Source organism: Streptomyces sp. Root431, from assembly GCF_001426585.1.
Taxonomy (GTDB): Bacteria; Actinomycetota; Actinomycetes; order Streptomycetales; family Streptomycetaceae; genus Streptomyces; species Streptomyces stackebrandtii.
In genome coordinates this window covers 695,830-752,326 of the sequence record NZ_LMEI01000007.1, presented here as the reverse complement: position 1 = coordinate 752,326, position 56,497 = coordinate 695,830, and the positions used below count along the sequence as shown (strand labels likewise).

Here is a 56,497-nt window from a genome sequence, read left to right as displayed (position 1 = left end):
AGCACGCGGCCACGGCGCAGGTTGCGCGAGGCGACCTGCACATCGTCGGGGTTGTCGACGATGCCCTTCACGAGGTGCTCGAGAGCCTCCTCGAGCATGCTCAGGCCTCGGTCGACTCGGTCGACGCGGCCTCGGCCTCGTCAGCCTTCTTGTCGGCCTTCTTGGCCTTCGGGGTGATGGCCTCACCCTTGTCGTCGCCGCCCTCGAGGGTCTTCGCGAACTCGTCGAACGAGGCGCGCTTCGCCTCCTTGGTGGCGGGGACGAGCAGCGCCTTCTCGGGGGCCGGGAGGCCCTTGTGCTTCTGCCAGTCGCCCGTGAGCTTCAGGATGGCGAGGACGGGCTCGGTCGGCTGGGCGCCGACGGACAGCCAGTACTGCGCACGCTCGGAGTCGACCTCGATACGCGACGGGTTGTACGTCGGGTGGTAGAGGCCGATCTCCTCGATCGCGCGACCGTCGCGGCGGGTGCGCGAGTCGGCGACGACGATGCGGTAGTGCGGCTGGCGGATCTTACCGAGGCGCTTGAGCTTGATCTTGACTGCCACTGGAGTGGTGTCTCCTGGTCTTGACGTGGTTGGGCACTTTGAGATGCCACGTGGGGTTGCGGTACTCGGATGCCCGATGGACGCGTCAGCCGGAGGAGAGAGGGGTCCTATGCGACTGTCGAGTACAGCTGTCCATTGTGCCACACGCGCCAGGGTCAGCTGGCGGCGCCCACCGTCTCCGGGATGCGGAAGGGTTTGCCGCAGCCGCCGCAGACGATCGGGGCCTGGGCGAGCACGGACGGCACCACGCGGACGTTGCGCCCGCAGTCGCAGACGGCCTTGACGCGGACGCCGCCGCCGGAGGAGCCGTGCCGGGCGGCCGGTCCCCGGAAGGAGCGCTTCGTGTCGGCGGCGGTCGCGACCGTGTGGGCCTTGAGGGCCCGCTGGAGCCGCTCGATGGTGGGGCGGTATCGCCGCCGGGCCTCCGGGTTGAGCGTGACCAGGGAGAAGCCGCTGCTGGCGTGTGGCTCCTCGGGGTGGTCGAGCCCCATCTCCTCGGCGATCGCGAGGAATCTGCGGTTGTGGTAGCGGCCGGCGCGGGAGGTGTCACGGACCCCTCGGGCGGCGGCGATGCCGTGGACTGCCTCGTGGAGCAGTCGCTCGAAGGAGAGCTCGGCGCCGCAGGCGGACGAGGACTCTCCGATCAGGGACTCGGGCGCGGCAAGATCGGGCAGCTCGGGGTGGTGCCGCTGAATGTCGGCCCACGCCTGTGCCAGCTCTGCGGCGAGAACAGGTGGTGTCGTGCTCACGTCGTGTACAACGAGCCGATGTGCCCCCGGGTTCCATTCCGGGGCATCCCAAATATTTTGCACTTACCCGTCAGTTGCCGTTGATGCGTCCTGACGAGGGCCAGTGCGCCGATCTGCGGAGAAGCCGCGCAGGGAGCGTCAAGCCGGTGCGTAGTGACGCATACGCCCCGGCGCGCAGCCGTGGGGCTCACGCCCCCGGGAGGGGCTCCCGATGCGTCCCGGGACGGGCGCGGGAAGCGTTGCAGGGACATTACCGGGTCGGCGCACGCGGGCGCGCACTGCCCCTCCCCCGGGTGAATCGGTGCGGCGCCAGCACTGGACGCGGCCGGGGTTGCGCAGTTCCCTGACTACGGGGGGCTGTCGTCCAGGCACGGATAGGGGCTCTTTCCATGACACCTACGCTCGTCCCGCACCACCCCGCGCGTGACTGGGCCGAGATCCAGGAACGCATGCTCGTCCCGCTCTACGAGGCGGTGTACGACCGCGTCGGTGTGGGTGCGCGGTCCCGGCTGCTCGGCCTCGGTTCGGGCACAGGTCTGGCCCTGCTGATGGCGGCGGCGCGGGGCGCGCGGGTGGCCGGCGTGGACCGGGACCACGCGCGCGTGGAGCTGGCCAGGGAGCGTCTTCCGGAGGATGTGGTGGTCGCGGAGGACGTGGCGCGAGTGCCGCGCGGAGACGGTCCGTACGACGTGATCACCGCCTTCCACGCGACGGACGGGGTGCTCCCGGAGCTCATGGCACTCACCCGTTCGGCCCAATCGGGCACGGTGGTCGTCCTCGCGGGCTGGGGGCCGCCGGAGCGGTGCGCCACGGAGCCGGTGCTGCGGGTCGCGGACCGGCTCGCGGACCGGGCGCCGTCGGTGCGGGCCGATCTCGACGGTCTGGTGGCCCGGGCGGGGCTCCGGCCTGACGGGTCGGGGCGGGTCGCGTGCCCCTTCGGGTACGCGGACGGGGCGAGTGCCGTGCGGGGCCTGCTGTCGACGGGCGCGTTCGACGAGGCCGTCCGGGCGACCGAGCCGTCGCAGGTGGAGAAGGAGATCGAGGAGGCGCTCGCGCCGTACGTCCGCGCGGACGGGACGGTGTGGATGCCGAACGTCTTCCGGTACGTACTCGCCAGGGTGAGCTGAAGCCCCCGCCCCTGCGGCGAGGTCAGCCCTCCTTCCCGGCGCGGATGACGCCGGCGGCGCGGTAGGCCGCGTCCTCCTCCAGGGTCTCGTTGGCGAGGAGGGCGGCGGCCAGGGCGTCCAGCTGGGGGCGGTGCTCGCGGAGCTGGCGTACGGCGCTCTCGTAGCACTCGTCGACGATGCGGCGCATCTCGGCGTCGACGGCGTCGAGGGTCGCGGGGGCCGCGGAGAGGCCGTACGCCTGCTGGGCGTCGCTCGGGATGGCGGTGAGGCGGCCGACGATCTCGCTCATGCCCCAGCGGCCGACCATGCCCCGGGCGATGCCGGTGACCTGTTCCAGGTCGCTCTCGGCGCCGGTGGTGACGACGCCGAAGACGACGTGCTCGGCCGCCATGCCGCCGAGGGCGCCGATGATCCGGCCGCGCAGGTACTCCTCGGTGTAGGCGTACCTGTCGGCGTCGGGCGTCGACAGGGTGACGCCGAGGGCCCGGCCGCGCGGCACGATGGTGATCTTGCGGACGGGGTCGGCGCCGGGCTGGAGCATGCCGAGCAGGGCGTGCCCGCTCTCGTGGTACGCGGTGCGGCGCCGCTCCTCCTCGGGCATCACCAGGGGCCGTTCGGCGCCGAGCTGGACCTTCTCCAGGGCGTCGGAGAGGTCGGACTGGGTGACGGCCTTCTGGTCGCGCTTGACCGCGAGGAGGGCGGCCTCGTTGGCGAGGTTGGCGAGTTCGGCGCCGGTCATGCCCGGGGTCGTACGGGCGACGTGCTCCAGGTCGACGCCCTTGGCGAGCGGGATGTCCCGGGTGTGGATCCGCAGGATGGCCTCGCGGCCGCCCCGGTCGGGCGGGTTGACATGGACGATCCGGTCGAAGCGGCCGGGCCGGGTGAGGGCGGGGTCGAGGACGTCGGCGCGGTTGGTGGCGGCGAGGACGATGACGCCCTCGGAGCCGGTGAAGCCGTCCATCTCGGTGAGGATCTGGTTGAGGGTCTGCTCGCGCTCGTCGTGGCCACCCATGCCCGAACCGCCGCCCCTGGCACGGCCGATGGTGTCGATCTCGTCGATGAAGATGATCGCCGGGGCGACCTTGCGGGCCTCGGCGAAGAGCTCCCGCACGCGGGAGGCGCCCACGCCCACGATCATCTCGATGAACTCGGAGGCGGAGGCGGAGAAGAAGGGCACCCCGGCCTCGCCGGCGACGGCCCGGGCGAGGAGGGTCTTGCCGGTGCCGGGAGGGCCGGCGAGGAGTACGCCGCGGGGCATCCTGGCGCCCATGTCGCGGTAGGCCTGGGGGTTCTTGAGGAAGTCGACGACGTCGTTGAGCTCGCCCTCGACCTCGTCGATGCCGGCGACGTCGGCGAAGGTGGTGCGCTTGGCCCCGGCCTCCAGCTCGACGGGTTTGGGCGGGGCCTTGCGGCCCAGCATGCCGCCGGCACCGCCCATCCCGGAGCTCATCCGGCGGGCGATGAAGATCCACAGCAAGACGAGCAGCAGCATCGGCGCGAGCGAGATCAGCAGATTGGAGAGGAAGCTGCGTTCCTGGACGACGGGTTCGGCGGTGACGGTGACGTTCTGCTTGGCCAGCTGCGCCCACAGGTCGTCGTCGGCGAAGGCGGGGCGCTGGGTGGTGAACTTGGTGTAGTCGCCCTCGCCGTCGGGGACGGGCTGCTTGTTCTTGAGCTGCCCCTGGATCGCGTCGCCCTTGGAGTAGATCTTCGTGACGTTCCCGGCGGCGACCTGCTTGTCGAACTCGGTGTACGAGATCGTCGGCCCGTCGCCCTCGTTGAAGAACGACAGGACGATGTTGGCGAGCAGGTACACGACGAGTGCGGTGAGGATGAGTCCGCCCCAGCCGCCCGGCATCTTCCTCTTCGGCGGCTGGGGCGGCGGGGCGCCTTCCGAGCGCCAGGGCTGGTCCGTCCGGTCGCGCGGGGGTACGGGGTTGGCCACGTGACTCTCCTCGGTGCGCGGCGCCAGTGGCCCCAGTATCGAAGCGCGGGCGGGACCCGGCATCGCGGGCGGTCCGGAGGAGTGAAAAGGGGCCCGGAGCGGTTTCACACCGCTCCGGGCCCCTTCCGAGGCTTCGCTCAGCTCATGAACTTCTTGAACTCGTCCGGGAGCTCGAAGTCCTTCGGGGTCTGGCCCGCCGCCGGGAGGCCGAAGGCGCCGCCCTGCTGCGCCTGCTCGCGGCGCTCGGCCTCGGCCTGCTCCTCGGCCTTCCGCTTCATCGGGTTGCCGCTCTTGCGCTTGCCCTTGGCCTGCTTGACCTGCTTCTTCTGCCGGCCGGGGCCGCCACCCATGCCGGGCATGCCGGGCATCCCCGGCATGCCGCCGCCTTGGGCCATGCGGGACATCATCTTGCGGGCCTCGAAGAACCGCTCGACCAGGCCCTTCACCGCGCTGACCTCGACGCCGGAGCCCTTGGCGATACGGGCGCGGCGGGATCCGTTGATGATGGTCGGGTCGTGGCGCTCGGCCGGGGTCATCGACTTGATGATGGCGGCCGTGCGGTCGACGTCCCGCTCGTCGATGTTGGCGATCTGCTCCTTCATCTGGCCCATGCCGGGCAGCATGCCGAGCAGCTTCGAGATGGAGCCCATCTTGCGGACCTGCTCCATCTGCGCCAGGAAGTCGTCGAGCGTGAAGTCCTGGCCCTTCTTCGACGCGAGCTTCGAGGCCATCTTGGCGGCCTCTTCCTCGTCGAAGGTCTGCTGGGCCTTCTCGATGAGGGAGAGCATGTCGCCCATGCCGAGGATGCGCGACGCCATGCGGTCCGGGTGGAACGCGTCGAAGTCGTCGAGCTTCTCGCCGTTGGAGGCGAACATGATCTGCTTGCCGGTGACGTGCGCGATGGAGAGCGCGGCGCCACCGCGGGCGTCGCCGTCGAGCTTGGAGAGCACGACGCCGTCGAAGCCGACGCCGTCGCGGAAGGCCTCGGCGGTGTTGACCGCGTCCTGGCCGATCATGGCGTCGACGACGAAGAGGACCTCGTCGGGCGAGACGGCGTCGCGGATGTCCGCGGCCTGCTGCATCAGCTCCTGGTCGATACCGAGGCGGCCGGCTGTGTCGACGACGACCACGTCGTACATCTTGGTCCGCGCGTACTCGATCGAGTCCTTCGCGACCTGGACCGGGTCGCCGACGCCGTTGCCCGGCTGCGGGCCGTAGAAGGCCACGCCCGCGCGGTCGGCGACGACGGAGAGCTGGTTGACGGCGTTGGGGCGCTGGAGGTCGCAGGCGACGAGCAGCGGGGAGTGGCCCTGGCTCTTGAGCCAGACGCCGAGCTTTCCGGCGAGGGTGGTCTTACCGGCACCCTGGAGACCGGCGAGCATGATCACGGTCGGCGCGGTCTTGGCGAACCGCAGGCGCCGGGTCTCGCCGCCGAGGATGGCGATGAGCTCCTCGTTGACGATCTTGATGACCTGCTGGGCCGGGTTCAGGGCCTGCGAGACCTCGAGCCCGAGGGCGCGCTCCTTGACCTGCTTGATGAAGGACCGGACGACCGGCAGGGCGACGTCCGCTTCGAGCAGCGCGATACGGATCTCGCGGGCGGTGGCGTCGATGTCCGCCTCGGACAGACGGCCCTTGCCGCGGAGGTTCTTGAAGGTCGCTGCAAGGCGGTCGGAGAGGGTATCGAACACGGCGGTCGCGGATCCTCAGGTGTCGGGGGCGGTCGGATTGCCCTCCAGGGTATCGGGCCGCTCGGAGGATGTGCTCCCGCCCACCGGATCCGGTGGGCGGGGGCGGGTCGGCCGGGGCGTCACCGCAGGGCCGCCTCCAGGGTGCGGGCCAGGTCGATCGCCTCCTCGTCGGGGAGCAGCGAGCCGTCCGGGCGGGTCACGTAGAGGGTGTCGACGGCGTTGGCGCCCAGGGTGGAGACGTGGGCGCTGCGGACGCGGACCTCGGCGCCCTCCAGGGCGCGGCCGATGCGGTGGAGGAGGCCGGGGGCGTCCTGGGCGCGGACCTCGATGACGGTGGCGAGCCGGGAGTGGGAGGCGGCGACGGTGACGCGGGGCGGCGGGGCGGTGAGGCCGCGCCGGCGCGGGTAGGCGGCCTCGCGTTCGGCGAGGCGGGCGGGGATGTCGAGGGAACCGTCGAGGGCGCGGACGAGGTCGGCGCGGAGGCGGGCGGCCTCGGGCAGGGAGCCGTACTCGGCGGCGACGCGCCAGTCCAGTACGAGGACGGTGCCGGCGCCGATCCCGGTGGGGAGTGCGACGGCGCGGAGGTCGGCGGCGCGGACGGTGAGCCGGTGGAGGGCGAGGACACCGGCGACGGCGGGGAGGACGCCGGGCCGGTCGGGCAGGGCGATGAGGAGTTCGACGCCGACGGGCTCGGGTTCCTCGGGCTCGGCCGCGACGACCGGTTCGGTGCGCAGGGTGAGGACGGGTTCGCCGGTGCGCAGGGCCTCGATGGCGAGGCGTTCCTGTTCGGCGCTGGGGGCGGCGGCCTCGGGGTCGGGGAGGGGTTCGCCCGCGAGGACGCCGGCGACTCGTTTGACGAGGTCGGCGACGAGCGAGGCGCGCCAGGAGGACCAGGCGGCGGGGCCGGTGGCGAGTGCGTCGGCCTCGGTGAGGGCGTGCAGGAGTTCCAGGGTGCCGAGGGTGCCGACGGCGTCGGCGACGGCCTGGACGGTGGCGGGGTCGTCGAGGTCGCGCCGGGTGGCGGTCTCGACGAGGAGGAGGTGGTGGCGGACGGCGGTGGCGATGGTGGCGGTGTCGGTGCGGTCGAAGCCGATGCGGGTGGCGAGGTCGCGGGCGATGGTCTCGCCGGCGACGGAGTGGTCGCCGGGCCAGCCCTTGCCGATGTCGTGGAGGAGGGCGGCGACGAGGAGGAGGTCGGGGCGGCCGACGCGGCGGGTGAGGGAGGCGGCGCGTACGGCGGTCTCGACGAGGTGGCGGTCGACGGTCCAGGTGTGGACGGGGTTGCGCTGGGGGCGGCAGCGGACGCGCTCCCAGTCGGGGAGCAGCCGGGTGACGAGCCCTTCGGCCTCCAGGGCCTCCCAGACGGGCACGGTCGACTCCCCCGCGCCGAGGAGGGTGACGAGTTCTTCGCGGGCCTCGGCGGGCCACGGTACGGGCAGGGGCCGGGCGGCGGCCGCGAGGCGGCGTACGGCGTGCAGGGAGATCGGGAGGCCGGACTGGGCGGCGGCCGCGGCGGCCCGCAGGGGCAGGACGGGGTCGCGGTCGGGTTTGGCGGAGAGGGCGAGGACGACCTCGCCGTCCATCTCGACGACGCCTTCGGCGAGGGGGGTGCGCTCGACGGGCGGTTTCTGGCCGCCGGTCCGTCCGCCCGTCCTGCCGCCGCCCGCGCGGCCGCCGAGGAGGGTGCGCAGCCGGGGTCGGGCGGAGCGGGCCTTGAGGACGCGGTTGACCTCGCGCCAGGTGACGTCGGTGGCGTACGAGATGATCCGCGCGGCCTCGTACACCTCGCGGAGCAGGGTGTCGGCGTCGAGGAGGCCGAGTTCCCGTGCGACGGCGTCCTGTTCCTGGAGGGCGAGCCGGTCGGTGGCCCGGCCGGTCGCGAGGTGCAGGGCGTCGCGGGCGTCGAGGAGGCGGCGCCTGGCGGCGTCGAGGCCTTCGCGGGGGGCGTCGGCGAGCCAGGAGGCGGCGACCGCGCGGAGCACCTGGGCGTCGCGGAGTCCGCCCCTGGCCTCCTTGAGGTCGGGTTCGAGGAGGAACTGGAGCTCGCCCATGCGGTCGGCGCGCTCGCGGCAGAGGGCGTCGAGTTCGGGGAGGCGCTTGGGTGCCTGGTTGCGCCAGTCGGCGAGGACGGTGGTGCGCAGGGCGGCGACGAGGCCGGCGTCTCCGGCGATATGCCGGGCGTCGAGGAGGCCGAGCTGGACCTTGAGGTCCTCGCCGGCGGTGGTGCGGGCCTCGGCGGGGGTGCGGACGGAGTGGTCGAGGGCCATGCCCAGGTCCCAGACGGGGTACCAGATCCGGTCGGCGAGGGCGGCGACGGCGGCCTTGTCGGCGGTGCCGTCGTGGAGCAGGAGGAGGTCGAGGTCGCTGCGGGGGGAGAGTTCGGCGCGCCCGTAGCCGCCGACGGCGACGAGGGCGGTCCCGCGGGGCGGTGCGGCGGCGGCGAAGAGGGCGGCCAGCCAGTCGTCGGTGAGCCGGGCGAGGGCGGCACGGCGCGGCGGCCCGGACCGCTCCTTCTCGTGGAGGAGGAGCAGCCGGGCCGCCGCGTAACCGCCGGGTCCCGAGTCTTCGTTCTGCGTACGCGCTTCGAGGCTCGTCACCCGGTGGCTCCTTCGTGTGCTTACAGTGCGTCCGGACCGCGCTCGCCGGTGCGGACCCGTACGGCGGTCTCGACCGGCACGCTCCACACCTTGCCGTCTCCGATCTTGCCGGTTCGGGCGGCCTTCACGACGACGTCGATGAGCTGTTCGGCGTCCTCGTCCTCGACGAGGACCTCGATGCGGATCTTGGGGACGAGGTCGACGGTGTACTCGGCGCCCCGGTAGACCTCGGTGTGGCCGCGCTGGCGTCCGTATCCGCTGGCCTCGGTGACGGTGAGGCCGTGGACGCCGAAGGCCTGGAGGGCCTCCTTGATCTCGTCGAGCCGGTGCGGCTTGACGACCGCGGTGATGAGCTTCATGCGTCCACCTTCTTGTTCTCCGTGACGGCCGGGGCGGCGACGGCGGTGGAGCGCGAGGACGCGCCGCCGCCGGCTCCGCTGAAGTCGTACGCGGTCTCGGCGTGCTCGACCTGGTCGATGCCGGAGACCTCGTCGTCCTCGCTGACCCTCATCCCCATCGTCTTGTCGATGATGAGGGCGAGGACCGCGGAGGCGATCAGAGAGTAGGCGAGGACGGCGAAGACTCCGACGGCCTGCTTGCCGAGCTGGTCGAGGCCGCCGCCGTAGAAGAGGCCCTTGGCGTCGGACTGGACGCCGCCGGTGGCGAAGAGGCCGACGAGGAGGGAGCCGATGACGCCGCCGACGAGGTGGACGCCGATGACGTCGAGGGAGTCGTCGTAGCCGAACTTGTACTTGAGGCCGACGGCCATGGCGCAGAGGAGGCCGGCGATGGCGCCGACGGCGATCGCGCCGAGCGGGCTGACGGCGCCGCCGGACGGGGTGATGGCGACGAGGCCGGCGACGGCGCCGGAGGCGGCACCGAGGGTGGTAAAGGAGCCGTGGCGGATCTTCTCGTACGCGAGCCAGGCGAGCATGGCGGCGGCGGTGGCGACCTGGGTGTTGACGAACATCACGGCGCCGACGCCGTCGTCGTTGCCGAGCCACGAGCCGGCGTTGAAGCCGAACCAGCCGAACCAGAGGAGACCGGCGCCCAGCATGACCAGCGGGAGGCTGTGCGGGCGCATCGGGTCCTTCTTGAAGCCGACGCGCTTGCCGATGACGAGGATCACGCCGAGGGCGGCGGCGCCGGCGTTGATGTGAACGGCGGTGCCGCCGGCGAAGTCGATCACACCCATCTCGAAGAGCCAGCCGCCGGCGCCCCAGACCCAGTGGGCGACGGGGAAGTAGACGACGGTGACCCAGAGGGTAATGAAGAGGGCCCAGGCGGTGAACTTGACGCGGTCGGCGAGGGCGCCGCTGATCAGGGCGGGCGTGAGGATCGCGAACATCAGCTGGAAGACGGCGAAGACGTAGACCGGGATGGTGTAGCCGTCCCAGAGCTCGGTGACGCCGATGCCGCTGAGGCCGACGTACTCGGAGGACCAGCCGATGATCGATCCGGAGTCGGTGCCGAAGGCGAGGCTGAAGCCGAAGAGCACCCAGAGGATCGTGACGATCCCGAGGCTGATGAAGCTCATCATCAGCATGTTGAGGGTGGACTTGACGCGGACCATGCCTCCGTAGAAGAAGGCGAGAGCCGGGGTCATCAGCATGACCAGGGCGGAGCAGATGAGCATGAACCCGGTGTTGGCGGCAGACAGCTCGGGGGCGTCTGCTGCCAGGGTCGTGATGGCTGGTGCCATCGGCGTCTCCTCGTCGTCGAATGCGGCCTGTGCGGGGCGGGGCCGGGGAGCGGCCGGCCGTGAGGGGCGTGGCCGGTTATGGGCCAGAGATTCGCGCAGCGCGGTTTCCGCCGATGCCGCTCGATGTTTCGGCGCAGTGACGAAGGGGTGGGGCGTGTTACGCGGCCGTGAACGGCCGGGTCACGGCTGTGTAACGCCCGCGCTCTCGCGAAATCACGCCCATGACTACAGCGACCGTCAATTGGCGAGCCACGGCGGCGATCGGCCACGTCCGCGAGAGCGGCGCCGGTTTAGGCGCAAAGAAGGGAACCGGCCGCGTCGGCGTCCGTGTGACCTTGCGGCGGGGGAGCCGAGTCGGGCAGTACGGGACGTCCGGCGCGGCCGGCGTACGAGGGGGCGCGTGGGCGCCTGGTGGATCAGACCGCTTCGGCGGCCTCGGGCAGGAGCTGGGTGAGCCGGTCGGTGAGGTGGACGACCTCGGCGACGTCGCTGTAGTTGCGGGCGGCGTGGTCGACGGTCTTGCGGAGCCGGGTGTTGACGCGCTCGGAGCGGATGCTCCGGGCGACGCCGAGGGCCTTCTCCGCGAGGACGACGGACTGCTCGGGCTCGCGCTTGAGGAGGTGGACGGTGGCCATGCCGATGAGGTTGAGGGCGTACGACCGCTGGTGGTCGGGGTCCTTCTCGAAGAGCGCGACGGCCCGCTCCATGACGGGTTCGGCGAGGGAGGCGTAGGTCGGGGAGCGGCCGGCGACGTAGGCGAGGTCGCGGTAGGAGTGGGAGTTCTCGCCGTTGAGTTCGGCCTCGGAGAAGAAGCCGATCCAGTCGGGCTCGGGCTCGCCGTCGAGGCCGACGTCGGCGAAGGTGTCCTCGGCCATCCGCACGGCCCGCTTGCACTTGGAGGGCTGGCCCATGTTGGCGTAGGCGCGGGCCTCCATCGCATACAGCATGGCCTGGGTGCGGGGGGTGGCGCAGTCGCGGCTGCCGTACTGGGCGAGGTGGATGAGTTCGAGGGCGTCGTCGGGCCGGCCGAGGTGGATCATCTGGCGGCTCATGGAGGACAGGATGTACGAGCCGAGGGGCTTGTCGCCGGCCTCCTTGGCGGCGTGCAGCGCGAGCACGAAGTACTTCTGGGCGGTGGGCTGGAGGCCCACGTCGTAGCTCATCCAGCCGGCGAGTTCGGCGAGCTCGGCGGCGCAGGTGAAGAGGCGCTTGGCGGTGGCGGCGGGCTGGGGCTCCTGGAGGAGGTCGGTGACCTCGTGGAGCTGTCCGACGACGGCCTTGCGGCGCAGTCCCCCGCCGCACTGGGCGTCCCACTTGCGGAACATGGCGGTGGTGGATTCGAGGAGGTCGAGCTCGATGTCGGAGAGCCGGTTGGGGCGGCGGCTGTCGGCGAGGGAGTCGGGGCGATCGACGTCGGTGACCGGGGTGGGGACGAGCCAGCGCTGCATCGGTTCGATGAGGGCGGGGCCGGCGGCGAGGGAGAGCGAGGAGCCGAGGAAGCCGCGCCGGGCGAGCATGAGGTCGCTGCGGGAGAACTCGCTGAGCAGGGCGACGGTCTGCGGTCCGGCCCAGGGCAGGTCCACGCCGGAGACCGACGGGGACTGGTGGGCGGTGCGCAGGCCGAGGTCCTCGACGGCGACGACGGAGCCGAAGCGCTCGGAGAACAGCTCGGAGAGGATCCGCGGGATGGGCTCGCGGGGCTGCTCGCCGTCGAGCCAGCGGCGGACGCGCGAGGTGTCGGTGGAGATGTGGTGCGCGCCCATCTGGCGCGCCCTGCGGTTCACTTGCCGTGCCAGTTCGCCCTTGGACCAGCCGCTGCGCACGAACCACGAGCCCAGCTGCTCGTTCGGGCGCTTGCCGGCAGTCGTACCGTCTGCGCCGTTGCCGCCCACTGGAACGCCCCCATCCACCTGATTGCCTGTCATCCGAACCCCTATCAGAATGCCGCCTCGCACGGCCGCTCGTCCGGGGTTCTCACTCCTTCGAACTGGAAACCGGGTTGCCTCCGGCATACCCGTGCGCGCAAGCGGCCCCGGGGTTCGAGTACCGAAAGTAATCCTACGATCACCCCTCTCGTGAGGGCGATTCAAGAAACGCCACCATTCGCCACCCCTTCGAATGAACTCGCCACGCGCCGGACGCGATTCACTTGACATGCGACGAACCGGAGTCGGCGGACGGATGCGCGGAGAGGCGCGCGCCACGGACCGCACCACCCCACTCGCGACCGCGCTCCACAAAGGGCGACGGACCGTGACCAAAGGTGACGACGACGCTCCGGGTCGTAACCACCGGCGCGTTCGACCCGTTGGAGGGGGCATGGGCTTCACGATCGGCGGCATTCGTGAGATGCGGTCCGGCTCGCGCCGCCGCGTGCGCACCACGGAGTGCACAGCGGTGGCCGAGTACACAGGACTGTGGGGCTGGGACGTGGTCCCCGGAGCACGTGCGGCGTCCGGCCGCTGCTCCTGCGGGGATCCGGCGTGTGCGGCTCCGGGGGCGCATCCGCTCTCCTTCGCCGCGCCGGTCCCGGCGGGCGCCGGGCTCGACGACGCGACGAAGGCCTGGGCGGAGTATCCGGGTGCGGCGCTGATGCTTCCGGTGGGCCGGGCCTTCGACGTGATCGAGGTCGCGGAGGCGGCGGGCCTGCGGGCGCTCGTCCGGCTGGAGCGCATGGGGCTGCCGCTGGGGCCGGTGTGCGCGACCCCGACGGGCCGGGCGCGGTTCTTCGTGGCGCCGGGCGCGGCGGCGGAGCTGCCGCAGCTGCTGTACCGGATGGGCTGGGACGACGCCGATCTGGACCTGCACTGTCTGGGGCCCGGCGCCCACATCACCGCTCCCCCGTCGGATCTGGGCGGGCTCGGGCCGGTGCGCTGGCTGCGGCCGCCGACCCTGGACACGGCGGGCGCGCCGCCGGAGGCGCGGCTGCTGCTCGGGACGCTGGCGTACATCTGCCACCGGACGCACCTCTGAGCCCCTGGAACGCGTGAGGGCCCCCGCCGGTTCGTGGCGGGGGCCCTCACGTATGCGCGGACGGGTCGGTCAGTCGCCGATCAGGGCGTCGACGAAGGCGCCCGGCTCGAACGGGGCCAGGTCGTCCGGGCCCTCGCCCAGGCCGATCAGCTTGACCGGGACGCCCAGCTCGCGCTGGACGGCGATGACGATGCCGCCCTTGGCGGTGCCGTCGAGCTTGGTCAGGACGATGCCGGTGATGTCGACGACCTCGGCGAAGACGCGGGCCTGGATGAGGCCGTTCTGGCCGGTGGTGGCGTCGAGGACGAGGAGGATCTCGTCGAGCGGGCCGTGCTTCTCGACGACGCGCTTGACCTTGCCGAGCTCGTCCATGAGGCCGGTCTTGGTGTGGAGGCGGCCGGCGGTGTCGATGAGGACGACGTCCGCACCCTCGGCGATGCCCTCCTTGACCGCGTCGAAGGCGATCGACGCCGGGTCGCCGCCCTCGGGGCCGCGCACGGTGCGGGCGCCGACGCGCTCGCCCCAGGTCTGGAGCTGGTCGGCGGCGGCGGCACGGAAGGTGTCGGCGGCGCCGAGGACGACGGACTTGCCGTCGGCGACCAGGACGCGGGCCAGCTTGCCGGTGGTGGTGGTCTTGCCGGTGCCGTTGACGCCGACGACCATGACCACGCCCGGCACGTCCGAGGGGCTCTCGGTGTGCACCGTGCGGTCGAGGTCGGGGCCGAGCAGGGTGACGAGCTCCTCACGGAGCAGCGCGCGCAGTTCCTCGGGGGTGCGGGTGCCGAGCACCCTGACCCGCTCGCGCAGCCGCTCGACGAGCTCCTGCGTGGGCGCGACGCCGACGTCGGCCGTGAGGAGGGTCTCCTCGATCTCCTCCCAGGTGTCCTCGTCGAGGTGCTCGCGGGACAGGAGCGTCAGGAGCCCCTTGCCGAGCGAGTTCTGGGAGCGGGCGAGCCGGGCGCGGAGCCGTACGAGACGGCCGGCGGTGGGCTCCGGGATCTCGATCTCGGGTGCCGCGGGCTCGGCGACGACGGGGTCCTCGACGGCGGCCGGCGTCTCGACGGCCTCCTCGGCCGGGAGTTCGACCTCCTCGACCGTGCGGCGTGGTTCCTCCCGCGGCGTCTCCGCCTCCTCGCCGACGTGCGGTTCGGCGGGCGGAGCGGTGATGGTCGGCGTGGTGGACGGCGGCTCGGCCGGCGGCAGCTGCTTCTTCTTGCGGCCGCTGATCACGAGCCCGCTCGTCACGGCGACCGCGACGACCAGAGCGATGACTACAGCAAGGATGAGTTCCATAACCCGACCAGTATCGGCCACGAGGGGCACAAAGGCGGAGCACGTAACCTAGATGGCTCCCCCACCTTTTTACGGAGTACCCCCATGCCCCACGACGCCTCCGAAGGCGCAGGCGCGACGCACGACGGCGCGATGGAGACCCGCGGTCTCGAGCCCGTCCCCGACGCCGAGCGGACCGGCCGGGTCCGCGAGCTGTTCCCGACCTGGGTCGCGGCCAACATCAGTGTGCTGCTGCTCACGATGGGCGCCGGTCTGATCGTCTTCAACGGCCTGAACTTCTGGCAGGTCCTGATCGTGGCGATCGCCGCGCCCGTGCTCTCGTACGGGATCGTCGGTCTGATCTCGATCGCGGGGAAGCGCGGCGGGGCGCCGGGCATGGCGCTGTCGCGGGCCGTCTTCGGTCAGCGCGGAAACCTTTTTCCCGGTGCGCTGATCTGGGTCGCCCGCTGGGGCTGGGAGACCATCAACGCGGTGACCGGCGCCTACGCGGTGCTGACCGTGCTCGACCTGCTCTTCGGCGTGAAGTCGAACACGCTCCTCATCGTGGTGACGCTGCTGCTCTTCGTGACCTGCACCTTCCTGGTGTCGGGGCTCGGGATCAACGCGCTGCGGGTGTGCAGCAAGTGGTCGACGTACCTCTTCGGCGCGTTCTCCGTGCTCGTCCTGGTCTATCTGGTGGCGAACACCGACTGGTCAGCGGTCTTCGACAAGCCGGCCGGTTCGACGGCGATGATGGTCGCGGGCATCGGCACGATCGCGGCCGGCGGCATCAGCTGGGTGCCCTCGGGCCCCGACTTCACCCGCTACCTGCCCCGTACGGCCTCCTCGAAGGCGATGGTCGGCTCGACGGTCGGCGGCGCCGGGATCGTGGTCCTGCCGATGGTGCTGATGGGCGCGGTGATGGCGGTGTCCACGCCGGACCTGGCCTCGGCGCAGGACCCGGTCTCCTTCATCGGTGAGCTGCTCCCGATGTGGATCTCCGTGCCGTACCTGGTGATCGCCCTGCTCGGGATGCTGCTGATCAACTCGATGTCGATGTACTCGGCCGGGTTCACGGCGCAGACCCTGGGCATCAAGGTGTCGCGCGCTGCGGCGGTCAGCGTGAACGCCGTGATCAGCCTGGTCTTCGGCTTCCTGCTGATGGTGGTGGCGACCAGCTTCATCGGTTCGTTCATCTCCTTCCTGACCCTGCTCGCGGTGGCGTTCTCGGCCTGGATCGGCGTCTTCGGCGTGGACATGCTGCGCCGGAGGACGTACGACGCGGCGGCGCTCATGGACACCACCCGGACCAGCGCGTACTGGTACCGCGGCGGTTTCGCCTGGCAGGCGATGACGGCGTGGGCCGTGGCGCTGCTCGTGGGGCTGCTCTTCACGAAGGTCGACTGGTTCTCGGGGCCGCTGGCCTCGTCGTGGATCGGTGAGAACGGCCTCGGCTGGGCGGCGACGATCGTGGTGGCGGGCGCGCTGTACGCGGTGCTTCCGCGGACGCCCGCGAAGGCCCCGGTGGAGCCCGTCGAGGTGCGCGAGACCGTTTCCATCTGACGCTGCGTCAGATAACGTCCCCCTTCGCCGGATCCCACGAGCGGAGGGGGACTTCCCATGCCCTTCACAGTCGTACGGTTCAACCTCGTCGACCCGCACGCGACCCCCGTCTCCCTCTCGGCCCGCTACCGGGCCGCCGTCGAGATGGCCGCCCACGCCGACGCGCACGGGGTCGACACCGTCCAGACCGAGGAGCACCACGGCGTCGAGAACAACTGGCTGCCCTCCCCCTTCGCCTTCGCGGGCGCGGTCTTCGGCGCGACGAAGAGGATCGCGGTGACCGTCTCGGCGATCATCGGGCCGCTGCACGACCCGCTGCGGCTGGCCGAGGACATCGCGGTCCTGGACCTGCTGAGCGGCGGCCGGCTCGTCACGGTGGCGGGGATCGGCTACCGGCCGGAGGAGTACGAGGAGCGCGGGGTCGACTGGGGCCGGCGCGGGAAGCTCCAGGACCTGCTCCTGGAGACCCTGCTGACGGCCTGGAAGGGCGAGCCCTTCACGTATCAGGGCCGTACGGTACGGGTCACCCCGCGGCCGCTCACCCAGCCGCATCCGATGCTGCTCGTCGGGGGCTCGTCGCGGGCGGCGGCCCGGCGGGCGGCCCGGCTGGGGCTGCCGTTCTTCCCGAGCGCGCACCTGCCGGAGCTCGACGCGTACTACCGGGAGCGGTGCGCCGAGTACGGCACGGAGGGCTGGACGATGATGCCGGCCGAGGAGACGCCGCTGCTGCACCTGTCGGAGGATCCGGACCGGACCTGGGCGGAGTACGGGGAGCACTTCCTGCACGAGGCGCGGACGTACGCCTCCTGGCAGTCGAAGGACATCCGCTCGGCGGTCCGGTCGGCGGCGACGACCGTGGAGGAGCTGCGCGCGGAGGGGGTGTACCGGGTGGTGACCCCGGACGAGTGCGTGACGCTCGGCCTGGAGAGCCTGGTGCTGCATCCGCTGTGCGGCGGGATGCCGGTCGAGGAGGGGTGGCGGAGCCTGCGGCTGTTCTGCGACGCCGTACTGCCCCGCCTCAAGGAGTGACGGCGTACGGGCTCGGCCCAGGCGTGACGACGTACGGGCTCGGCCCGGGCGTGACGACGTACTGCCCCGGCTCGGGGCATAGGACCTCGGGCCGGGGCAGTTCCGTGGGTGAGGAGAGGGGCAGCGGGGATTAGCCCATCTCCTCCAACGCCTTGCCCTTGGTCTCCTTGACGTACCTGAGCACGAAGGGGATCGAGAGCACGGCGAAGAACGTGTAGATCATGTAGGTGCCGGAGAGGTTCCAGTCCGCCAGGGACGGGAAGCTCGCGGTGATGGCCCAGTTGGCGATCCACTGCGCGGAGGCAGCGACGCCGAGCGCGGCGGCGCGGATCCGGTTGGGGAACATCTCGCCGAGGAAGACCCAGACCACGACGCCCCAGGAGAGGGCGAAGAAGAGGACGAAGACGTGGGCGGCGACGAGCGCCACGACACCCTGGGTCTCGGGGAGCTTGCCGTCGACGAGGTCCGCGGAGAAGGCCCAGGCCTCGAAGGCGAGGGCGATCGCCATGCCGACGGAGCCGACGAGGGCGAGCGGCTTGCGGCCGACGCGGTCGACCAGGACCATCGCGATCACGGTGCCGATGATGTTGATGATCGACGTGGTGAACGAGTAGAAGAACGAGCTGGACGGGTCGATGCCGACGGACTGCCAGAGCGTCGAGGAGTAGTAGAACGCGACGTTGATGCCGACGAGCTGCTGGAAGACCGAGAGTCCGATGCCGACCCAGACGATGGGCAGCAGCTTGAAGCGGCCGCCGGCGACGAGCAGGTCCTTGAAGGTGGACTTGTGCTCGCTGCGCATGGCCCGGTCGATCTCCGCGACGCGCGCGTCGAGGTCGACGCCGCTGCCCTCGACCTCGGCGAGGACCTCCTTGGCCCGGTCGGTCTTCCCGACGGAGATGAGGAAGCGCGGGGACTCGGGGATGGCGAAGGACAGCATGCCGTAGAGGAGCGCGGGCACGACCATCACGCCGAGCATCCACTGCCAGGCTTCCAGGCCGCCGATCTCGCCGCGCTGGTCCCCGTCGGCGAGCTGGAGGATGCCGTAGTTGACCAGCTGGGAGATGGCGATGCCGATGACGATCGCAGCCTGCTGGAAGGAGCCGAGGCGGCCGCGGTACGCGGCGGGGGCGACCTCGGCGATGTAGGCGGGGCCGATGACCGAGGCCATGCCGATCGCGAAGCCGCCGATGACGCGCCAGAGGGCCAGGTCCCAGAGGGCGAAGGGCAGTGCGGATCCCACGGCGCTGACGGCGAAGAGGACCGCGGAGATCTGCATGCAGCGGATGCGGCCGATGCGGTCGGCGATCCGGCCGGCGGTCGCGGCGCCGATGGCGCAGCCGATCAGCGCGATGGCGATGACCTGGGCGAGCGTGCCGGAGCCGATGTCGTAGCGGTCGCGGATCGCCTCGACGGCACCGTTGATGACGGAGCTGTCGTAGCCGAAGAGGAAGCCGCCCATCGCGGCGGAGGCCGTGATGAAGATGACGTGGCCGAGGTGGTCAGGATGGGCCGCTCGGCCTTCGGACGGCGGCGGCGTGGGCGCCTGCGCGGTACTGGTCACATGGACTCCTGGGTGGGGGGCAAGCCCTTCCAGTGGCGCACAACTTCACGCCGCTCACCACGTGAAGGTAAAAGCAACGTTGCAGAGACTATGCCTTCAAGTTTCGAAGTCAATACCCGATGTCGTATGACTTTAAGAACGTGATGGACCCCATTAGCTTCAAGACTTGAAGTGATGTTGAAGTGGCGAACGCTCAGCGCAGCCGCTGGCTGATCACCTTCGACACACCGTCGCCCTGCATGGACACGCCGTACAGCGCGTCCGCGACCTCCATCGTCCGCTTCTGGTGCGTGATCACGATCAGCTGCGAGGACTCCTGGAGCTCCTCCATGATCCGGATCAGCCGCTGGAGGTTGGTGTCGTCGAGCGCCGCCTCGACCTCGTCCATCACGTAGAACGGGCTGGGCCTGGCCTTGAAGATCGAGACGAGCAGCGCCACGGCCGTGAGCGACCGCTCGCCGCCGGAGAGCAGCGAGAGCCGCTTGACCTTCTTCCCCGGCGGGCGGGCCTCCACGTCGACGCCGGTGGTGAGCATGTTGCCCGGGTCGGTGAGGATCAGCCGGCCCTCGCCGCCAGGGAAGAGCCGCGAAAAGACGCCCTCGAACTCCCGGGCCGTGTCCCGGTACGCCTCCGTGAAGACCTGCTCGACGCGCACGTCGACCTCCTTCACGACCTGAAGGAGGTCGGTCCGGGTCTTCTTCAGGTCCTCCAGCTGCTCGGAGAGGAACCGGTGCCGCTCCTCGAGGGCGGCGAACTCCTCCAGGGCCAGCGGATTGACCTTGCCGAGCTGGTGGTACGCCCGTTCGGCGGCCTTGAGCCGCTTCTCCTGCTCCGAACGGACGAACGGCCGGGGCCGGGCCTGCGGCCCCTCCGCGTCCTCGGTCGTACCCTCGGCCGCGCCCTCGCCGTCCACGGAGGGCGACGGGGGTACGGGCTGGTCGGGACCGTACTCGGCGACCAGCGCGGCCGCCTCCACCCCGAACTCCTCCAGGGCCTTCGCCTCCAGCTGTTCGATCCGCAGCCGCTTCTCCGCGCCGAGCACCTCGCCCCGGTGGACCGAGTCGGTCAGCTTGTCGAGCTCGGCCTTGAGGTCCCGGGCACTGCCGCGGGCCACCGTGAGCCCCTGCTCACGATCGCCCCTGGCCGCCTGGGCCGCCACCCGTTCCCGCTCGGCGCGGACGAGCGAGACCTCGACGTGGGCCAGGAGCCCGCGGGCTCCGGCCGCGACCGCGCCCGCGACCAGGCGCTCGTGCCGGAGCCGGGCCCTGCGCTGCTCGGCACGCGCGCGTGCCTCGCGTTCGGCGCGGGCGGCCCGGTCGAGGGAGTCGGCCCGTCCGGCGAGCCCCTTGACCCGCTCCTCATGGGTACGGACCTGGAGCCGCGCCTCCATCTCGGTCTGGCGCGCGTTGGAACCGTCGATGGAGAGCCGGTCGCGGACGGAGGTGTCGGGCTCGTCCTCCGCGTCCCCGAAGGCGGTGGACTCCTGGGCGACGAGGAGCCGTTCGGCCAGCTCCTCCGCCTCGGCGACGGCCTTCTCCAGGGCGTCCTGGGCGCGGGCGACGGCCGCCGCGGTCCGCTCGGCCTCCCCCGCCGCTCCCCTGGCCTGCCCGGCGAGCCGTCCCAGCTCCTTGGCGACGGTCGACTTCTCCCGCTCGGCGGCCCGGCGGCTCGCGTCCAGCTCCTCGACGAGCGCTCCCGCGGTACGGCGGCGCTCGTCGGCCTCGCGCTGAGCGGCCGTCAACGCCTCGCACCGTACGGTCAGTTCGTCGAGTTCGGCGGCGGCTTCGGTCACCGAGGCCTGCACTTCGAGGAGGCTGGGCGCGCCGGCGGAGCCGCCGTGCGCGAAGTGCCCGCCGAGCAGGTCCCCTTCGGCGGTGACGGCGGTCAGGCCGGGCCGGGACCGGACCAGTTCCTCGGCCTCGTCCAGGCCGTCGACGACGACCACTCCGGCCAGCAGGCGGCGGACGGCGGGCAGGAGTTCGGCGGGGCCGCGCACCAGATCGGCGGCGCTCCGGCAGCCCTCGGCGCCGATGGCGGGGGACGGTTCGGGGGCGCCGGTCAGGAGGAGGGAGGCGCGGCCCGCGTCCTGCTTGCGCAGGAGGCGGAGGGCCTCGGCCGCGGCGGCCGGTCCGGTGGCGGCGACCGCGTCGGCGGCGGCGCCGAGGGCGGCGGCCACGGGGATCTCGTATCCCGGGGTGACGGTGAGGAGTTCGGCGGCCGGGCCGAGGAGTCCGGTGACGCCGGCGGAGAGCAGTGCGCCCGTGCCGTCCTTGCGGCGCAGGCCGAGGGCGAGGGTGTCGTGTCGGGCGCGGGTCGCGGCCCGGGTGCGTTCGGCGGTGCCGAGCGCGTCGCGGGCGGCGCTCAGCTCGGCCTCGGCCTCGGCCCGTTCGCGGCGGGCCGCCTCGTACCGCTCGGTGTGTTCGCCGTCGGCGGCGTCGAGGCCCTCGACCTCGGCCGTGAGCTGCTCGTACTCCTCCTGGGCGGTGACCGCCCGCTCCGCGGCCTCGTCGCGGGCGGCGGCCAGGCGGTCGATCTCGGCCTGGGCGGCGGCGGCGCGCGAACGGGCGGCGTTGACCTGGCCGTGGAGGCGGGCGAGGCCCTCGCGCCGGTCGGCGATGGCCCGGGCGGCGTCCTTGAGGCGGCGTTCCTCCGCCGTCAGGGCGCGTTCGAGCTCCGCGCGGTGGGCGACGGTGTCCTCCAGGGCCCGCTCGGCCGCCTCCAGGGCGGCTTCGAGCTCGGCCTCCTGCTCGCGGACGCGGGCGGCCTCCCTCTCCAGGTCCTCCGGATCGCGGCCGCGGCGCTCCTCTGCGGGGGCATCGGTGGCGCTCTTCACGCGTGCGTCGGCGAGGGAGATCGTGCCGCGGACCCGTTCGGCGAGCTGCGAGAGGGCGTACCAGCTCTGCTGGGCTCGTTCGAGCCGGGGCGCGAGGGCGCGGACCTCTGCTTCGAGTTCGGCCTCGCGGGCGAGCGCGGCCCGCAGCTCGCTCTCGGTGGCTTCCTTGCGGGCGAGGAGCGCGGCCTCGTCGGCGACCTCGGCGGTGAGAGCGGACCGAAGCTGTACGAGGTCGTCGGCGAGGAGCCGGAGGCGGGCGTCGCGGAGGTCGGCCTGGATGACGACGGCGCGGCGGGCGACGGCGGCCTGGCGGCCGAGGGGCTTGAGCTGGCGGCGCAGTTCGTCGGTGAGGTCCTGCACGCGTGCGAGGTTGGCCTGCATCGCGTCCAGCTTCCGCAGCGCCTTCTCCTTGCGCTTGCGGTGCTTGAGGACGCCGGAGGCCTCCTCGATGAAGGCGCGGCGGCCCATCGGGTCGGCGTGCAGGACGGAGTCGAGCTGTCCCTGGCCGACGATGACGTGCATCTCCCGCCCGATGCCGGAGTCGGACAGCAGGTCCTGGATGTCGAGCAGCCGGCAGGTGTCGCCGTTGATCTGGTACTCGCTGCTGCCGCCCCGGAACATGATCCGGGTGATGGTGACCTCGGCGTAGTCGATGGGCAGCGCGCCGTCGGAGTTGTCGATGGTCAGCGAGACCTCGGCGCGGCCGAGCGGCGGGCGCCCGGTCGTGCCGGCGAAGATGACGTCCTCCATCTTGCCGCCGCGCAGCGACTTGGCGCCCTGCTCTCCCATGACCCAGGACAGGGCGTCCACGACATTGGACTTGCCCGATCCGTTGGGACCCACGACACAGGTGATTCCGGGTTCGAACCGCAGGGTCGTGGCCGAGGCGAACGACTTGAATCCGCGGAGGGTCAGGGCCTTGAGGTGCACCCCGGGGACTCTACCGGGGCCCGCGCGTTTCACCCGCGAAGGTGCAGGGCAGATCATCGGGTGAGGAGGGGTGGCCAGGGGCGGGCCGTGGGGGAAACGGCGGGTGAAAGAAAGAAGGGACGCCGAAGCGCCCCTTGCATATCCAGCTGTGCCGTTGTCCGGCGGTGCCGGACGGAGTGTTTCCCACCTGGCCCCTGGGGGCTGGGTTGTCAGGTGAGCGCAGGCTCCGCCTGGGGTACGTCGAGGTCGATGCTGTCGAGCAGCGACTCTCCCTGGTGCTGAGCGGCGGCAGCCGCGAGCGTGTCGTTCTCGGACTGGATCCGTACCAGCTCGGATTCCAGGTCCTGGACACGCTGCTGAAGCCGTCGCATCTCGGCGAGGAGTCGCGGGTCGGAGCCGCCGACGTAACCGAGAAGCGCCTTTGCCATGATGGATGGTCCTCCACACTGAGTGACCGACCGATTGCGGTGTGGGTCGTGAGGGATTCGCACCCGCGGTGCTCGGCAGTGCATCGTGCCGGTTCATTACTGCCAAACAGCTAAGGTGCGCGGGGATTCCAGCGTCTCACCAAAAAGTTTGACGGTCAACACGATCACGCCCCGTTTGAAGGGGCGACTGAGGAGTGGGCGGCCGCTCAACACGCGGCGGCGCCTCTCGACCCGGTGCCTCGGGGCGTGGCGATCATCCTTAACGGGCAGCCTTCCACGGCGCGCACTTCTTGGCAACCACCAGGGAGTTCTCCCGCCACGCCCCCGTCACCGGGTGTCCCTCCGGCGTCCCTCCGGGTCACCGGAGCAGGGCCTTCGTCGCGTACGTCAGCGGATCGCGAAGCCGTCATAACCTCCGCGCGCGGTGCCCCATATCTCCGTCACGCCGTCCACGCGGCCGGGCGTGTCGCCCGTGCGGAGCCAGTCGAGAAGACGGTGGCAATTCTCACTCGGCCCCTCGGCCACCACCTGGACCCGGCCGTCGTCGAGGTTCAGGGCGAAGCCCACGAGGCCGCCGATCTCCAGTGCGTTTGCCCTGGTGAACCAGCGGAAGCCCACTCCCTGTACCCGGCCGCGCACCCAGGCGGTCATCCGTACGTCGTCACTCATGGCTGCACGCTAGCTGGCGGATTGCCCGATGAGCACGTCGCCCCGGCTTTCCATCGCGTACAGTCCCGACGGAATGCGCCTCACCCGTTCGGGCGCGCGCCATTCGACTGTCGGCCGGAAGCATGCCGACAGCAAAGATCAGCAAAGGCCAGCAAAGATCCGCAGCAAACGGCGGAGCTCCGCAGAGGAAGGCAGGGCAGCAGATGGGACGCCACCGTCGCTCCGGCGCCGCACCCGCCGCAGAAGACTACGCGGCCGGTTCGGACAGCCGGCACCGGGGTGACCGCCGCAGGCGGCGGAACCCCGTGCGCACCGGACTCCTCGGCGCCTCCGCGGCGGTCGCGGTGGGAGCCGTGGCCGTCGCCTCGGGCCTGCTGCCCGGCGGGGACACCTTCACCGTCGGCAACGCCGGTACGGGCGAGCGCCAGGTCCAGTCCCGGCAGGCGCCGGAGCTGACGACGCAGGGCGGGTCGGCCCAGACCCCGGCCGGCGGCGAGTCGGCGGGCGGCAGCGGGACGGCGAACCGGTCGGGATCGGGTACGAGCCCGAGCCCGAGTGCGACTCCGAGCAGGACCGCCTCGCCCTCGGCCTCCCCCTCCACCTCCGCGAAGCCGAGCGCCAAGCCGAGTGCGAAGCCGAGCACCAAGCCGGTCGCGAAGCCGACCCCGTCGAAGCCGGCGAGCACCACCAAGCCCGTGGCCCCGGAGAAGACGCGGGCCGCGCCCACGACGAAGCCGGCCGCGCCGAAGCCGGAGCCGACGACGGAGGCGCCGGTCGAGACGCCGGCCCCGCCGTCCACGGCCGACCGGGACGAGGCGGCCGAGGCGGAAGTCCTCCGCCTGGTCAACGTCGAGCGCGCCAAGGTGGGCTGCACCCCGGTCCGCTCGGACGCGCAGCTCGCGGCGCTCGCCGGGGCGTTCAGCACGGACATGGCGGAGCGCGGCTTCTTCGACCACACGGACCCGGACGGGGCCACGCCGTGGGCGCGCGCGGAGCAGGCGGGCATCTCGGGCCTGGGCGGCGAGAACATCGCGCGCGGCCAGGCGGACGCTGCGGCCGTGATGGACTCCTGGATGAACAGCGACGGCCACCGCGCCAACATATTGAACTGCGACTTCACGACGCTGGGCGTCGGCGTGCAGTTCGGCGACGGCGGCCCCTGGTGGACCCAGGACTTCGGCCGCTGAGCCGATTCCGTACGCGCGAAAGGGCCCCGTCACCACTCCGGTGACGGGGCCCTTTCTCTTGCGCGGGATCAGGCGGCGGCCTTGCCGGCCGCGAAGGTGCGGGCGGTCACGGCGACGCGGCGGCCGAGGTGCTCGGCGGTGGCGACGTCCGCCTTGTGGACGCCGTCGGGGCCCAGGTCGGTGTGGGTCTGGGCGCCGGCGCCGGAGAAGAAGCCGAGGCGGTTGAGGTCGTTCTCGGAGGCCTCGCTGCTGTTCCAGCCGGGCTTCAGGCCGAGGTTGACCCAGGTCATGCCGTGCTGGCCGGCGAGGGTCTGGAAGAACTGCAGGGTGTGCAGCTTGTCGCCGCTCTTGGAACCGGAGTTGGTGAATCCGGCGGCGAGCTTGTCCAGCCAGGCGTCGGAGAACCAGCGCTTCGAGGTGGCCTCGGCGAACTGGTGGAAGGCGCCGGAGGCGGTGCCCATGTAGGTCGGGGAGCCGAAGACGATCGCGTCGGAGGAGTCGAGCAGCTCCCACTCGGCGTCGGTGATCGCGTCGACCTTGATCAGGTGGACGGTGGCGCCCGCGTCGGCGGCACCGTCGCGGACGGCCTCGGCGAGGACGGCGGTGTGGCCGTAGCCGGAGTGGTAGGCGATGGAGACGACGGGGGTGGTCACAAGAGGCTCCTCGGAAAGGTCTGCGGAGGGGATGACCAGAAGTAGAGCACTAACTTTTCGATAGCGCAAGCAGTGAGTTAGCGCAGCCGTGGCAGTAAGCGCTGTGCGCGAGTACGGTGGAGGGCATGACTGACGACCTCGCCTACGACGTCTTCGCGCGGGCCTGTCCCTCGCGCGGCACGCTGGAGCACGTGACGGGCCGCTGGGGCAGCCTGACCCTCGGCGCCCTGTACGACGGCACGTTCCGCTTCAACGAGCTGCGGCGCCGGGTCGACGGCGTGAGCGAGAAGATGCTGTCGCAGACGCTCCACGCCCTGGAGCGCGACGGTCTCGTCCACCGCGACGCCCAGCCCACGAACCCCCCGCGGGTCGACTACCGGCTCACCCCGCTCGGCCGCGAGATCGCGGAGCGGCTCATCGGCCTGATCGAGCTGGTGGAGGGGCGCATGCCGGAGGTCGAGGCGGCCCGCGAGAGTTACGACGCGGAGCGCACGGCCCCCGTCACGAGCTGACCCGTCACGAGTTGACCGGTCACGAGTTGACCGGTCACATGCTTTCCGGTCAGGGGCGCGGCGGGCGCTGGCAGCGCGGGCAGAAGTAGCTGGAGCGGTTCATCCAGGGGCGCCTGCGCATCGGCGTGCCGCAGCGGCGGCACGGCTCGTCCTCGCGCCCGTAGGCGTCGAGCGAGCGGTCGAAGTAGCCGGACTCGCCGTTGACGTTCACGTACAGGCTGTCGAAGCTGGTGCCGCCGACCGCGAGGGCCTCGTTCATCACGTCCCGGGCGTGCCCGAGGAGCTCGGCCGAGCGCGGCCGGGTGAGCGTGGCGGTGGGCCGCTCGTAGTGCAGCTTCGACCGCCAGAGCGCCTCGTCCGCGTAGATGTTGCCGACGCCGCTGATCAGCGACTGGTCGAGCAGCGCCCGCTTGACGGTCGTACGGCGCTGCCTGAGCGCGCGGTGGAACGCGTCCTCGTCGAATTCGGGGTCCAGCGGGTCCCGTGCGATGTGCGCGATGACGTCCGGCAGCCCGTCCGGGGTCTGCTCGTGGAGCGAGAGCCCGCCGAAGGTGCGCTGGTCGACGAAGCGGAGCTCGGTGCCGGCCTCGTCGTCGAAGCGGATCCGGATGCGGAGGTGCTTCTCGTCGGCGGCGTCCTCCGGCTGGACGAGCAGCTGACCGCTCATGCCGAGGTGCCCGAGCACGGAGCTGCCGGTCTCGGCCAGCGGCAGCCAGAGGTACTTGCCGCGGCGCCGCGCCACCTCGAACCGCTGCCCCTTCAGCCGCGCGGCGAAGTCCGCGCCGCCGGCCGGGTGGCGTCGTACGGCCCTGGGGTGCAGCACCTCGACCTCGGTCACGGTCCGTCCGGCGACCCAGCGCTCCAGTCCGCGCCGTACGACCTCGACCTCGGGCAGCTCGGGCACGGGACTCCTCCGGACGACGTCGATCGACAGCGCTTCAACCCTACCGGCGTCCACACCCCTGGCGGCATACGGGCCTCCACCGGCCTACAGGCCCAACCGGCGTACACCCCGGGAAAAGACGAGAACCCCGCCCTGGGGCGGGGTTCTCGGGAAGCGGTGGGCGAAGGCCGTCAGGCCGTCGCACCGTTCGTGGACGGAGAGGGGTCGGCGACCTCTCCCGTGCCGGCTTCGGCAGCGGCCTTGGCCGCCGCCGCGCGCTCGTCCGCGGCGGCGCGAATCTCGCGCCACGCGGACTCCGCCGCCTGCTGCTCCGCTTCCTTCTTGCTGCGGCCGGTGCCGGTGCCGTACGAGACACCACCGACGCGGGCGGCAGCAGTGAAGACCTTCTCGTGGTCCGGACCCTCTTCGGAGACGAGGTATTCCGGCACACCCAGGCCCTCGGCCGCGGTGAGCTCCTGGAGACTGGTCTTCCAGTCCAGGCCCGCACCGAGGTTCGAGGACTTCTCGATCAGCGGGTCGAAGAGCCGGTGAACCAGCTCGGACGCCGCATCGAGGCCCTGGTCGAGATAGACCGCGCCGATCACCGCTTCAAGGGTGTCGGCGAGGATGGACGCCTTGTCCCGGCCACCCGTGCCCTCTTCGCCCCGGCCGAGCCGGATGAAGGAGCCGAGTTCGAGGCCGCGACCGACCTCCGCAAGTGCACGTGAGTTGACCACCGCGGCCCGCAGTTTGGCCAGCTGGCCTTCGGGCAGGTCGGGGTGGGTGCGGTACAGCGTGTCCGTGACCACCAGGCCGAGCACGGAGTCCCCGAGGAACTCCAGACGCTCGTTGGTGGGCAGGCCGCCGTTCTCGTACGCGAACGAACGGTGGGTCAGTGCACGCACCAGAAGGGCGGACTCGAGCCGATAGCCGAGCCGCCCTTCCAGAAGCGTGTGGGACGAGGCATGGTCCGTCTTGTCGTCCGTCTTGCGGGACTCAGACATTGCGCCTCTCACCAGCCCAATCAGACCGAGAGGACCTGGCGCTTGTTGTAGGTGCCGCAGCTCGGGCACGCGATGTGCTGCAGCTTCGGCTCCTGGCAACGCTCACACGAAACCAGGGTGGGGACCGCAGCCTTCCACTGCGACCGGCGGTGGCGCGTGTTGCTGCGCGACATCTTCCGCTTCGGAACAGCCACGGCTACTTCTCCTGCTTCTCGGCGGCGCTTCGGACGTCCCCGTCAGAGGCTTTGCCGCTCATGTTGTCCTTCTCATCGGTTCCCAGCGAACCGGCGAGTCCCTGCAATGCCGCCCAACGGGCGTCGACGGCATCATGGTGGTGGCCCGGGTTCTCGTTCAGGTCGGCTCCACATTCGGAACACAGACCCGCACAGTCCTCCCGGCACACCGGCTGCATCGGCAGTGCGAGCACCACCGCATCACGCAGCATGGGTTCGAGGTCGAACATGCCGTCCTCGAGGGGGGTCATGCTCTCGTCTTCCTCGGCTTCGTCGTCCGCGGCCGCCTTGGAGCGGCCCCGGTCGTCGGAGTCGGGGTACGAGAACATCTCCTGGAAGTCCACGTCGAGATCCAGCTCGACGGGCTCCAGACACCTTACGCACTCCCCCTCGGCCGATGCACGGGCGGTGCCTGTGACAAGCACCCCTTCCATGACCGACTCAAGACGGAGATCGATTTCCACGGGAGCGCCCTCGGGCACTCCGATGACCCCTTCGACGCCGATGGCCGTGGGGGCCTCGACGGAGCGCGAGAGCCGCTGGAGGGCACCAGGACGCCGCCCCAGCTCGTGCGTGTCGAACACGAGGGGATTGCGGTGGTCAAGGCGCGTGCTCAGGGCTCTTCCTGCTTTCGAATCGTGAGGGGGCTGCCAGAAGTGGGCAGCGAGGATCGCGGAATACGCGCGACCGAAGAGCCAGGATACTGGACGCTTCGCTCAGGGCCCAATCCGGGCCCCGGGCCCTTTACTGCCCCTGTTCGTACCGGCGCAACTGCTCCAGGTCGATCATGCTCGTGTCGAAGAAACTGGTCTCGTCGAGCGCGGCGGCCGGCTGCTGCTGGGCATGGGGCTGGGGCTGGTACTGGTGCTGCTGCTGGTCGTAGCCGTACTGACCCTGGTACGCGTACGGGTCGGGCTGCTGCTGGTAGCCGTACGGGTCCGGCTGTCCCCCTGGGCCCTGCGGCCCCGGAGGTACCCCCAGCTGGTAGCCGTACGCGGGGTCCTGCTGCGGCTGCTGGGGGTAGCCGTACGGGTCGGGCTGCTGGGCCGGGATGTGCGCGGGGGCCTGCGCGGCGACCGGGGCCGGCTGGGGGTCGGCGAGCTCCGCGAGCCCGGCGAGGTAGTCGGCGTCGCTGGTGTGGACCGTGCCGCCGAGACCGTCCTGCGCGGCCATGTGCTCGCCGAGGTCGTCGGTGGCGATCCGGCCGTGCAGCTTCTGCCGACCGCGCCCGACGGCCTCCAGGGTCTTGCTGAGGACGGCCTCGAAGGCGCCCAGCTTGGCGTCCACGTACTCGTCGGCCCGGCTGATCAGGGTCTGCGGGTCCGAGCTGTACTCCGGGGCGTCCTCGTCCGCGTAGCCGTCCCGGTCGAGGCCCGGGCCGCGGCCGAGGAGCTTCTCACGGCCCCGGTCGACGGAGCCGATGGTCTTGTTGAGGACGACCTCGAAGTTGGCGAGCTTGGAGTCGACGTAGTCGTCGGCCTCCGCGCGGACCTCCTCGGCCTCGCGGCGGGCCTCGGCGAGGATCCGGTCGGCCTCGCCCTGCGACTCCCGGGCGACCTGGGTGTCGGAGACGATCGAGCCGCGCTCGGCGTGGGCGGCCTCGATGATCCGCTCGGCCTCCTGGCGGGCCTGCTCGACCATCTGCTCACGGCCGCCGATCAGCTCCTGGGCCTGGGCGAGGGAGCCGGGCAGCGCGTCCCGTACCTCTTCGAGCAGGGAGAGCAGCTCGGCGCGGTTGACCACGCAGGATGCCGACATGGGCATGGAACGGGCGCCCTGAACGGTCGCGACGATCTCGTCGAGCTTCTTCTGCACGTCCACCGGGTGCTCGCCACTCTCTACAGCTGGATGGAGACGGACGGGACGACTGTAAGGGCAGTCGGCTCCCATCCGACACCAGGTGACGGAGCGTCAGCAGCGGTGGCGGCGCGTCACTTCTGCGCGAGGCGCTCGGTCAGCCGGCCGAGGACCTGCGGCGGCACCAGGTGGGACACGTCGCCGCCCCAGGCCGCCACCTCCTTGACCAGCGAGGAGGAGAGGAAGCTGTACGTCGGGTTGGTGGGGACGAAGAGGGTCTCCACGCCCGAGAGGCCGATGTTCATCTGCGCCATCTGCAACTCGTAGTCGAAGTCGCTGACGGCGCGCAGGCCCTTGACGATGGCGGGGATGTCCCGCTGCTTGCAGAAGTCGACGAGCAGTCCGTGGAAGGACTCCACCTCGACGTTGCCGAAGTCGGCGGTGACCTCGCGGATCAGCTCGATCCGCTCGTCGACGGTGAACAGTCCCTGCTTGGACTGGTTGATCATCACCGCGACGTGTACGACGTCGTACAGCTTGGAGGCGCGGGCGATGATGTCGAGATGTCCGTTGGTGATGGGGTCGAACGACCCCGGACAGACGGCGCGGCGCAACGTGAGTCCCTCGCTCTCCGGTCCGGTCATGGTGCGTCTTCGCACGTAGAGGCGGCGCGACCGTACCAAAACGTTCCCTCGCCGTAACGACGGGCCCGCAGTGGCTCGAATCCGTCCGGCCAGCCGAACTCCCCGCCTCGGGTGCTGCGCTCCACGGTGACGAGGGCATCGTCCGTGAGCCAGCCCCCCGAGCGGAGTGTGAGGAGGATCTCGCGAAGATCGTCGTCCGCGACGGCGTACGGCGGGTCGAGGAAGACCAGGTCGAACGGGTCGGCGGGGGCCGGTCCCGTCACGATCTGCTCCGCCTTGCCGGTCCTGAGTTCGGCGCCGGGCAGGCCGAGTGTCCTGATGTTGTCGCGGATCGTCTTCGCGGCGCGGGGGTCGGCCTCGACGAGGAGCGCGTGGACGGCGCCCCGGGAGAGCGCTTCGAGCCCGACGGCGCCGGAGCCCGCGTACAGGTCGGCGACCCGGGTCCCGTCGAGGGAGCCGAGGAACGCCTCCCAGGTGGAGAAGAGGCCTTCGCGCGCCCGGTCGGAGGTGGGGCGGGTGCCGTTGCCGGGGGGCACGGCAAGTCGGCGTCCGCCGGCGGTGCCGGCGATCACGCGGGTCATCGGTGTCCTCGTTCTCGCTGTGTCATTGCGTACGCATCAGCTTATGGCGGTTGCCGCCGGGCTGCGGTCAGCCCTTCTCCAGGTACTCCTCCCGGTCCTTGTCGAGCAGGGCTTCGAGGGCGGTGCGCAGACCGGGGTGGGCGGCGAGGTCCGGGTCGGCGAGGACGAGGGTGGTGGCCTCCTCGCGGGCGGCGGCGATGACCTCCTCGTCGTCGATGACCGTGAGCACCTTCAGGGAGGAGCGGACGCCGGACTGGGCCTGGCCGAGGACGTCGCCCTCGCGGCGCTGTTCGAGGTCGATGCGGGAGAGCTCGAAGCCGTCGAGGGTGGCGGCGACGGCGCCGAGGCGCTGCCGGGCGGGGCTGGCCTCGGGCATCTCGGTGACGAGGAGGCAGAGGCCGGGGGCGGATCCGCGGCCGACGCGGCCGCGGAGCTGGTGGAGCTGGGAGACGCCGAACCGGTCGCCGTCCATGATCACCATGGCGGTGGCGTTGGGGACGTTCACGCCGACCTCGATGACGGTGGTGGCGACGAGGACGTCGAGGTCGCCGGCGGCGAAGCGGCGCATGACGTCGTCCTTGTCGTCGGGGTGCATGCGCCCGTGCAGGACGGCGATCCGCAGGCCCGCGAGGGGGCCGGTACGGAGCTTCTCGGCGACCTCCAGGACGGCGAGGGGCGGCCGCTTCTCGGCCTCGTCCTCGGGGGACGCCTTGGCCCTCTTCTTCTGGTCCTCCTCGTCGCCGATGCGGGGGCAGACGACGTACGCCTGGTGGCCGTTCTCCACTTCCTCGCGCACCCGCTCCCAGGCGCGCGCGAGGAAGTGCGGCTTGTCGGCCGCGGGGACGACGTGGGTGGCGATCGGGGAGCGTCCGGCGGGCAGCTGGTCGAGGACGGAGGTCTCCAGGTCGCCGAAGACGGTCATGGCGACGGTCCGCGGGATGGGGGTGGCGGTCATCACGAGGAGGTGCGGGGGCTGCTTGCCCTTGCCGCGCAGGGCGTCTCGCTGCTCGACGCCGAAGCGGTGCTGCTCGTCGACGACGACCAGGCCGAGGTCATGGAACTGGACCTTGTCCTCGATCAGCGCGTGCGTGCCGATGACGATCCCCGCCTCGCCGGTGACGAGGTCGAGCAGGGCCTGCCGGCGGGCGGCGGTGCCCATGGAGCCGGTGAGCAGGACGACCTTGGTGGCCCGCTCGGCGCCGCCGAGCATCCCCCCCTCGGCGAGCTCGCCCATCATCTCGGTGACCGAGCGGTGGTGCTGCTGGGCGAGGACCTCGGTGGGGGCGAGCATCGCGGCCTGTCCCCCGGCGTCGACGACGGCGAGCATGGCGCGCAGCGCCACCATCGTCTTGCCCGAACCGACCTCTCCCTGGAGGAGGCGGTGCATGGGGTGTTCGGCGGCGAGGTCGTCGAAGATCTCGCGGGAGACCTTCTGCTGGCCGTCGGTGAGGGTGAAGGGCAGCTTGGCGTCGAAGGCGTCGAGGATGGCGCCGGGGACGGGGCGCCGGGCGACGGCGGGGAGTTGGGTGTCGGCGTGCCGCCGGCGGGCGAGGGCGACCTGGAGGACGAAGGCCTCGTCCCACTTGAGCCGGTCGCGGGCGTCGGCGACGTCCGCCTTGGTGCGGGGGCGGTGGATCTTCCGGAGGGCGTCGGGCAGCTCGGCGAGGCCGCGGCCCTCGCGCAGGGCGGTCGGCAGGGGGTCGACGGCGTCCTCGGCGTGCGGCAGGACGGCGTCGACGGCCTTGGCGATCTTCCAGGACTCCAGCTTGGTGGTGGCCGGGTAGATCGGGATGAGGGCCCCGGCCCAGCCGGCCACGGTGTCCGCGCTGTCGGCTGCCTCGTCGCCGTCGCCGCGGAGGAGTTCGTACGCCGGGTGGGCGAGCTGGAGGCGGCGGTTGAAGAGCGAGACCTTGCCGGAGAACATCGCGCGGGTGCCGGGCAGGAGGTCCTTGTGCGGCTTGTGGACGCCCTTGCCGAAGAAGACCAGTTGGAGGCGGCCGCTGCCGTCCGTGATGGTCACTTCGAGGCGCTGGCCGCGTCCCTTGGAGCCGTTGAAGGTGAGCACGCGGGCGTCGGCGACCTGCGCGACGACCGTGACGTGCTCGTCGAGCGGCAGGTCGGAGAGCGTCGTCAACTCTCCCCGCTCGGCGTACCGCCGGGGGTAGTGGTGGAGCAGGTCACCGACCGTGTGCAGGTCGAGTGCCTCGGCCATGACCTTGGCGGTGGCGGGGCCGAGGGACTTCTTGAGTGGTTCGTCGAGCGCGGGCACGCGTTCCATTGCACACCACGGGACCGACAGTCGGGGTGTTCCCCTCCGGTCATTCCACTCCGATGAGCAGCGGGGGCGCTCCCTCGCCCGCGTGGTACGTCGTGGTGTCGACGGCCAGGTAGCCGCGGCGGACGTGGCGTTCGAGGGCGGCGGCCAGGTCGGGCGGGGTGCCGTCGGCGACGATCAGGGTGACGAGTTCACCGCCCGCCGAGAGCATGCGGTCGAGGACCGTGCGGGCCGTCTCGGTGAGGTCCTGGCCGATGACAGCGACGTCGCCCTCGATGAGGCCGAGGACGTCGCCGGCCTGGCAGACGCCGGCCGAGGTGAAGGACTGGCGTTCGGCGACGGCGAGTTCGGCGTAGCGGGTGGCGCCCGCGGCGGCCGTCATGGCGACGACGTCCTCGTCGAAGCGGCGGTCGGGTTCGTGGACGGCGAGGGCGGCGATGCCCTGGACGGCGGCCCGGGTCGGGATGAGGGCGACGCGGATGCCTTCGGCCCTGGCCCGTTCGGCGGCGGCCGCGGCCGTCTGGCGCAGCTCGGTGTCGTTGGGCAGGAGGACGACCTCGCGGGCGTGGGCCCGCCGGATCGCGTCGACGAGTTCGTCGCCCGCGGGCTGTTCGCCGGGCCGTGTCTGGACGGTGGTGGCGCCTACCTCGGCGCAGAGTCCGGCCAGGCCCTCGCCGGGGACGACGGCGACCACGGCGCGCTGGGCCCGCGCCCCGCGCGCGTCCGTCTCCGGGACGGTGCTCGCGAAGTGGGTGACGCGGATGCGGTGGGGCCGGCCCGCTTCGACGCCGGCCTCGACGGCGGCTCCGGCGTCGTCGACGTGCACGTGGACGTTCCACAGCCCGTCGCCGCCGACGACGACCAGGGACTCCCCCAGCGCGTCGAGGCGGGAGCGCAGCCGCTCCACGGCCGCGTCCTCGGCCTCCAGGAGGTAGATCACCTCGTACGCGGGTCCGCCCTCGGTGCCGCAGTCCTCGGCCGCGAGGGGCGCGGCGGGCGCGACGACGCCGTGTGCCGGGGTCTCCGGGCGGAGCGGTGTCCGCCCGGTCACGGTCTCCACGAGCGCCCCGAGGACGGTCACGAGGCCCTGTCCGCCGGCGTCCACGACCCCCGCGCGGGTGAGGACGTCGAGTTGTCCCCTGGTGGTCGCCAGGGCGGTCCTGGCCCCCTCGTAGGCGCTTCCCGCCACCTCCACGAGCCGGCCGCCGGCGGCGCAGGCGCGTGCGGCGGCGGAGGCGACGGTGAGGATCGTGCCCTCGACGGGGTGGGCGACGGCCCGGCGGGCCGCGTCGGCGGCCTCGGCCAGGGCGCGGGCGAGGTGATCACCGTCACGTCCTTCGGCGAGGACGGCCGCCATGCCGCGCAGGAGTTGGGCGAGGATGGTCCCGGAGTTGCCGCGGGCGCCGAGCAGGGCCCCGTGCGCCATGGCCCGTACGGTCTCGGCGGCATCGGGTTCGGCGGCGGCGAAGACGGCTTCGACGGCCTGGTGGGCGGCTTCCGCCGTCAGGTACAGGTTGGTGCCGGTGTCCCCGTCCGCGACCGGGTAGACGTTGATCGCGTCGATCTCCGCGCGCTCCCGCCCGAGGGCGTCCAACACCCGCGCCGACCAGGTGCGGAGCGCTTCGGCGTCGAGCTCGACGAGCTCCTCGAAAGGCTGAAGGGCTCGCGACAACAGGGGCCTCCTTCGGCGGTGAGCTCACCGCAGGGTAGACCCGGGGTGTCCGTCCCCCAAGCTCTCGGCTTCGGTCGAGCAGGGGGACCCCCGGTGACCTGGGCCGGGGGCGAGGTCCGCGGAGACCATGGTAGTTTCGTTCCACCGAAGCAGGCGTTGTATGCTGCTTCGGTTGCCCGGTTCCTCCGGGCCATCCCCCGGCAAGCCACTTCAGACTCCTGATTCCGGTGCGCCGGATTTCACTGTAATTCTGAAGTCTTTGGAGTGACCCGTGGCTGCCAACTGCGACGTCTGCGGCAAGGGGCCGGGCTTCGGCAACAACATTTCGCACTCGCACCGCCGTACGTCCCGTCGCTGGAACCCGAACATCCAGCGCGTGCGTGCCGTGGTCGGTCGGACGCCGAAGCGGCTCAACGTCTGCACCTCGTGCATCAAGGCCGGCAAGGTCTCGCGCTAATCGCGACGTTCCGTCGTAGCGCAGCCCCTGCGGTTGCCTTGAGAGGCCGGTTCACCTAGGTGAACCGGCCTCTTGCCGTACCCGGAATCTTTTCGGAGCTCCGGTTCCTTCCCCGCGTGGTCACTTTCCGGCGTGGTTACTTTCCGGCGTGGTTACTTTCCGAACCGCCAGCCGTGGTCGACCGGGCCGATGCCAGAGCCCAGGGCGAAGCCGGCGGCTATGGCCCCGGTCACGTACTCCTTGGCCTGCCGTACCGCCTCCGGCACCGCCAGGCCCTTGGCGAGCCCCGAGGCCACCGCGGACGCGAGCGTGCAGCCCGTGCCGTGGGTGTGGCGGTTGTCGTGCCGGGGTGCGCGCAGCCAGTGCTCCTCGGTGCCGTCGGTGAGCAGGTCCACGGCCTCGGGGAAGCCGCCGGGCAGGTGGCCGCCCTTGATCAGCGCCCAGCGCGGCCCGTACGCGAGGATCGCGTCGGCCGCCCGCCGCATTCCGGTCTCGTCCTCGACCACGAGGCCCGTGAGCTGTGTCACCTCGTCCAGGTTGGGCGTGGCGACGGTCGCGACCGGCAGCAGCTTCGTCCGGACGGATTCGAGGGCCGAGGCCGCGAGCAGCGAGTCCCCGTGCTTGGAGACGCCGACGGGGTCCACGACCACCGGGGCCGGGGTCCCGGCGAGCAGTTCGGCGACCGTCTCGACGAGCCCGGCGGAGGCCAGCATGCCCGTCTTCACGGCCTGGACCCCGATGTCGTCGACGACGGCCCGGTACTGGGCCCGTACGGCCTCCTCGGGCAGCTCCCACGCTCCCTGGACGCCCTGCGAGTTCTGGGCGGTCACGGCGGTGAGCACGCTCATGCCGTGGACGCCGAGCGCGAGCATCGTCTTCAGGTCGGCCTGGATGCCGGCGCCGCCGCCGGAGTCGGATCCGGCGACGGTGAGCACGAGCGGGGGCCGAGCGGTCACTCCGTCTCCCCGAAGTGGTCCCAGCCGCCCGCGCTGTGCCAGGGGGCGCCGTCCACGGTGACCTGCGGCAGCGCCGAGGGGTTCAGGACCTCGCCGATGACCTTCCAGCGGGCGGGGAGCTTCACGTCCGGCGGGAAGGTGGCCACGATGGCGTGGTCCTCTCCCCCGGTGAGCACCCACTGCATGGGGTCGACGCCGACGGCCTGACCGATGTCGTTCATCTGCGTCGGGATGTCGATGAGCCCGGAGCGCAGGTCGATGCGGACCTTGCTGGCCTCGGCGATGTGGCCGAGGTCGGCGATGAGGCCGTCGCTGACGTCGCACATGGCGGTGGCGCCGAGTCCCGCGGCGGCGGGGCCCGCGTGGTACGGCGGCTCGGGCCTGCGGTGGGCCTCGACGAAGGCGCGGGGCGAGCGGAAGCCCCGGGAGAGGACCGCGTAGCCGGCGGCGGACCAGCCGAGCCAGCCGGTGTAGGCGACGACGTCGCCGGGCTGGGCGCCACCCCGGGTCACCGGGTCGTGGTTGCGGAGGTCGCCGAGGGCCGTGATGGCGATGGTGATGGTGTCGCCGCGGACGACGTCGCCGCCGACGACGGCCGCGCCCGCGACCTGACATTCGTCGCGCAGCCCGTCCATCAGTTCGGTGGGCCAGGTGACGGGCAGTTCCGCCGGGACGACGAGGCCGAGGAGGAGCGCGGTGGGGACCGCGCCCATGGCGGCGATGTCGGCGAGGTTCTGCGCGGCGGCCTTGCGGCCGACGTCGTACGCCGTCGACCAGTCGCGGCGGAAGTGACGTCCTTCGAGGAGGATGTCCGTGCTGGCCACCACGCGCCGGTCGGGTGCGGAGACGACCGCGGCGTCGTCGCCGGGCCCGATCCGTACCGCCGGGGTGGAGGTGAGCCGGGACGTGAGCTCTCTGATGAGCCCGAACTCGCCCAGTTCTCCGACTGTGCCCTTCACCGCGCCTCACCTCGTGTCTTCGTGCCGGCCGGCGGGCGGAGGCGCGTCTGGGCGCGCCGCGGGTCGCGGGCCGTCACCGTGCTGGGTACCGTCAAGTAGACCGTCAACTTCTGTCGTGCGTACGCCACCACGCGAGTGCCCCGGGACGCGCGGGTCTCCCCGTGGCCCGCGGCGACGCGGTACCGTGGCGTCCCTTTCTCCCACAAGATCCTCGTGGTCGCCCTGGAGGTTCCGTGGTTCAGGCGTACATCCTTATTCAGACCGAGGTGGGCAAGGCGTCGACCGTCGCCGACACCATCTCCAAGATCCCGGGGGTGCTCCAGGCCGAAGACGTGACCGGTCCCTACGACGTGATCGTGCGCGCGCAGGCGGACACGGTCGACGAACTGGGTCGCATGGTGGTCGCCAAGGTCCAGCAAGTGGACGGCATCACGCGTACCCTCACCTGCCCGGTCGTTCATCTGTAGCCCCCGTCTACGCTTGGCCGGTGATCTCATCCCACCGGCCCTTCGGCCTGCCCGCCGCCGTCACGGCAGCCGTCCTGATGCTGGCCGCCACCGGCTGCTCCCGGACGGACGCCGGGGCGTCCGTGGCGGTTCCCCGCCCCCCGGCGGCGGAGGCGGCCCTCTGCCAGGCGTTGGAGAAGGAGCTGCCGGACACCGTGGCGGGGCTTGAGCGGAGCGATCCGGAACCGGACTCCGAGCTGACCGCCGGGTGGGGTGACGGTGCGATCGTACTGCGCTGCGGGGTCCCCCGGCCCGAAAAGATGAGCGATCCCAAGTCTCAGGCCGTCGAGGCGAACGGCGTGAACTGGATGCTGGAGCGGCCGGAGGGCAGCGGGCCCCGTTTCACCTCGGTGTACCGGAAGACGTACGTCGAGGTGGCGCTCGACGAGCGGTTCACGCACGACGCGACGCCGCTCGCGGACCTCGCCGCCTCCGTGGCGCGGACCATCCCCTGCGGCATCGATCCGGAGTGCGTCTAGGCGCACTCCGGATCTCGCGGTCCGCCGTCCGGGCCGGTCCGCCCGGTCCGGCTAGCGCAGGCCCGTGGAGCGGGTCAGCGCGGCCTGGATCAGCCGGTCGACGAGCTCGGGGTAGCTCACGCCGCTCTCCTGCCACATGCGCGGGTACATGGAGATGGGGGTGAAGCCGGGCATCGTGTTGACCTCGTTGATGACGAAGTCGCCGTCCTCGGTGAGGAAGAAGTCGGCGCGGACCAGACCCTCGCAGGAGATCGCCTCGTAGGCCGCGACGGCCAGGCGCTGGATCTCGGCGGTCGCCTCGTCGCCGATCGGCGCGGGCACGATGCCGGAGGCCGAGTCGATGTACTTGGCCTCGAAGTCGTAGAAGTCGTGGTCGGTGACCGGCGGGATCTCGGCCGGCACGCTGGCGCGCGGGCCGTCCTCGAACTCCAGGACGCCGCACTCGATCTCACGGCCGCGCAGGAGCGACTCGACGAGGATCTTGGGGTCGTGGCGGCGGGCCTCCTCGATGGCCTCGTCCAGGCCCGAGAGGTCGTCGACCTTGGTGATGCCCATGGACGAGCCGCCGCGGGCCGGCTTCACGAAGAGCGGCCAGCCGTGCTCGGCGGCGAACTCGACGATCTTCTTGCGGGCGGCGGCCGGGTTCTGCTCCCACTCGCGCGGGCGGATGACCTCGTACGGGCCGACGGGGAGGCCGAAGGAGACGAAGACGCGCTTCATGTACTCCTTGTCCTGGCCGACGGCGGAGGCGAGGACGCCCGCGCCGACGTAGGGGACTCCGGAGAGCTCCAGGAGGCCCTGGAGGGTGCCGTCCTCGCCGTACGGGCCGTGGAGCATCGGGAAGACCACGTCGACCTCGCCGAGGGCGCGCGGGACGGCGCCGGGCTCGGTGAGGACGACCTCGCGGTTGGCGGGGTCGACGGAGAGGACGACACCGCCCTCCTCGGAATCGGCCAGGTCGGCGACGTTCGGCAGGGCGCGGTCGGCGATGGCCATGCGCTCGGGGGCGTCGGCGGTGAGCGCCCAGCGCCCGTCCGTCGTGATGCCGATGGGCAGCACGTCGTACTTGTCCCGGTCGATGGCGCTCAGGACGGCGCCCGCCGTGACGACGGAGATGGCGTGCTCGGAGCTGCGACCGCCGAAGACGACGGCCACGCGCGGCTTGCGGGGGCTCTGGGTGTTCTCGCTCATATCGCGATGAGCGTACCTTGCGACTCCCGAACGGCTGAGCGCCCCGCTCCCCCCGCGCGCGTCCGGCGCAGCGGTCGTGCCGCCGCGCCCGGCGCGTGCGTCACGCGTCGGTGCACGGGCGGCACTCGTCCGTCAGCGGCGCTCGGACTTCGCGCTGCGGGACATCAGCTCCTTGAGGGCGACGACCGGCGGCTTGCCCTCGTGGACGATCGAGACGACCGTCTCGGTGATCGGCATGTCGACGCCGTGGCGGCGGGCCAGATCGAGCACGGACTCGCAGGACTTGACGCCCTCGGCGGTCTGCTTGGTGGCCGCGATGGTCTCCTGGAGGGTCATCCCGCGGCCCAGGTTGGTGCCGAAGGTGTTGTTCCGGGAGAGCGGCGAGGAGCAGGTGGCGACCAGGTCGCCGAGGCCCGCGAGGCCGGAGAAGGTGAGCGGGTCGGCGCCCATGGCGAGGCCGAGGCGGGTGGTCTCGGCGAGGCCGCGGGTGATGAGCGTGGCCTTCGAGTTGTCGCCGAGTCCCATGCCGTTGGCGATGCCGACGGCGAGCCCGATGACGTTCTTGACCGCGCCGCCGAGCTCGCAGCCGACGACGTCGGTGTGCGTGTACGGGCGGAAGTACGGGGTCATACAGGCCGCCTGGAACCGCTGCGCGACCGACTCGTCGACACAGGCGACGACGGCGGCGGCGGGCTGCCGGGAGGCGATCTCCAGGGCCAGGTTGGGTCCGGTGAGGACGGCCACGCGCTCGGCGGGCACGTCCGCGACCTCCATGACGACCTCGCTCATCCGCTCGGCGGTGCCGAGTTCGACGCCCTTCATGAGGGAGACGAGGACGGTGTCGGGGGCGAGCAGCGGCTTCCAGGCGGCGAGGTTGCCGCGCAGGGTCTGCGAGGGGACGACGAGGACGGTGAAGTCGGCGTCGTGGGCGGCCTCTGCGGGGTCCGCGGTGGCCGTGATGGCCCGCGGGAGTTCGATGCCCGGGAGGTAGTCGGGGTTGACCCGGGTGGCGTTGATCTCCTTCGCGAGCTCCGCGCGGCGGCCCCAGAGGCTCACCTCGCAGCCCGCGTCGGCGAGCACCATCGCGAAGGCGGTGCCCCAGGATCCGTTGCCGAAGACGGCTGCCTTGGTCACTTGGTGCCCTCCTCGGCGGCCTTGGCCGCCTTGCGCCGCTGTTCCAGGCGCGCCTTGCGGTGGTCGTACGGTTCGGCGGGCGCCTTCTCGCCGCGGATCTCCTCCAGGAGGGCGGTGATGGCGGCCATGATGACCTCGGTGGCCTCGCGGAGCACCTCGGGCGTCGGCTCCAGGCCGTCGAAGCGGGAGAGGTCGACCGGCGGACCGGCCTGCACGGTCAGCGTCTTGCGGGGGAAGAGGCTGAGCTTCTTCTCCTTGGCGTACGGCGGCATCGCGAGGTTGGCGCCCCACTGGGCCACCGGGATGACCGGGACCTTCGTGAGGAGCGCGACGCGGGCGGCGCCGGTCTTGCCGGCCATGGGCCACATGTCGGGGTCCCGGGTCAGGGTGCCCTCGGGGTAGAAGGCGACGCACTCGCCGCGCTCGATGGCGTCGACGGCGGCGCGGAAGGCGTCCAGCGCGTTGGTGGTCTCGCGGTAGACGGGGATCTGTCCGGTGTTGCGCAGCATCATGCCGACGAAGGGGCTCTTGAAGAGGCCCGCCTTGGCGAGGAGGCGCGGCACACGGCCGGTGTTGTACTGGTAGTGCGCGTAGGACAGCGGGTCCAGGTAGGAGTTGTGGTTGACCACGGTGATGAATCCGCCGTCGGCCGGAATGTGCTCCATACCGCGCCAGTCCCGCTTGAACAGAACCACCAGGGGGGGTTTGGCGATGACCGCCGCGAGGCGGTACCAGAAGCCGATTCTGCGGCGGGGCACTCGGACACCTTTCTCCGGGACTGGCTGGCAGGGGGTCAAGTGTCGCCCCATGCTCCTGGTCTGTCGAGGACACGGTACGCCCCGGGGCCCCCGCCGGGCCGCGCGGGCGGGACAGAATGGGCCCCGATGAACAGCGACGCTGAAGACGGCTGGCACCTGGTCGTCCCCCTGAAACCCCTTGCCCTGGCGAAGAGCAGACTGGCCGCGGCGACGGGAGCCCTGCTGCGCCCCCGGCTCGCCCTCGCGTTCGCCGAGGACACCGTGGGGGCCGTGCTGAACTGCGCGCGCGTACGGGATGTGGTGGTCGTCACGGACGATCCGACGGCCGGTGCGGCGCTCGCGGCGCTGGGGGCGCGAATCGTGCCGGACGCCCCGGCGGCGGGGCTCAACGCGGCGCTGGCACACGGGGTCGGTGCGATACGGGAGCGGCGGCCGCGGGCGCGGGTGGCGGCGCTCAACGCGGATCTTCCGGCGCTGCGGACCACGGAGCTGGCCCGGGTCCTGGACACCGCCCGGAAATTTCCGAGGGCTTTTCTCGCGGATGCCGCCGAAATAGGTACGACATTCCTCTCGGCGGGTCCGGGGGTGGAATTGGAACCGGCATTCGGGGGGCCGTCGAGGCTGCGGCATTTGTCGTCGGGCGCGGTGGAAATCCGGCTGACCGGGGTGGATTCCGTACGCCGGGACGTGGACACCGGCGAGGATCTGGCGGAGGCCAGGGCGCTGGGGCTCGGCCCGCGGACGGCCGCCCGGTGGCTGCCGGCGGCCGGATAGGCTGCGGTCCATGCAGGCGACCGCGTTCACGTACGACTCCGAGACCCGCAGCGGAAGTGTGCTGCTCGACGACGGCACCCCGGTGGACTTCGGGGCGGAGGCCTTCGACGCGGGCGGGCTGCGGCTGCTGCGGCCGGGCCAGCGGGTGCGGATCGAGGCGGAGCCGGGGACGTCCGGGGCCGGCCTGCGGATCACCCTGGTGACGCTCCAGACCTTCTGACCCTCCCGGCCGACTCCCCCGGGCCCTCCGCGGACGCGCCGCGGGCCGGGCTCCTTGGTGGGGAGCCCGGCCCGGCGGGTGGTACCGCTCGTCCTACTTCTTGGCGGCGGCCTTCTTGGCGGTCGTCTTGCGCGCCGTGGTCTTCTTCGCGGGCGCCTTCGTCGCCGTGGCCTTCTTCGCGGCCGGCGCGGTCTTCTTGGCCGTGGTCTTGACGGCCTTCTTGGCCGCGGCCGTGGTGGTCTTCTTCGCGGCGGCGGTCGTGGTCTTCTTCGCCGCCGTCGAGGCCTTCTTCGCCGCGACGGTGGTCTTCTTCGCCGCCGCGGTGGTGGTCTTCTTGGCCGGGGTCGCCTTCTTCGCGGCGGCCGTCGTGGCCTTCTTCGCCGGGGTCGCCTTCTTCGCGGCGGCCTTCTTGGCGGTGGTGGCCTTCTTGGCCGCGGCCTTCTTCACGGTCGCGGAGGCGCCACCGGTGAGGCTGCCCTTGGGGGCCTTCTTGACGGAGACCTCACCGCCCTTGGGGAGCTTCTTCGAGCCGCTGACCAGGTCCTTGAAGCCCTGACCCGCGCGGAAGCGCGGAACCGAGGTCTTCTTGACCCGGACGCGCTCGCCCGTCTGCGGGTTGCGGGCGTAGCGGGCCGGACGGTCGACCTTCTCGAACGAGCCGAAGCCCGTGACCGAGACCCGGTCGCCACCGACCACGGCACGCACGATGGCGTCGAGCACGTGGTCGACGGCTTCGGCGGCCTGCTGGCGACCGCCCATCTTGTCGGCAATCGCTTCTACGAGCTGCGCCTTGTTCACGTCTTCCCCTTCGGAGACATTGCCAGAACGAAAGTGTTCAAGCTTTTTCGCACGTTAGGCATGTATATACCGCAAATCAAACACGAAACGGGCTAATCACCCTAGTGCCGCAACGCGAAAGACCCGCTGCGGAGTTCCTGGTGTCAGTCGTCCTCTGGGAATCGGCCCTCGTCGAGGTCCTTCATCAACCGGTCCAGACGCACTGCCGCGTCCTTGAGATCGTGCTTCGCCGCGGCCGTCACGACCAGCAGCTTCCGGGACAGCGCCATCCTTACGCCCTCCGGGACTTGCAGTGAGCGCACTCTTGTGTGCGCTTCCTTCAATCGGGCGGCGACTGACTCGTAGAGCTCGAGTTGGCTGTCGCGTTCCATGCACCGATTGTGCCATCTAGGGCGAGTTGTCGCCCGACAGGGTCCCAACAAGCGACTGCGCCCCCCACCGGGCGGTGGGGGGCGCAGTCTTGGAAAAGCGCTGCTCAGACCGTAATTGTACGGGGCTTATGGGCCGGTCGTGCCGCCTCGTAGGCCGCGATGTCGGCTTCGTTCTGAAGGGTGAGGCTGATGTCGTCGAGTCCGTTCAGCAGCCGCCAGCGGGCGTTCTCGTCGAGCTCGAAGTCCGCGTCGATCCCGGCGGCCAGGACCTTGCGCTGCTCCAGGTCGACGGTGATCTCGGCGGTCGGGTCGGCCTCGGTCAGCTCCCAGAGGGCGTCCACCGTCTCCTGCGGCAGGACGACGGTGAGCAGGCCGTTCTTCAGCGAGTTGCCGCGGAAGATGTCGGCGAAGCGGGCCGAGATGACCGTCTGGAAGCCGTAGTTCTGGAGCGCCCAGACGGCGTGCTCACGGGAGGAGCCGGTGCCGAAGTCGGGGCCGGCGACCAGGACCGAGGCACCCTGCCGCTCCGGGCGGTTGAGCACGAACTGCTCGTCCTTGCGCCAGGCCTCGAAGAGCCCGTCCTCGAAGCCGTCGCGGGTGACCTTCTTGAGCCAGTGCGCCGGGATGATCTGATCGGTGTCGACGTTGCTGCGGCGCAGCGGGACGGCCCGGCCGGTGTGCGTGGTGAAAGCTTCCATGGTTCCTCAGACCCCCGCGGTGGTGGCGACGTCGGACAGATCGGCCGGGGAGGCCAGATGGCCCAGGACGGCGGTGGCGGCGGCGACCTGGGGAGAGACCAGGTGGGTCCGGCCGCCCTTGCCCTGCCGGCCCTCGAAGTTGCGGTTGGAGGTGGACGCGGAGCGCTCACCGGGAGCCAGTTGGTCGGGGTTCATGCCCAGACACATCGAGCAGCCCGCGTGCCGCCATTCGGCGCCGGCCTCCTTGAAGACCTTGTCCAGGCCCTCCTCGACGGCCTGCAGGGCGACCCGGACGGAGCCGGGGACGACCAGCATGCGGACGCCGTCGGCGACCTTGCGGCCGTCCAGCAGACCGGCGGCGTTGCGCAGGTCCTCGATGCGGCCGTTGGTGCAGGAGCCTACGAAGACGGTGTCGACCTTGATGTCGCGCAGCGGCTGTCCGGCGGTCAACCCCATGTACTCCAGGGCCTTTTCGGCGGCGAGGCGCTCCGAAGCGTCTTCGTACGAAGCCGGGTCGGGGACGTTCGCCGAAAGCGGCGCGCCCTGGCCGGGGTTGGTGCCCCAGGTGACGAACGGCGCCAGCGAGGCGGCGTCGATGACGACCTCGGCGTCGAAGACGGCGTCCTCGTCGGACTTCAGCGTCTTCCAGTACGCGACGGCGGCGTCCCAGTCCTCGCCCTCGGGGGCGTGGGCACGGCCCTCCAGGTAGGCGAAGGTGGTCTCGTCGGGGGCGATCATGCCCGCGCGGGCGCCGGCCTCGATCGACATGTTGCAGATCGTCATCCGGGCCTCCATCGAGAGCTTCTCGATGGCGGAGCCGCGGTACTCCAGGATGTAGCCCTGGCCGCCGCCGGTGCCGATCTTGGCGATGATCGCCAGGATCAGGTCCTTGGCGGTGACGTCCTCGGGCAGTTCGCCGTCGACCGTGATCGCCATGGTCTTCGGGCGGGCCAGCGGCAGCGTCTGGGTGGCGAGCACGTGCTCGACCTGGCTGGTGCCGATGCCGAACGCCAGCGCGCCGAAGGCGCCGTGCGTGGAGGTGTGCGAGTCGCCGCAGACCACGGTGGTGCCCGGCTGGGTCAGGCCCAGCTGCGGTCCGACGACGTGGACGACGCCCTGCTCGACGTCGCCCAGCGGGTGCAGCCGGACGCCGAACTCGGCGCAGTTCTTCCGCAGGGTCTCCAGCTGTGCGCGGGAGACGGGGTCCGCGATGGGCTTGTCGATGTCGAGGGTCGGGGTGTTGTGGTCCTCGGTGGCGATGGTGAGGTCGAGGCGCCGCACCTGCCGGCCGTTCTGGCGCAGGCCGTCGAAGGCCTGGGGGCTGGTCACCTCGTGCAGCAGGTGCAGATCGATGAAGAGGAGGTCGGGCTCGCCCTCGGCGCGCCGGACGACATGGTCGTCCCAGACCTTCTCCGCGAGTGTCCTACCCATCGCTTTCCCTCCGGCCGACGTCTACGCCGGCACAACTAGAGACCCGTTTCGCGGGCCGTTGTGCGGCCGCTTCTCCAGAGTGCCAAGGTCCTCGGAAAATTGAACTTGCGTTTCACAGAGTGAGACGCGAATATCGTTGCATGGACAACTCTAGCGGCGTAGGCGTTCTCGACAAGGCAGCCCTTGTCCTGAGCGCCCTGGAGTCCGGTCCGGCCACCCTCGCAGGACTGGTCGCGGCGACGGGACTCGCACGACCCACGGCACATCGTCTCGCCGTGGCACTGGAACACCACCGGATGGTGGCGCGTGACATGCAGGGCCGGTTCATCCTCGGACCGCGCCTCTCGGAGCTCGCGGCCGCGGCCGGCGAGGACCGTCTGCTCGCGACCGCCGGCCCCGTGCTGACGCATCTGCGCGACGTCACCGGCGAGAGCGCGCAGCTCTACCGCCGGCAGGGCGACATGCGCATCTGCGTGGCGGCCGCCGAGCGGCTCTCGGGCCTCCGGGACACCGTCCCGGTCGGCTCGACGCTGACGATGAAGGCCGGGTCCTCCGCGCAGATCCTGATGGCCTGGGAGGAGCCCGAGCGGCTGCACCGCGGCCTCCAGGGCGCCCGCTTCACGGCGACGGCCCTGTCGGGCGTACGGCGCCGCGGCTGGGCCCAGTCGATCGGTGAGCGGGAGCCGGGCGTCGCGTCCGTCTCCGCGCCCGTACGCGGCCCTTCGAACCGCGTCGTGGCCGCCGTGTCGGTCTCGGGTCCGATCGAGCGTCTGACGCGCCACCCGGGCCGTATGCACGCCCAGGCGGTCATCGACGCCGCGGCCCGTCTCTCCGAGGCGCTCCGCCGCAACGGCTGACGCCGTCCGTCCTTCCGTCCGTCCCCCGGCCCACCGCTTCAACGCCGCAGCGGTGGGCCGGAGTTGTACCCGCTTCTCGTCCACGCCCGCCGTACGCGAACAGCGAAGAAGCCCTCCCCCGAAGGGAAGGGCTTCTTCGTCTCGTACCCCCGACCGGATTCGAACCGGCGCTACCGCCTTGAGAGGGCGGCGTGCTAGGCCGCTACACAACGGGGGCCTTTGCGGATCAGATCCGCGGGTGCAGATGAGCTCTGCGAGCTGGCCTACCTGGACTCGAACCAAGAATGACGGTACCAGAAACCGTAGTGTTGCCAATTACACCATAGGCCATGGTGGTTACACCGTACCCCCGACCGGATTCGAACCGGCGCTACCGCCTTGAGAGGGCGGCGTGCTAGGCCGCTACACAACGGGGGCCCTAGCGATCCCACCCGGCATGAGCCGGGTGATGTCACCGCGGATTCACCGGGAGCTACCCAAGTGGTCCGCAGGATGGATCTGTACCCCCGACCGGATTCGAACCGGCGCTACCGCCTTGAGAGGGCGGCGTGCTAGGCCGCTACACAACGGGGGCTTTGTGGATGCCATCCACGAGTTGCAGATAAAGCTCTGCGAGCTGGCCTACCTGGACTCGAACCAAGACTAACGGAACCAGAAACCGTCGTGCTGCCAATTACACCATAGGCCACCGGGGCAACGTCCCCACCAGGGAGGACCTTACTCGGCTTGCGCTTTCCGGGTTCTTGCCTTTCGGCTTGTTCCCCTCGGCGCAGAAAGAACATTACCCGAAGGTGGACGGTGCTCCAAAACGGGTATCCCCGCGGAGCAGGGCGGGGAGCTGGCGGAGGTCCGTGATCCGCTGCAGCTCGGGCCTGCCGCCCGTGTCCGCGCGGTCCAGCCAGATGCCCAGGAGCCCCGCCTCGACCGCGCCGCGCGCGTCGATGTCGGGCTGGTCCCCGACGTACGCGATCTCCTCGGGGGCCAGGCCGAGGGCCGTACAGGCGGCGTGGAAGGCCTCGGGGGCGGGCTTGGCGACACCGAGCTCGGCGGCGCAGAGGACGGCCTCGAAACGGTCGCGTACGCCCAGGGCGCGGAGCTTGGGTTCCTGGGCGTGGATGCTGGAGTTCGAGAGGACCGCGTGCCGGTAGTCGTCGGCGAGCAGGTCGAGGACGGGCAGCGCGTCGGGGAAGAGCTCCCAGGCGGCCTGGTAGTGGACGACGTACCGGTCGAACCAGTCGTCGGCCCCGGCGGAGGTGAGCTCCGGCTCGCCGAGGAAGTCCCGGACGCGGGCCCGCCGCTGGTCCTGGAAGTCGCCGCCCTCGATCTCGAAGCGGCGCCAGTGCAGCTCCGTGAGCTCCTCCCAGCGCGCGAGGGCCTGGTCGACGGAGCCGAATCCGTCGAGGAGGCCCTCGGCCGTCAGGTGGGCGCTCATGCCGGCGCGGTCGGCGGTCGCGTAGTCGAAGATCGTGTCGTCCACGTCCCACAGGACGGCGCGGATGCTCATGCATCGACCGTACCGCCGCGTCCCCGTCCCGCGCGGGTGTTTTCGTCCCGGCCGGGAACGCCCTGGGGGCGGCGACCGGAGTTCCGGTCGCCGCCCCCAGGGACGGAAGTGGCGTCGCTCAGCCGGCGAGCTTCGCCAGCGCGGCGTCGATGCGCGCCAGGGACTTCTCCTTGCCCAGGATCTCCAGGGACTCGAAGAGGGGAAGGCCGACCGTGCGGCCGGTGACGGCGACGCGGACGGGGGCCTGGGCCTTGCCGAGCTTGAGGCCGTGGGCCTCGCCGGCGGTCAGGACCGCGTTCTTGAGGGACTCGGGGTCGCTCCAGTCGGCGTCGACGAGCTTCTCGCGGGCCGTCGTGAGCAGCGCGGCCGGCTCGCCCTTCATCGCCTTGTCCCACGAGGGCTGGTCGAAGACCGGCTCCGGGAGGAAGAGGAAGTCGACGTTGGCCGTGATGTCCGAGAGGACGGTGATGCGGGTCTGGGCGTGCGGCGCGATGGCCTCCCAGGCGGCGCGGTCGAAGTCCTCGGGCGCCCAGTTGGCGTGCGGGGCCCGGAGCCAGGGCTCGCAGGCCTCGGCGAAGGTCTTCACGTCCAGCATGCGGATGTGGTCGGCGTTGATCGACTCGGCCTTCTTGAGGTCGAAGCGCGCCGGGTTGGCGTTGACGTCGGCGATGTCGAACTTCGACACCATCTGCTCGATGGTGAAGATGTCCTGGTCCGCCGAGAAGGACCAGCCCAGGAGGGACAGGTAGTTCAGCAGGCCCTCGCGGAGGAAGCCGCGCTCCCGGTAGAGGTTGAGGGAGGCCTCCGGGTCGCGCTTGGAGAGCTTCTTGTTGCCCTCGCCCATGACGTACGGCAGGTGGCCGAAGGCGGGGATCTCCTTGGCGACGCCCAGCTCGATCAGCGCCTTGTAGAGCGCGATCTGGCGCGGGGTGGAGGAGAGCAGGTCCTCGCCGCGCAGGACGTGGGTGATCTCCATCAGGGCGTCGTCGACCGGGTTGACCAGGGTGTACAGCGGGGCGCCGTTGGCGCGCACGATGCCGTAGTCCGGGACGTTGTCCGGGGTGAAGGTGAGCTCGCCGCGGACGAGGTCGGTGAAGGTGATGGGCGCGTCGGGCATCCGGAAGCGGACGATCGAGGTGCGGCCCTCGGCCTCGTAGGCGGCCTTCTGCTCGGCGGTGAGGTCGCGGCAGTGGCCGTCGTAGCCGGAGGGGCGGCCGGCGGCGCGGGCGGCGTCGCGGCGCTCGTCGAGCTCCTCGGTGGTGCAGTAGCAGTGGTACGCGTAGCCGCCGGCGAGCAGCTTCTCGGCGACGTCCTTGTAGATGTCCATCCGCTGCGACTGGCGGTACGGGGCGTGCGGGCCACCGACCTCCGGGCCCTCGTCCCAGTCGAGGCCGAGCCACTTCAGGGAGTCGAGCAGCTGGTTGTACGACTCCTCGGAGTCGCGCGCAGCGTCGGTGTCCTCGATGCGGAAGACCATGGTGCCCTCGTTGTGCCGGGCGAAGGCCCAGTTGAAGAGAGCGGTGCGGACCAGGCCCACGTGGGGGTTGCCGGTCGGCGAGGGACAGAAACGGACGCGGATGTTCGCGTTAGCCACGCTTGATCACCTTATTGGTGAGAGTGCCGATGCCTTCGATGGTGACGGCGACCTCGTCGCCGACGTTGAGGGGGCCGACCCCGGCGGGGGTGCCGGTGAGGATGACGTCGCCGGGGAGCAGCGTCATGGCCTCGGTGATGTGGACGACCAGGTCCTCGATGGAGCGGATCATGTCGCTCGTCCGACCCAGCTGGCGCTGTTCGCCGTTGACCGTGGCCTGGATGGTCAGGTCGCTCGGGTCGAGGTCGGTCTCCACCCAGGGGCCCAGGGGGCAGGAGGTGTCGAAGCCCTTGGCGCGGGCCCACTGCTTCTCGCGCTGCTGGGCGTCGCGGGCGGTGACGTCATTGGCGCAGGTGTAGCCGAAGATGACGTCCTTCACACGCTCGCGGGGCACCTCGCGGCACATGCGGCCGATGACCACGGCCAGCTCGGCCTCGTGGTGCAGCTCGTTGGAGAAGGAGGGGTACTCGATGGCGTCGCCGGAGCCGATCACCGAGGTGGTGGGCTTGAAGAAGGCGACGGGGACGTCGGGGACCTCGTTGCCGAGTTCGGCGGCGTGCTCCGCGTAGTTGCGGCCGATGGCCACGACCTTGTTGGGGAGCACGGGCGGCAGGAGCCGTACCTTGCTGAGCGGGACCTTGGTGCCGCTGAGCTCGAAGTCGGTGTACGGGATGCCCTTGATGATGTCGAGGACGAGGCCGCCGGATTCGACGGTTCCCTCGCCCTCGACGGCGCCGAAGGCCACATTGCCGTCGATGGAGAATCTGGCGATGCGCACGAGTGCTGTCGCCCCTCACTTGGTACTGGCTGGAGTCTGACGCTCCAGGCTAACGCGGCGAGGGGGCGGCCGACCGGCGGTGTCGGCGGTGTCAGCGGGAGGCGGAGGCGTACGGGGCCGGCTCGTAGGGGGCGGGGGCGGTCATCAGGACCGTGCGGCGCGGGTTGGCCGTCTGCCCGGGGAGTTCGGTGGCGTATTCCGGCAGGAAGGCCCGGCCGAGCTGCGCGGCGTCCTCGAGGTGGGCGAGGGTGGAGCGGCGCGGGTTGGCCGTGGTGCGGAGCGTCGCGGTCTTCGTGGCGTTCATGGCGGTGTTCAGACCCTGTCCCGGGAGGGGCGCCCTTGCGGGCGCGCGAGCATCATGTAAAGCGTCAGGCTAAACATGCGATTCCCTTCGAATGCATGGCTAAGACATCGATCATCGTGTGAGTTTGCTCACCAATCACTCCACATTCCGGGCATTACGGACCGCCATGAGCCGTCACGGAAACGGGCATTCCGGCACTGAATGCTCTATTCCGCTCCTGATCATCGCGACTGGGACACACGGGTACGCGGAGACATTGGAGAGGAAAAGTCCGAATCCTCCGTGATCATCTTCTACATGGGGTGACACGCCGAGTACGGGTTGTCATCCCCCTCCCGGTGCGACACGGGGCCCTTGTTGGAGATCCGGCACTGTGCTGGAATTCCACGCACCGTCGCGGGTTTCAAGCCGGCGCGCAGGGGGCGCAACGCAGCGCCGGTTCCGAGTGGCGGGGAAGGGGGAACTGCGCCGGTCACCGACGACCACCATGGGGCGCATCCTGCGTCCCCACGACGCCGACACCGTCCTCTCCGTTCACCCGGAAGGACGCCTGGTCCAGAGGTTGCGACGCTAGTGCAGGGACGTTTCAAGAGGGATGGCTCGGGGTCTCCCCAGGCCCGTCAGGGCCGAGCCGAAGCTCCGGCGGAGCAGGAACCGCGTGCCGGGACCGACCGCGGTCCCTCGGCCTCGCACACCCCCAACCAGGGTCAGGGACCGTCGGGCGACGGCGGTGACGGCAGGCGCGCGAGCGCCGGGGCCGCACCGGCCGAGCCCGCCGCGACTCCCCCCAAGACCAGGTCCGAGAACGAGGTCGGGCCGCGAATAGCCCTGCGCAACTGGCGCATCTCCACGCGTCTGGTCGCCCTCCTGACCCTGCCCGTGGTCGCGGCCACCTCCCTGGGCGGCATCCGCATCAGCGAGTCGCTCCAGGACATCGAGCAGCTCGACCACATGCAGCTGCTGACCAAGCTGACGCGTGAGGCGACCGGCCTCGCGCAGGCCCTCCAGGCCGAGCGTGACCTCTCCGCCGGCCCGTTGGCCAACGGCAGGCCCATCAGCGACTACCAGATCGCGACTCCGCGGAAGAAGACGGACCGCGAGTACAAGGACTTCCTCGACGCCACCAACGAGATCCCGAACGCCGAGAACGACGACGCGCTGCGGAGCATCCGCCAGAACGTCAACCAGATCGCCTCTCAGGTCATCGGGCTCCACACCATCCGTGGCAACGCCTACGAGACGGGCGTCTCCCACTCGGTGACGGTCGAGGCGTACAGCCGTCTCATCCGTTCGCTGCTCAGCCTGTCCCAGGACATGGCGCAGGCGACCAGCAACCCCGAGATGATCAAGCGGACCCGGGCGCTCGCCGCCTTCTCGTCCGCCAAGGAGTACGCCTCCATCCAGCAGGCGATCATCGCCGGCGCGCTCCCCCCGAGCGACAAGACCAAGGGTCGGATCCAGCAGGGCGACCGCCTCTACGGCGAGGCCGCCTTCAACTCCGAGGGCGTCGAGCTCAAGTCCTTCCGCGCCATCTACGAGAACACCGGCGGCGACGCCGAGGAGCTCACCGCCGTCCTCAACACCGGCGACCCGTCGATCACCTCCGCCGAGAAGTACGCCGAGCGCGTGCTGAAGACGGACGACGCGATGGCCGACACCACCGCGCGCGGTCACCTGAACTTCACCGACGAGTACGGCACCAAGATCACCGCCATGAACCGCATCGAGCTCATCCTGCTCGGTGAGATGGAGACCATGGCGCGTCAGCTGCGGCAGGAGGCCCAGCGCGACGCCGTCATCAACGGTGCCCTGATCCTCCTCGTCCTCGGTGTCTCGCTCATCGGCGCCTTCATCGTGGCCCGGTCCATGATCCGCTCGCTGCGCCGCCTCCAGGACACCGCGACCAAGGTCGCCCAGGACCGGCTGCCCGAGCTCGTCAAGCAGCTCTCCGAGTCGGACCCGCAGGACGTCGACACCTCCGTCGAGTCCGTCGGTGTGCACTCCAGGGACGAGATCGGCCAGGTGGCCGCGGCCTTCGACGACGTGCACCGCGAGGCCGTCCGCCTCGCCGCCGAGCAGGCCCTCCTCCGGGGCAACGTCAACGCGATGTTCACCAACCTCTCGCGCCGTTCCCAGGGCCTCATCCAGCGTCAGCTCTCGCTCATCTCCGAGCTGGAGTCCCGCGAGGCCGACCCGGACCAGCTGTCCTCGCTGTTCAAGCTCGACCACCTCGCGACCCGTATGCGCCGGAACGGCGAGAACCTCCTCGTCCTCGCCGGTGAGGAGCCGGGCCGTCGCTGGACCCGCCCGGTCCCGCTGGTCGACGTGCTCCGCGCCGCCGCCTCCGAGGTGGAGCAGTACGAGCGCATCGAGCTGGCCGCGATCCCGGCGACCGAGGTCGCCGGCCGGGTCGTCAACGACCTCGTGCACCTCCTCGCCGAGCTGCTCGAGAACGCCACCTCGTTCTCCTCGCCGCAGACCAAGGTCCGGGTGACCGGTCACGCGCTGCCCGACGGCCGCGTGCTCGTCGAGATCCACGACACCGGCATCGGCCTCTCCCCCGAGGACCTCGCCGCGATCAACGAGCGGCTCGCCTCGCCGCCCACCGTGGACGTCTCGGTCTCCCGCCGCATGGGTCTGTTCGTGGTCGGCCGCCTGTCCCTGCGACACGGCATCCGGATCCAGCTGCGCCCCTCCGACTCGGGCGGCACCACCGCGCTCGTCATGCTTCCGGTCGACGTCGCCCAGGGCGGCAGGAAGCCGATGCCCAAGCCGGGCGGCGGCCAGGGCGCGATGCCCCCGGGCGCGCAGGCTCCCGGCGGCCGTCTTCCCGGCGGTCCCGGCGCGGCCGGTGGCCCCGGCGGCGGACGCCCCGGCGGTCCCGGCGGTCCGGGCGGTGCCCCCGCGTCGGCGGCGGGCCGGCTCGGTGCCGGCGCCACCCGCGGCCAGGTCGGTACGAGCGCTCCGCGCGCCGCGCTGCCCGGCCGTGACGGCGCCCCGCTCACGGGTGGCCCGCAGCCGTCCCGTACACAGCAGCCGCAGCACGCGCAGCTGGACCAGACCGGGCAGCTGCCGCAGGTCCCCCAGGCTCCGCAGGCGCCCCAGGCCCCGCAGCAGGACCCGCTGCGTCCGGCCCCCGGCGCGGGCGGTCTCATCGGCGGTGCCGCGAGCGCCATCCCGTCCCGTACGGACGTCTGGGGCAACCAGGGCGGCCGGCAGGGCGGACCGGGTGCCCAGCAGCAGGCTCCGCAGGGCGAGCAGCCCGCGTACGGCGCCCCGCGCGCCGAGCTGCCGGGCGGCAACCCGCAGGCGCAGCGCCCGCAGGCCGCGAGCTGGGGCAACGAGCCGGCGCAGCAGCCGGTCCGGCGCCCGCAGCAGGAGATGAGCCCGCTGGACGCCCCGCGCGGTCACGAGGACCCCGAGACGACGGGCCGGTACGCGGCTCCGGCTGCCCCCCAGGGCCCCGGTTCCACGGGCCAGTTCCCGCGTCCCGACTTCGGTGCGCCGCAGCAGGCGCCCCAGGCCCCGCAGATCCAGGCGTACCCGGGCGGTGTGCAGGACCCGGCGTCCACGGCGCAGTTCCCGCGTCCGGACTTCGGCGCGGCGCAGGGCCCCGGTTCCACCGGTCAGTTCGCGCGTCCCGACTTCGGCGCACCGCAGCAGGCGCCCCAGCAGGCCCCGCACGCACAGCAGCAGCAGGGCTACCAGGGCGGCCAGCAGCAGCAGTTCGGTCAGCAGCCGTACGTGCCGCAGGCCCAGCAGGCGCAGCAGGCCCAGCAGGCCCAGCAGCAGCCTCCGGCCCCGCGTCAGCGGACCGGCGGCCCGGACCTCGGCGCCCCGCGCCCCGCGAACGGGCAGCCCGAGCAGCCGCGTCAGCCGCAGCTCCAGCAGCCCCGCCGTCCGGAGGCTCTGCCGCCGGCCCCCGGCGCGGGCGACGGTCGTACCCCGCTGTACGACACGCTGGAGACCAACTGGTTCCACCAGGAGCAGGGTCAGCAGCAGGCCGCGCAGCAGGGTCAGGCCCCGGCCGCCCCGCAGGCGCAGGCCCCGGCCGCTCAGCGTCCGGCCGGAGGCCCGGCCGGTGCCGGTGCCGTCGACGGCCGGCAGAACGGCGGGGCCGCCTGGCGGACCTCGCCCAACGACGAGTTGGTGCGTCAGGCCGAGCGGGTGCGCAAGCCCGCGGCCGGCGGCGTCACCACCTCCGGCCTTCCCCGGCGCGTGCCGAAGGCCAACCTCGTACCCGGGACCGCACAGGAGCAGGCGCACACCGCCGGCCCCCAGGTCTCGCGTGCACCCGACGACGTCCGCGGCAGGCTCACCAATCTGCGCCGCGGCATCCAGCAGGGCCGACAGGCCGGTAACTCGACCACGGGTAACCACCACCTCGGTCCGAACCATCAGCAGGAGCGTTAGTTGAACGCGATGAGCCAGGCGGCGCAGAATCTGAACTGGTTGATCACCAACTTCGTGGACAACACCCCTGGGGTGTCCCACACAGTGGTGGTCTCCGCCGACGGACTCCTGCTGGCCATGTCCGAAGGATTCCCCCGCGACCGCGCCGACCAGCTCGCGGCGGTCGCATCCGGGCTGACCTCGCTGACCGCGGGTGCGTCCCGGATCTTCGAGGGCGGTCCTGTCGCGCAGACCGTGGTGGAGATGGAGCGCGGCTTCCTCTTCCTCATGTCCGTCTCGGACGGCTCCTCGCTGGCCGTGCTCGCACACCCCGAGTGCGACATCGGCCTCGTGGGCTACGAGATGGCGCTGCTGGTCGACCGGGCCGGCAGCGTGCTCACCCCTGATCTCCGCGCGGAGCTCCAGGGCAGCCTGCTCCACTAGCAGACCCCGTCACACCGACAGGGCGGTACGCCCCTCCGTACCGCCCTGGACATGTTCATCGTCCGGCCGCCCCATCCGGCCCCCCACCGGCCCCATCCGACGGCGGAAGTTCGCTGTCACGCCCGGAGGATTCATGACCCCGCCCCCCGCCTCTCACGATCCGTACGGCGCCTCAGTCGACGAGTACGGATACGAGGGCGACCAGCCGCTGGTGCGTCCTTACGCGATGACCGGCGGCCGGACCCGGCCGCGCTACCAGCTCGCCATCGAGGCGCTGGTCAGCACCACGGCCGACCCGGCGCACCTCGCCACCCTGCTGCCGGAGCACCAGCGCATCTGCCACCTGTGCCGTGAGGTCAAGTCGGTGGCCGAGGTGTCGGCGCTGCTCTCGATGCCGCTCGGCGTCGCGCGGATCCTCGTCGCCGACCTGGCAGAGGCCGGCATGGTGGCGATCCACCAGCCGGGCAACGGAGAGACCGGCGGCACGCCGGACGTGACACTGCTCGAAAGGGTGCTCAGTGGACTTCGCAAGCTCTAGCGGCGGTGCCGGCTCTGCCGGCCGGTCGACCACCAGCGCGAAGATCGTCGTGGCGGGCGGCTTCGGCGTGGGCAAGACCACGTTCGTCGGCGCCGTCTCGGAGATCAACCCGCTGCGTACCGAGGCCGTCATGACCTCCGCTTCGGCGGGGATCGACGACCTGACCCACACCGGGGGCAAGACCACCACCACGGTGGCGATGGACTTCGGCCGCATCACCCTGGACCAGGACCTGATCCTGTACCTCTTCGGTACGCCCGGTCAGGACCGCTTCTGGTTCATGTGGGACGACCTGGT

At 71.4% G+C, this 56,497-nt stretch carries 53 protein-coding genes and 5 tRNA genes (1 of these 58 cut by a window edge); 16 read left to right on the top strand and 42 right to left on the bottom strand.

Annotated elements, in window-relative coordinates; translation table 11 throughout:
• The 3 genes from ASC82_RS10610 to ASC82_RS10600 form a co-directional block, all read right to left on the bottom strand.
• On the bottom strand, positions 1-98 hold the start of the coding sequence (locus tag ASC82_RS10610) for an RNA-binding protein (RefSeq protein ID WP_005311361.1). Its footprint begins 142 nt before the window's first position; the window shows 98 of its 240 coding nt (coding positions 1-98); the start codon lies at positions 96-98; its stop codon lies off the left edge, out of view.
• A gap of 2 nt (positions 99-100) precedes the next feature.
• Complete coding sequence (rpsP, locus tag ASC82_RS10605; RefSeq protein WP_015036470.1) at positions 101-544, bottom strand: 30S ribosomal protein S16; 444 nt, start codon at positions 542-544, stop codon at positions 101-103.
• 155 nt (positions 545-699) lie between these two features.
• Positions 700-1,293: a hypothetical protein gene (locus tag ASC82_RS10600; protein WP_024755886.1), complete on the bottom strand. Its 594-nt coding sequence runs from the start codon at positions 1,291-1,293 to the stop codon at positions 700-702.
• Between the two features lie 389 nt (positions 1,294-1,682).
• Between ASC82_RS10600 and ASC82_RS10595 the strand changes: the two genes are divergently transcribed.
• Positions 1,683-2,420, top strand: coding sequence for a methyltransferase domain-containing protein (locus ASC82_RS10595; RefSeq protein WP_056644532.1), 738 nt, complete (start codon positions 1,683-1,685; stop codon positions 2,418-2,420).
• A 22-nt stretch (positions 2,421-2,442) separates the two neighbouring features.
• Here the strand turns inward: ASC82_RS10595 and ftsH are convergent, their stop codons facing one another.
• From ftsH to ASC82_RS10565, 6 genes are all read right to left on the bottom strand, one after another.
• Positions 2,443-4,365, bottom strand: a complete 1,923-nt coding sequence (gene ftsH / locus ASC82_RS10590) for an ATP-dependent zinc metalloprotease FtsH (protein WP_056644530.1) — start codon at positions 4,363-4,365, stop codon at positions 2,443-2,445.
• A gap of 137 nt (positions 4,366-4,502) precedes the next feature.
• Entirely contained in the window at positions 4,503-6,056 is a 1,554-nt protein-coding gene (gene ffh, locus ASC82_RS10585) for a signal recognition particle protein (RefSeq protein WP_056644528.1), read from the bottom strand.
• A gap of 119 nt (positions 6,057-6,175) precedes the next feature.
• Positions 6,176-8,653, bottom strand: coding sequence for a [protein-PII] uridylyltransferase (locus ASC82_RS10580; protein ID WP_056644525.1), 2,478 nt, complete (start codon positions 8,651-8,653; stop codon positions 6,176-6,178).
• A 20-nt stretch (positions 8,654-8,673) separates the two neighbouring features.
• The gene (locus ASC82_RS10575; RefSeq protein WP_015036464.1) at positions 8,674-9,012 is read right to left on the bottom strand and encodes a P-II family nitrogen regulator; all 339 of its coding nucleotides are present in this window, start codon (positions 9,010-9,012) and stop codon (positions 8,674-8,676) included.
• Complete coding sequence (locus tag ASC82_RS10570; protein ID WP_056644523.1) at positions 9,009-10,355, bottom strand: ammonium transporter; 1,347 nt, start codon at positions 10,353-10,355, stop codon at positions 9,009-9,011. The genes ASC82_RS10575 and ASC82_RS10570 overlap by 4 nt, the downstream gene beginning before the upstream one ends.
• A gap of 416 nt (positions 10,356-10,771) precedes the next feature.
• Positions 10,772-12,247: a hypothetical protein gene (locus tag ASC82_RS10565; RefSeq protein ID WP_056644521.1), complete on the bottom strand. Its 1,476-nt coding sequence runs from the start codon at positions 12,245-12,247 to the stop codon at positions 10,772-10,774.
• Positions 12,248-12,674: 427 nt separating this feature from the next.
• Here ASC82_RS10565 and ASC82_RS10560 point away from each other — a divergent pair, with 427 nt between their 5' ends.
• The gene (locus tag ASC82_RS10560) at positions 12,675-13,328 is read left to right on the top strand and encodes a bifunctional DNA primase/polymerase (RefSeq protein ID WP_056644517.1); all 654 of its coding nucleotides are present in this window, start codon (positions 12,675-12,677) and stop codon (positions 13,326-13,328) included.
• Between the two features lie 69 nt (positions 13,329-13,397).
• Here the strand turns inward: ASC82_RS10560 and ftsY are convergent, their stop codons facing one another.
• On the bottom strand, positions 13,398-14,621 hold the full coding sequence (gene ftsY, locus ASC82_RS10555; RefSeq protein ID WP_056644515.1) for a signal recognition particle-docking protein FtsY: 1,224 nt from the start codon (positions 14,619-14,621) through the stop codon (positions 13,398-13,400).
• Between the two features lie 84 nt (positions 14,622-14,705).
• Here ftsY and ASC82_RS10550 point away from each other — a divergent pair, with 84 nt between their 5' ends.
• Positions 14,706-16,163: a cytosine permease gene (locus ASC82_RS10550; protein ID WP_056644511.1), complete on the top strand. Its 1,458-nt coding sequence runs from the start codon at positions 14,706-14,708 to the stop codon at positions 16,161-16,163.
• 57 nt (positions 16,164-16,220) lie between these two features.
• Positions 16,221-17,192 (top strand): LLM class flavin-dependent oxidoreductase, encoded by a 972-nt coding sequence (locus tag ASC82_RS10545; RefSeq protein WP_056644507.1) that lies wholly within the window; start codon positions 16,221-16,223, stop codon positions 17,190-17,192.
• Between the two features lie 130 nt (positions 17,193-17,322).
• On the opposite strand, the gene ASC82_RS10540 is transcribed toward ASC82_RS10545, so the two are convergent.
• The 4 genes from ASC82_RS10540 to ASC82_RS10525 form a co-directional block, all read right to left on the bottom strand.
• Entirely contained in the window at positions 17,323-18,756 is a 1,434-nt protein-coding gene (locus ASC82_RS10540) for a sugar porter family MFS transporter (RefSeq protein ID WP_056644505.1), read from the bottom strand.
• A gap of 193 nt (positions 18,757-18,949) precedes the next feature.
• Positions 18,950-22,519 (bottom strand): chromosome segregation protein SMC, encoded by a 3,570-nt coding sequence (gene smc, locus ASC82_RS10535; protein ID WP_056644502.1) that lies wholly within the window; start codon positions 22,517-22,519, stop codon positions 18,950-18,952.
• 209 nt (positions 22,520-22,728) lie between these two features.
• Entirely contained in the window at positions 22,729-22,947 is a 219-nt protein-coding gene (locus ASC82_RS10530; RefSeq protein WP_055641131.1) for a hypothetical protein, read from the bottom strand.
• A gap of 387 nt (positions 22,948-23,334) precedes the next feature.
• On the bottom strand, positions 23,335-23,616 hold the full coding sequence (locus ASC82_RS10525; protein ID WP_024755900.1) for an acylphosphatase: 282 nt from the start codon (positions 23,614-23,616) through the stop codon (positions 23,335-23,337).
• 203 nt (positions 23,617-23,819) lie between these two features.
• Between ASC82_RS10525 and ASC82_RS10520 the strand changes: the two genes are divergently transcribed.
• Entirely contained in the window at positions 23,820-24,803 is a 984-nt protein-coding gene (locus ASC82_RS10520) for a CAP domain-containing protein (RefSeq protein WP_079039183.1), read from the top strand.
• A gap of 68 nt (positions 24,804-24,871) precedes the next feature.
• On the opposite strand, the gene ASC82_RS10515 is transcribed toward ASC82_RS10520, so the two are convergent.
• Positions 24,872-25,456, bottom strand: coding sequence for a flavodoxin family protein (locus ASC82_RS10515; RefSeq protein WP_024755903.1), 585 nt, complete (start codon positions 25,454-25,456; stop codon positions 24,872-24,874).
• A 125-nt stretch (positions 25,457-25,581) separates the two neighbouring features.
• Here ASC82_RS10515 and ASC82_RS10510 point away from each other — a divergent pair, with 125 nt between their 5' ends.
• Positions 25,582-25,968, top strand: coding sequence for a helix-turn-helix domain-containing protein (locus tag ASC82_RS10510; protein WP_056644496.1), 387 nt, complete (start codon positions 25,582-25,584; stop codon positions 25,966-25,968).
• A gap of 49 nt (positions 25,969-26,017) precedes the next feature.
• On the opposite strand, the gene mutM is transcribed toward ASC82_RS10510, so the two are convergent.
• The 9 genes from mutM to ASC82_RS10465 all read right to left on the bottom strand — a co-directional run bounded on the left by mutM (position 26,018) and on the right by ASC82_RS10465 (position 35,057).
• Positions 26,018-26,872, bottom strand: a complete 855-nt coding sequence (gene mutM / locus ASC82_RS10505) for a bifunctional DNA-formamidopyrimidine glycosylase/DNA-(apurinic or apyrimidinic site) lyase (RefSeq protein WP_056644493.1) — start codon at positions 26,870-26,872, stop codon at positions 26,018-26,020.
• Between the two features lie 170 nt (positions 26,873-27,042).
• The gene (rnc, locus tag ASC82_RS10500; RefSeq protein WP_056644489.1) at positions 27,043-27,855 is read right to left on the bottom strand and encodes a ribonuclease III; all 813 of its coding nucleotides are present in this window, start codon (positions 27,853-27,855) and stop codon (positions 27,043-27,045) included.
• A gap of 20 nt (positions 27,856-27,875) precedes the next feature.
• Positions 27,876-28,049, bottom strand: coding sequence for a 50S ribosomal protein L32 (gene rpmF / locus ASC82_RS10495; RefSeq protein ID WP_015036448.1), 174 nt, complete (start codon positions 28,047-28,049; stop codon positions 27,876-27,878).
• A 2-nt stretch (positions 28,050-28,051) separates the two neighbouring features.
• Positions 28,052-28,705: a DUF177 domain-containing protein gene (locus ASC82_RS10490; RefSeq protein ID WP_107105864.1), complete on the bottom strand. Its 654-nt coding sequence runs from the start codon at positions 28,703-28,705 to the stop codon at positions 28,052-28,054.
• Positions 28,706-28,832: 127 nt separating this feature from the next.
• Positions 28,833-29,909, bottom strand: a complete 1,077-nt coding sequence (locus tag ASC82_RS10485; RefSeq protein ID WP_056644483.1) for a hypothetical protein — start codon at positions 29,907-29,909, stop codon at positions 28,833-28,835.
• Between the two features lie 110 nt (positions 29,910-30,019).
• Complete coding sequence (coaD, locus tag ASC82_RS10480) at positions 30,020-30,499, bottom strand: pantetheine-phosphate adenylyltransferase (protein WP_185909416.1); 480 nt, start codon at positions 30,497-30,499, stop codon at positions 30,020-30,022.
• Positions 30,500-30,525: 26 nt separating this feature from the next.
• On the bottom strand, positions 30,526-31,110 hold the full coding sequence (gene rsmD / locus ASC82_RS10475) for a 16S rRNA (guanine(966)-N(2))-methyltransferase RsmD (RefSeq protein ID WP_056644480.1): 585 nt from the start codon (positions 31,108-31,110) through the stop codon (positions 30,526-30,528).
• Between the two features lie 67 nt (positions 31,111-31,177).
• Complete coding sequence (recG, locus tag ASC82_RS10470; RefSeq protein WP_056644477.1) at positions 31,178-33,388, bottom strand: ATP-dependent DNA helicase RecG; 2,211 nt, start codon at positions 33,386-33,388, stop codon at positions 31,178-31,180.
• A gap of 40 nt (positions 33,389-33,428) precedes the next feature.
• Positions 33,429-35,057: a DAK2 domain-containing protein gene (locus ASC82_RS10465; RefSeq protein ID WP_056644473.1), complete on the bottom strand. Its 1,629-nt coding sequence runs from the start codon at positions 35,055-35,057 to the stop codon at positions 33,429-33,431.
• Positions 35,058-35,328: 271 nt separating this feature from the next.
• Between ASC82_RS10465 and rpmB the strand changes: the two genes are divergently transcribed.
• A complete protein-coding gene (rpmB, locus tag ASC82_RS10460) occupies positions 35,329-35,514 on the top strand; it encodes a 50S ribosomal protein L28 (protein WP_003957616.1) in 186 nt (61 codons plus the stop codon).
• A gap of 152 nt (positions 35,515-35,666) precedes the next feature.
• On the opposite strand, the gene thiD is transcribed toward rpmB, so the two are convergent.
• Both thiD and ASC82_RS10450 read right to left on the bottom strand, forming a co-directional pair.
• The gene (thiD, locus tag ASC82_RS10455) at positions 35,667-36,470 is read right to left on the bottom strand and encodes a bifunctional hydroxymethylpyrimidine kinase/phosphomethylpyrimidine kinase (protein ID WP_056644470.1); all 804 of its coding nucleotides are present in this window, start codon (positions 36,468-36,470) and stop codon (positions 35,667-35,669) included.
• On the bottom strand, positions 36,467-37,429 hold the full coding sequence (locus tag ASC82_RS10450; protein ID WP_056644467.1) for a thiamine-phosphate kinase: 963 nt from the start codon (positions 37,427-37,429) through the stop codon (positions 36,467-36,469). Before ASC82_RS10450 ends, thiD begins: the two co-directional genes overlap by 4 nt.
• A 233-nt stretch (positions 37,430-37,662) precedes the next feature.
• Here ASC82_RS10450 and ASC82_RS10445 point away from each other — a divergent pair, with 233 nt between their 5' ends.
• Positions 37,663-37,896 (top strand): Lrp/AsnC ligand binding domain-containing protein, encoded by a 234-nt coding sequence (locus ASC82_RS10445; RefSeq protein WP_015036438.1) that lies wholly within the window; start codon positions 37,663-37,665, stop codon positions 37,894-37,896.
• A 23-nt stretch (positions 37,897-37,919) separates the two neighbouring features.
• Positions 37,920-38,414 carry a DUF3515 domain-containing protein gene (locus ASC82_RS10440; protein ID WP_056644961.1) on the top strand — a complete coding sequence of 165 codons (495 nt, stop codon included), beginning with the start codon at positions 37,920-37,922 and terminating at the stop codon, positions 38,412-38,414.
• Positions 38,415-38,465: 51 nt separating this feature from the next.
• Here ASC82_RS10440 and ASC82_RS10435 read toward each other — a convergent pair whose 3' ends face one another.
• From ASC82_RS10435 to ASC82_RS10425, 3 genes are all read right to left on the bottom strand, one after another.
• The gene (locus ASC82_RS10435; protein WP_056644465.1) at positions 38,466-39,605 is read right to left on the bottom strand and encodes a D-alanine--D-alanine ligase family protein; all 1,140 of its coding nucleotides are present in this window, start codon (positions 39,603-39,605) and stop codon (positions 38,466-38,468) included.
• 132 nt (positions 39,606-39,737) lie between these two features.
• On the bottom strand, positions 39,738-40,739 hold the full coding sequence (locus ASC82_RS10430; RefSeq protein WP_079039181.1) for an NAD(P)H-dependent glycerol-3-phosphate dehydrogenase: 1,002 nt from the start codon (positions 40,737-40,739) through the stop codon (positions 39,738-39,740).
• Positions 40,736-41,497, bottom strand: coding sequence for a lysophospholipid acyltransferase family protein (locus ASC82_RS10425; RefSeq protein ID WP_056644461.1), 762 nt, complete (start codon positions 41,495-41,497; stop codon positions 40,736-40,738). The genes ASC82_RS10430 and ASC82_RS10425 overlap by 4 nt, the downstream gene beginning before the upstream one ends.
• 126 nt (positions 41,498-41,623) lie before the next feature.
• On the opposite strand from ASC82_RS10425, the gene cofC reads away from it, so the two are divergent.
• Positions 41,624-42,271 (top strand): 2-phospho-L-lactate guanylyltransferase, encoded by a 648-nt coding sequence (gene cofC / locus ASC82_RS10420; RefSeq protein ID WP_056644459.1) that lies wholly within the window; start codon positions 41,624-41,626, stop codon positions 42,269-42,271.
• 10 nt (positions 42,272-42,281) lie between these two features.
• Positions 42,282-42,491: a hypothetical protein gene (locus ASC82_RS10415; protein ID WP_024755919.1), complete on the top strand. Its 210-nt coding sequence runs from the start codon at positions 42,282-42,284 to the stop codon at positions 42,489-42,491.
• A gap of 93 nt (positions 42,492-42,584) precedes the next feature.
• Here ASC82_RS10415 and ASC82_RS10410 read toward each other — a convergent pair whose 3' ends face one another.
• The 4 genes from ASC82_RS10410 to leuC all read right to left on the bottom strand — a co-directional run bounded on the left by ASC82_RS10410 (position 42,585) and on the right by leuC (position 45,789).
• A complete protein-coding gene (locus tag ASC82_RS10410; RefSeq protein WP_056644456.1) occupies positions 42,585-43,289 on the bottom strand; it encodes an HU family DNA-binding protein in 705 nt (234 codons plus the stop codon).
• A gap of 143 nt (positions 43,290-43,432) precedes the next feature.
• Entirely contained in the window at positions 43,433-43,660 is a 228-nt protein-coding gene (locus tag ASC82_RS10405; protein WP_056644453.1) for a hypothetical protein, read from the bottom strand.
• Between the two features lie 104 nt (positions 43,661-43,764).
• Entirely contained in the window at positions 43,765-44,358 is a 594-nt protein-coding gene (leuD, locus tag ASC82_RS10400) for a 3-isopropylmalate dehydratase small subunit (RefSeq protein ID WP_024755922.1), read from the bottom strand.
• 6 nt (positions 44,359-44,364) lie between these two features.
• Positions 44,365-45,789, bottom strand: coding sequence for a 3-isopropylmalate dehydratase large subunit (gene leuC / locus ASC82_RS10395; RefSeq protein WP_056644450.1), 1,425 nt, complete (start codon positions 45,787-45,789; stop codon positions 44,365-44,367).
• A gap of 140 nt (positions 45,790-45,929) precedes the next feature.
• On the opposite strand from leuC, the gene ndgR reads away from it, so the two are divergent.
• Positions 45,930-46,646: an IclR family transcriptional regulator NdgR gene (ndgR, locus tag ASC82_RS10390; RefSeq protein WP_017235973.1), complete on the top strand. Its 717-nt coding sequence runs from the start codon at positions 45,930-45,932 to the stop codon at positions 46,644-46,646.
• 144 nt (positions 46,647-46,790) lie between these two features.
• Here ndgR and ASC82_RS10385 read toward each other — a convergent pair.
• The 9 genes from ASC82_RS10385 to ASC82_RS10345 form a co-directional block, all read right to left on the bottom strand.
• Positions 46,791-46,863 (bottom strand) — tRNA-Glu (locus tag ASC82_RS10385).
• Between the two features lie 41 nt (positions 46,864-46,904).
• Positions 46,905-46,976: transfer RNA gene (locus ASC82_RS10380), tRNA-Gln, on the bottom strand.
• A gap of 14 nt (positions 46,977-46,990) precedes the next feature.
• Positions 46,991-47,063: transfer RNA gene (locus tag ASC82_RS10375), tRNA-Glu, on the bottom strand.
• Positions 47,064-47,147: 84 nt separating this feature from the next.
• Positions 47,148-47,220, bottom strand: a tRNA-Glu gene (locus ASC82_RS10370).
• A 42-nt stretch (positions 47,221-47,262) separates the two neighbouring features.
• Positions 47,263-47,334 (bottom strand) — tRNA-Gln (locus ASC82_RS10365).
• Positions 47,335-47,427: 93 nt separating this feature from the next.
• Positions 47,428-48,150: an HAD family hydrolase gene (locus ASC82_RS10360; protein ID WP_056644447.1), complete on the bottom strand. Its 723-nt coding sequence runs from the start codon at positions 48,148-48,150 to the stop codon at positions 47,428-47,430.
• A 118-nt stretch (positions 48,151-48,268) separates the two neighbouring features.
• On the bottom strand, positions 48,269-49,744 hold the full coding sequence (gene gltX, locus ASC82_RS10355) for a glutamate--tRNA ligase (RefSeq protein WP_056644444.1): 1,476 nt from the start codon (positions 49,742-49,744) through the stop codon (positions 48,269-48,271).
• Complete coding sequence (locus ASC82_RS10350) at positions 49,737-50,522, bottom strand: fumarylacetoacetate hydrolase family protein (RefSeq protein ID WP_024755926.1); 786 nt, start codon at positions 50,520-50,522, stop codon at positions 49,737-49,739. The genes gltX and ASC82_RS10350 overlap by 8 nt, the downstream gene beginning before the upstream one ends.
• Before the next feature lie 91 nt (positions 50,523-50,613).
• Positions 50,614-50,826, bottom strand: coding sequence for a hypothetical protein (locus tag ASC82_RS10345; protein WP_056644441.1), 213 nt, complete (start codon positions 50,824-50,826; stop codon positions 50,614-50,616).
• 573 nt (positions 50,827-51,399) lie between these two features.
• On the opposite strand from ASC82_RS10345, the gene ASC82_RS10340 reads away from it, so the two are divergent.
• From ASC82_RS10340 to ASC82_RS10325, 4 genes are all read left to right on the top strand, one after another.
• Positions 51,400-55,239, top strand: a complete 3,840-nt coding sequence (locus ASC82_RS10340) for a nitrate- and nitrite sensing domain-containing protein (protein WP_056644438.1) — start codon at positions 51,400-51,402, stop codon at positions 55,237-55,239.
• A 9-nt stretch (positions 55,240-55,248) separates the two neighbouring features.
• Positions 55,249-55,662: a roadblock/LC7 domain-containing protein gene (locus ASC82_RS10335; protein WP_030496942.1), complete on the top strand. Its 414-nt coding sequence runs from the start codon at positions 55,249-55,251 to the stop codon at positions 55,660-55,662.
• Positions 55,663-55,795: 133 nt separating this feature from the next.
• The gene (locus ASC82_RS10330) at positions 55,796-56,200 is read left to right on the top strand and encodes a DUF742 domain-containing protein (RefSeq protein ID WP_024756254.1); all 405 of its coding nucleotides are present in this window, start codon (positions 55,796-55,798) and stop codon (positions 56,198-56,200) included.
• A partial coding sequence (locus ASC82_RS10325; RefSeq protein WP_242427634.1) for an ATP/GTP-binding protein occupies positions 56,181-56,497 on the top strand: 317 nt, incomplete at its 3' end. The genes ASC82_RS10330 and ASC82_RS10325, both read left to right, overlap by 20 nt.

Coding starts and splice junctions, on each gene's coding strand:
- ASC82_RS10575 (WP_015036464.1), bottom strand. CDS start 9,012: ATGAAGCTCATCACCGCGGTCGTCAAGCCGCACCGGCTCGACGAGATC.
- ASC82_RS10405 (WP_056644453.1), bottom strand. CDS start 43,660: ATGGAACGCGACAGCCAACTCGAGCTCTACGAGTCAGTCGCCGCCCGA.
- recG (WP_056644477.1), bottom strand. CDS start 33,388: ATGGAACGCGTGCCCGCGCTCGACGAACCACTCAAGAAGTCCCTCGGC.
- ASC82_RS10560 (WP_056644517.1), top strand. CDS start 12,675: ATGGGCTTCACGATCGGCGGCATTCGTGAGATGCGGTCCGGCTCGCGC.
- ASC82_RS10520 (WP_079039183.1), top strand. CDS start 23,820: ATGGGACGCCACCGTCGCTCCGGCGCCGCACCCGCCGCAGAAGACTAC.
- ASC82_RS10360 (WP_056644447.1), bottom strand. CDS start 48,150: ATGAGCATCCGCGCCGTCCTGTGGGACGTGGACGACACGATCTTCGAC.
- ASC82_RS10345 (WP_056644441.1), bottom strand. CDS start 50,826: ATGAACGCCACGAAGACCGCGACGCTCCGCACCACGGCCAACCCGCGC.
- ASC82_RS10510 (WP_056644496.1), top strand. CDS start 25,582: ATGACTGACGACCTCGCCTACGACGTCTTCGCGCGGGCCTGTCCCTCG.
- ASC82_RS10570 (WP_056644523.1), bottom strand. CDS start 10,355: ATGGCACCAGCCATCACGACCCTGGCAGCAGACGCCCCCGAGCTGTCT.
- leuD (WP_024755922.1), bottom strand. CDS start 44,358: ATGGAAGCTTTCACCACGCACACCGGCCGGGCCGTCCCGCTGCGCCGC.
- ASC82_RS10435 (WP_056644465.1), bottom strand. CDS start 39,605: ATGAGCGAGAACACCCAGAGCCCCCGCAAGCCGCGCGTGGCCGTCGTC.
- rnc (WP_056644489.1), bottom strand. CDS start 27,855: ATGTCTGAGTCCCGCAAGACGGACGACAAGACGGACCATGCCTCGTCC.
- ASC82_RS10545 (WP_056644507.1), top strand. CDS start 16,221: ATGCCCTTCACAGTCGTACGGTTCAACCTCGTCGACCCGCACGCGACC.
- ASC82_RS10530 (WP_055641131.1), bottom strand. CDS start 22,947: ATGGCAAAGGCGCTTCTCGGTTACGTCGGCGGCTCCGACCCGCGACTC.
- ASC82_RS10550 (WP_056644511.1), top strand. CDS start 14,706: ATGCCCCACGACGCCTCCGAAGGCGCAGGCGCGACGCACGACGGCGCG.
- rsmD (WP_056644480.1), bottom strand. CDS start 31,110: ATGACCCGCGTGATCGCCGGCACCGCCGGCGGACGCCGACTTGCCGTG.
- ASC82_RS10415 (WP_024755919.1), top strand. CDS start 42,282: ATGCAGGCGACCGCGTTCACGTACGACTCCGAGACCCGCAGCGGAAGT.
- ASC82_RS10595 (WP_056644532.1), top strand. CDS start 1,683: ATGACACCTACGCTCGTCCCGCACCACCCCGCGCGTGACTGGGCCGAG.
- cofC (WP_056644459.1), top strand. CDS start 41,624: ATGAACAGCGACGCTGAAGACGGCTGGCACCTGGTCGTCCCCCTGAAA.
- ASC82_RS10330 (WP_024756254.1), top strand. CDS start 55,796: ATGACCCCGCCCCCCGCCTCTCACGATCCGTACGGCGCCTCAGTCGAC.
- ASC82_RS10525 (WP_024755900.1), bottom strand. CDS start 23,616: ATGAGTGACGACGTACGGATGACCGCCTGGGTGCGCGGCCGGGTACAG.
- leuC (WP_056644450.1), bottom strand. CDS start 45,789: ATGGGTAGGACACTCGCGGAGAAGGTCTGGGACGACCATGTCGTCCGG.
- ASC82_RS10335 (WP_030496942.1), top strand. CDS start 55,249: ATGAGCCAGGCGGCGCAGAATCTGAACTGGTTGATCACCAACTTCGTG.
- ftsY (WP_056644515.1), bottom strand. CDS start 14,621: ATGGAACTCATCCTTGCTGTAGTCATCGCTCTGGTCGTCGCGGTCGCC.
- ndgR (WP_017235973.1), top strand. CDS start 45,930: ATGGACAACTCTAGCGGCGTAGGCGTTCTCGACAAGGCAGCCCTTGTC.